Annotated in this window: 37 protein-coding genes and 2 pseudogenes; 24 read left to right on the forward strand and 15 right to left on the reverse strand. The window is 45.9% G+C overall.

Annotated features, from left to right (window positions below; genetic code table 11):
- Positions 1-84: 84 nt before the first annotated feature.
- Positions 85-1,254 carry an AMP-binding protein gene (locus tag LC073_RS10505; protein WP_226646786.1) on the reverse strand — a complete coding sequence of 390 codons (1,170 nt, stop codon included), beginning with the start codon at positions 1,252-1,254 and terminating at the stop codon, positions 85-87.
- A 213-nt stretch (positions 1,255-1,467) separates the two neighbouring features.
- Between LC073_RS10505 and LC073_RS10510 the strand changes: the two genes are divergently transcribed.
- Together LC073_RS10510 and LC073_RS10515 are read left to right on the forward strand one after the other, a co-directional pair.
- Positions 1,468-2,958 (forward strand): TolC family protein, encoded by a 1,491-nt coding sequence (locus LC073_RS10510; protein WP_226646788.1) that lies wholly within the window; start codon positions 1,468-1,470, stop codon positions 2,956-2,958.
- Positions 2,959-2,970: 12 nt separating this feature from the next.
- Complete coding sequence (locus LC073_RS10515; protein ID WP_226646790.1) at positions 2,971-4,275, forward strand: multicopper oxidase family protein; 1,305 nt, start codon at positions 2,971-2,973, stop codon at positions 4,273-4,275.
- A gap of 27 nt (positions 4,276-4,302) precedes the next feature.
- On the opposite strand, the gene LC073_RS10520 is transcribed toward LC073_RS10515, so the two are convergent.
- A complete protein-coding gene (locus LC073_RS10520) occupies positions 4,303-5,325 on the reverse strand; it encodes a methyltransferase (protein ID WP_226646793.1) in 1,023 nt (340 codons plus the stop codon).
- Between the two features lie 271 nt (positions 5,326-5,596).
- Here LC073_RS10520 and LC073_RS10525 point away from each other — a divergent pair, with 271 nt between their 5' ends.
- The 3 genes from LC073_RS10525 to LC073_RS10535 all read left to right on the forward strand — a co-directional run bounded on the left by LC073_RS10525 (position 5,597) and on the right by LC073_RS10535 (position 7,983).
- Positions 5,597-7,177 carry an FAD-binding oxidoreductase gene (locus tag LC073_RS10525; protein ID WP_226646795.1) on the forward strand — a complete coding sequence of 527 codons (1,581 nt, stop codon included), beginning with the start codon at positions 5,597-5,599 and terminating at the stop codon, positions 7,175-7,177.
- A 124-nt stretch (positions 7,178-7,301) separates the two neighbouring features.
- Positions 7,302-7,727 carry a hypothetical protein gene (locus LC073_RS10530; RefSeq protein ID WP_226646797.1) on the forward strand — a complete coding sequence of 142 codons (426 nt, stop codon included), beginning with the start codon at positions 7,302-7,304 and terminating at the stop codon, positions 7,725-7,727.
- Positions 7,728-7,839: 112 nt separating this feature from the next.
- Positions 7,840-7,983 carry a hypothetical protein gene (locus LC073_RS10535; RefSeq protein ID WP_226646799.1) on the forward strand — a complete coding sequence of 48 codons (144 nt, stop codon included), beginning with the start codon at positions 7,840-7,842 and terminating at the stop codon, positions 7,981-7,983.
- 426 nt (positions 7,984-8,409) lie between these two features.
- Here the strand turns inward: LC073_RS10535 and LC073_RS10545 are convergent, their stop codons facing one another.
- Positions 8,410-9,294, reverse strand: a complete 885-nt coding sequence (locus LC073_RS10545) for an alpha/beta hydrolase family protein (RefSeq protein WP_226646801.1) — start codon at positions 9,292-9,294, stop codon at positions 8,410-8,412.
- A 717-nt stretch (positions 9,295-10,011) separates the two neighbouring features.
- Between LC073_RS10545 and LC073_RS10550 the strand changes: the two genes are divergently transcribed.
- The gene (locus LC073_RS10550; protein ID WP_226646804.1) at positions 10,012-11,094 is read left to right on the forward strand and encodes an efflux RND transporter periplasmic adaptor subunit; all 1,083 of its coding nucleotides are present in this window, start codon (positions 10,012-10,014) and stop codon (positions 11,092-11,094) included.
- Positions 11,091-14,195, forward strand: a complete 3,105-nt coding sequence (locus tag LC073_RS10555; protein ID WP_226646806.1) for an efflux RND transporter permease subunit — start codon at positions 11,091-11,093, stop codon at positions 14,193-14,195. The genes LC073_RS10550 and LC073_RS10555 overlap by 4 nt, the downstream gene beginning before the upstream one ends.
- Positions 14,196-14,310: 115 nt before the next feature.
- Here the strand turns inward: LC073_RS10555 and LC073_RS10560 are convergent, their stop codons facing one another.
- Positions 14,311-20,055: a PA14 domain-containing protein gene (locus LC073_RS10560; protein ID WP_226646808.1), complete on the reverse strand. Its 5,745-nt coding sequence runs from the start codon at positions 20,053-20,055 to the stop codon at positions 14,311-14,313.
- Between the two features lie 497 nt (positions 20,056-20,552).
- Between LC073_RS10560 and LC073_RS10565 the strand changes: the two genes are divergently transcribed.
- Positions 20,553-21,290, forward strand: coding sequence for an Asp/Glu racemase (locus LC073_RS10565; protein ID WP_226646810.1), 738 nt, complete (start codon positions 20,553-20,555; stop codon positions 21,288-21,290).
- A 95-nt stretch (positions 21,291-21,385) separates the two neighbouring features.
- Here LC073_RS10565 and LC073_RS10570 read toward each other — a convergent pair whose 3' ends face one another.
- Positions 21,386-22,003, reverse strand: a complete 618-nt coding sequence (locus LC073_RS10570; RefSeq protein ID WP_226646812.1) for a TetR/AcrR family transcriptional regulator — start codon at positions 22,001-22,003, stop codon at positions 21,386-21,388.
- A gap of 199 nt (positions 22,004-22,202) precedes the next feature.
- Between LC073_RS10570 and LC073_RS10575 the strand changes: the two genes are divergently transcribed.
- The gene (locus LC073_RS10575; RefSeq protein ID WP_226646814.1) at positions 22,203-23,171 is read left to right on the forward strand and encodes an alpha/beta hydrolase family protein; all 969 of its coding nucleotides are present in this window, start codon (positions 22,203-22,205) and stop codon (positions 23,169-23,171) included.
- A gap of 288 nt (positions 23,172-23,459) precedes the next feature.
- Here the strand turns inward: LC073_RS10575 and LC073_RS10580 are convergent, their stop codons facing one another.
- Positions 23,460-24,284 carry an AraC family transcriptional regulator gene (locus tag LC073_RS10580; RefSeq protein ID WP_226646816.1) on the reverse strand — a complete coding sequence of 275 codons (825 nt, stop codon included), beginning with the start codon at positions 24,282-24,284 and terminating at the stop codon, positions 23,460-23,462.
- 126 nt (positions 24,285-24,410) lie between these two features.
- Between LC073_RS10580 and LC073_RS10585 the strand changes: the two genes are divergently transcribed.
- Together LC073_RS10585 and LC073_RS10590 are read left to right on the forward strand one after the other, a co-directional pair.
- On the forward strand, positions 24,411-24,839 hold the full coding sequence (locus LC073_RS10585) for an organic hydroperoxide resistance protein (protein ID WP_226646817.1): 429 nt from the start codon (positions 24,411-24,413) through the stop codon (positions 24,837-24,839).
- 182 nt (positions 24,840-25,021) lie between these two features.
- The gene (locus LC073_RS10590) at positions 25,022-25,843 is read left to right on the forward strand and encodes an alpha/beta fold hydrolase (protein ID WP_413231445.1); all 822 of its coding nucleotides are present in this window, start codon (positions 25,022-25,024) and stop codon (positions 25,841-25,843) included.
- A 164-nt stretch (positions 25,844-26,007) separates the two neighbouring features.
- Here the strand turns inward: LC073_RS10590 and LC073_RS10595 are convergent, their stop codons facing one another.
- Positions 26,008-26,415, reverse strand: a complete 408-nt coding sequence (locus LC073_RS10595) for a winged helix-turn-helix transcriptional regulator (RefSeq protein ID WP_226646818.1) — start codon at positions 26,413-26,415, stop codon at positions 26,008-26,010.
- 139 nt (positions 26,416-26,554) lie between these two features.
- On the opposite strand from LC073_RS10595, the gene LC073_RS10600 reads away from it, so the two are divergent.
- Positions 26,555-27,034: a nuclear transport factor 2 family protein gene (locus LC073_RS10600; RefSeq protein ID WP_226646819.1), complete on the forward strand. Its 480-nt coding sequence runs from the start codon at positions 26,555-26,557 to the stop codon at positions 27,032-27,034.
- Between the two features lie 237 nt (positions 27,035-27,271).
- Positions 27,272-27,673: a RidA family protein gene (locus LC073_RS10605; RefSeq protein WP_226646820.1), complete on the forward strand. Its 402-nt coding sequence runs from the start codon at positions 27,272-27,274 to the stop codon at positions 27,671-27,673.
- A 128-nt stretch (positions 27,674-27,801) separates the two neighbouring features.
- Here the strand turns inward: LC073_RS10605 and LC073_RS10610 are convergent, their stop codons facing one another.
- Positions 27,802-28,779: an SDR family oxidoreductase gene (locus LC073_RS10610; protein ID WP_226646822.1), complete on the reverse strand. Its 978-nt coding sequence runs from the start codon at positions 28,777-28,779 to the stop codon at positions 27,802-27,804.
- A gap of 97 nt (positions 28,780-28,876) precedes the next feature.
- Here LC073_RS10610 and LC073_RS10615 point away from each other — a divergent pair, with 97 nt between their 5' ends.
- The 3 genes from LC073_RS10615 (at position 28,877) to LC073_RS10625 (ending at position 31,629) form a co-directional block, all read left to right on the forward strand.
- The gene (locus LC073_RS10615; RefSeq protein WP_226646824.1) at positions 28,877-29,773 is read left to right on the forward strand and encodes a LysR family transcriptional regulator; all 897 of its coding nucleotides are present in this window, start codon (positions 28,877-28,879) and stop codon (positions 29,771-29,773) included.
- A 229-nt stretch (positions 29,774-30,002) separates the two neighbouring features.
- Positions 30,003-30,356: a hypothetical protein gene (locus LC073_RS10620; protein WP_226646826.1), complete on the forward strand. Its 354-nt coding sequence runs from the start codon at positions 30,003-30,005 to the stop codon at positions 30,354-30,356.
- Positions 30,310-31,629: an alkaline phosphatase family protein gene (locus tag LC073_RS10625; RefSeq protein WP_226646828.1), complete on the forward strand. Its 1,320-nt coding sequence runs from the start codon at positions 30,310-30,312 to the stop codon at positions 31,627-31,629. Before LC073_RS10620 ends, LC073_RS10625 begins: the two co-directional genes overlap by 47 nt.
- Positions 31,630-31,678: 49 nt before the next feature.
- On the opposite strand, the gene LC073_RS10630 is transcribed toward LC073_RS10625, so the two are convergent.
- The 3 genes from LC073_RS10630 to LC073_RS10640 form a co-directional block, all read right to left on the reverse strand.
- Complete coding sequence (locus tag LC073_RS10630) at positions 31,679-32,671, reverse strand: zinc-dependent alcohol dehydrogenase family protein (protein ID WP_226646830.1); 993 nt, start codon at positions 32,669-32,671, stop codon at positions 31,679-31,681.
- A 75-nt stretch (positions 32,672-32,746) separates the two neighbouring features.
- Entirely contained in the window at positions 32,747-33,565 is an 819-nt protein-coding gene (locus LC073_RS10635) for an SDR family NAD(P)-dependent oxidoreductase (RefSeq protein WP_226646831.1), read from the reverse strand.
- A 9-nt stretch (positions 33,566-33,574) separates the two neighbouring features.
- The gene (locus LC073_RS10640) at positions 33,575-34,546 is read right to left on the reverse strand and encodes an LLM class oxidoreductase (RefSeq protein ID WP_226646833.1); all 972 of its coding nucleotides are present in this window, start codon (positions 34,544-34,546) and stop codon (positions 33,575-33,577) included.
- Between the two features lie 276 nt (positions 34,547-34,822).
- Here LC073_RS10640 and LC073_RS10645 point away from each other — a divergent pair, with 276 nt between their 5' ends.
- On the forward strand, positions 34,823-35,731 hold the full coding sequence (locus LC073_RS10645) for a LysR family transcriptional regulator (RefSeq protein ID WP_226646835.1): 909 nt from the start codon (positions 34,823-34,825) through the stop codon (positions 35,729-35,731).
- 262 nt (positions 35,732-35,993) lie between these two features.
- Positions 35,994-36,428 (forward strand): IS200/IS605 family transposase, encoded by a 435-nt coding sequence (tnpA, locus tag LC073_RS10650; RefSeq protein WP_226646837.1) that lies wholly within the window; start codon positions 35,994-35,996, stop codon positions 36,426-36,428.
- Positions 36,429-36,581: 153 nt separating this feature from the next.
- On the opposite strand, the gene LC073_RS10655 is transcribed toward tnpA, so the two are convergent.
- The 3 genes from LC073_RS10655 to LC073_RS10665 all read right to left on the reverse strand — a co-directional run bounded on the left by LC073_RS10655 (position 36,582) and on the right by LC073_RS10665 (position 39,465).
- The gene (locus LC073_RS10655) at positions 36,582-37,121 is read right to left on the reverse strand and encodes a Dps family protein (protein WP_226646839.1); all 540 of its coding nucleotides are present in this window, start codon (positions 37,119-37,121) and stop codon (positions 36,582-36,584) included.
- Positions 37,122-38,024: 903 nt separating this feature from the next.
- Positions 38,025-38,186 (reverse strand): hypothetical protein, encoded by a 162-nt coding sequence (locus LC073_RS10660; protein WP_226646841.1) that lies wholly within the window; start codon positions 38,184-38,186, stop codon positions 38,025-38,027.
- 1,021 nt (positions 38,187-39,207) lie between these two features.
- Positions 39,208-39,465 (reverse strand): helix-turn-helix domain-containing protein, encoded by a 258-nt coding sequence (locus tag LC073_RS10665; protein ID WP_226646843.1) that lies wholly within the window; start codon positions 39,463-39,465, stop codon positions 39,208-39,210.
- Between the two features lie 58 nt (positions 39,466-39,523).
- Here LC073_RS10665 and LC073_RS10670 point away from each other — a divergent pair, with 58 nt between their 5' ends.
- From LC073_RS10670 to LC073_RS10680, 3 genes are all read left to right on the forward strand, one after another.
- Positions 39,524-40,060, forward strand: a complete 537-nt coding sequence (locus LC073_RS10670; RefSeq protein WP_226646845.1) for a hypothetical protein — start codon at positions 39,524-39,526, stop codon at positions 40,058-40,060.
- 5 nt (positions 40,061-40,065) lie between these two features.
- A complete protein-coding gene (locus LC073_RS10675) occupies positions 40,066-41,517 on the forward strand; it encodes a DEAD/DEAH box helicase (RefSeq protein WP_226646847.1) in 1,452 nt (483 codons plus the stop codon).
- 186 nt (positions 41,518-41,703) lie between these two features.
- Positions 41,704-42,846, forward strand: a complete 1,143-nt coding sequence (locus LC073_RS10680) for an IS30 family transposase (protein ID WP_226646849.1) — start codon at positions 41,704-41,706, stop codon at positions 42,844-42,846.
- A gap of 126 nt (positions 42,847-42,972) precedes the next feature.
- Here the strand turns inward: LC073_RS10680 and LC073_RS10685 are convergent.
- A pseudogene (locus LC073_RS10685) lies at positions 42,973-43,347 on the reverse strand (transposase); the annotation flags it as partial.
- Between the two features lie 256 nt (positions 43,348-43,603).
- Between LC073_RS10685 and LC073_RS10690 the strand changes: the two are divergent.
- The 3 genes and pseudogenes from LC073_RS10690 to LC073_RS10700 form a co-directional block, all read left to right on the forward strand.
- Positions 43,604-43,767 (forward strand): annotated as a pseudogene (locus tag LC073_RS10690) (IS481 family transposase); the annotation flags it as partial.
- A 637-nt stretch (positions 43,768-44,404) separates the two neighbouring features.
- Positions 44,405-45,061, forward strand: a complete 657-nt coding sequence (locus LC073_RS10695; protein ID WP_226646851.1) for a hypothetical protein — start codon at positions 44,405-44,407, stop codon at positions 45,059-45,061.
- Between the two features lie 726 nt (positions 45,062-45,787).
- Entirely contained in the window at positions 45,788-46,471 is a 684-nt protein-coding gene (locus tag LC073_RS10700; RefSeq protein ID WP_226646853.1) for a hypothetical protein, read from the forward strand.
- Positions 46,472-46,823: the final 352 nt, after the last annotated feature.

Genomic DNA, 46,823 nt, shown 5'->3' on the forward strand with positions numbered 1-46,823 from the left:
CCTGTGGTTAAAAGTATTCTGTATTGGGTTTTTAGAGTGGTTCTCGCCTGTGCATTTGGTGGTCTGGCATCAGCTCAATGGATGTTATTGTTCAGATTTTTCCCAGATAACAGCGGGAACCTTATTGGTTCTTTTAACTCGCCGAAGCATCTGAACTCGCCTGGATAGAAAAGAGTCAGGGTACTGATGAACGACGGAGGCCAAATTGTGAACACCCTCCAATATCCGTGCACGTACTTTTTCGGGTTCCGCACTGCCAGTGAAAGTGAGAATAAATACACTGGCAGCCTTGATAGAAGTCTCTTTTTTGCTACGTGTGAGTAGTAGTTGGACTTCCTCAACACCTGGGACCTGTTCAGCGAGTTTGATCACTTGACTGGTGCTGACCAATGCGCTCAGTAAACTGACCGAATCATCTGCTCGCCCTTCAATAATAAGCGCATCGGAGCGTCCGCAGCGGCAGTTGCTCTCTTTGATTTTGTCACCCAAGCGGTAACGAATCAGTGGTACCGTCCAGCCATCGCCAATGCGGGTCAACAGGGCACCGTGATCATCGGGTTCGATCAATTGGTCCTCGAGCAGATGATAGGTATCCCGATCACACTCTGGTCCATTGACAGCAATACTGTTGGTTTCCACTGACCCATAATCACACCAGAACCCGGCCTTGGGGAAAGCATTTCGTACTGTTTTAAACTTGCTCTCGGTCCAGGGTTCTGCCATCCAAATAATAGTATTGATATCTAATTTGCTTTTGGTATCCAGTAACCCCTGGGCAAAGTCAGCTAATCCTGTTGGCGCTCCTGCGAGGGTATTGATACCAATTTCTTGAAATGTCTCAATCCATAAATGCACTTCTTCCGGGGTAAAAGGGCCTGCGGGTACTGTGATGGCTTTACTCTTTTCACAGAGGGTTTGAATAAAGTAATGGGCACCCCACAGGCGGCCCGGATTAAAAAGATTGAGAAGTACACTACCAGGCCCCAGTGGTTTCCAATGTTGGAGTAGCCTTTCCATTGCCTGGTGGAAGGGCGTATAAGCCAGCTTAGGCTTTCCCGTGGTGCCACCGCTGGAATTTAAGATGGCGCCGTTTGTTTTTGCTATGGCCTTGGTGATATGCAAGATCTCCTCGGGTCCACTGATTGGGAGGTCTTCAATCCTGCTGGCGTTGGCGGGCACGCTTAGGCCGCCGTGATCAGATAGTGATTTGGCTTGGCAGAGCAACTGATCCCAGTTTAGGTGTCCAATAGCCATAGAGGTTCCCAGCTTTCCGCTTTCCTTTACGTGTTCTTAGCTATTTATATTAGAAGTAACCTGCGGGGTTAAATTGATGAGTAAAGCGGGATTAAAAATGGGCAAGAAGCATAGATTTGAAAAAGCCGATGGATGAGCTCGATATTAGGTCGCATCGAGCGACTGAGACAGATTTGCTAAAGTTCCTCAACTAAACTGTTGCCCAGAAATGGGATGACGGGAACCACCTTGGCTTATTGGCGAAAGGGCTCGGTAGAGCACTCAATCCTCGCCTTAACACTGGCGTTGGCAGCCTGCTCACCACTGCCCGTAGAGTTAGGGCGAGACCAGGTTGTCCAGCAGGTGCAACTGCGCGGTCGGCCGGCGCAGATCGTAATCCCGGAGCTTGTGCCCACATTGGTGGCTGAACTCAGTGCCACACCCCTCAACGCCGATAGGGCCATGCAGATCGCATTGATCAATAACCCTGAACTGCGCGGCTATTATGCTCAACTCAATATTGCCGCTGCTGAGATATATCGGGCTGGACGCATCAGTAACCCGATATTTTCCGTTTCTTTATTATCAGGCGAACAGACCCAGAATACCTACGGCCTAATGGCTTCCCTTTCCGACCTGATCACACTCCCTACACGTAAACGCCTAGCTGCGATGGAGTTTGCTACGGTCCAGCAAGAAGTCGGTGCGGAGCTGTTACACCTTGCGGCTCGTGCGGAGGGAGCCTTTTACCGCTGTATCGCTGCTCAACAAGTCTCCGTTATGCGTGGGCAAATCGCTAAAGCTGCGGATCTCTCCTGGCAACTGGCCCGCCGGTACTTTGAAGCCGGGAATCTGACACCCCGGGATCTGGCATTAGCAGAGGCAGCGGCTGCAGAGGCACAGATTGTTGCGTTACAGGCTGAAGAAACGGCTTTTGCCGCACGTACCGAGTTGGCAACAGTTCTAGGACTGTCAGTGGATGGTATCTGGGATGTGCATCCGCAGTTGTCTTTACCGGTTCTCCATGAAGACAGCCTGGAAGAGCTTTTGCTTCTTGCTCGGGAGAACCGTCTCGACTTGGCGGCAGCCATAGCGCGCACAGAGAGGCTGGCAGAGGATCTTCACTACAATGATTGGCGGCGTTGGCTGGGAGAGCTGGATTTTGGTATTGGTCGCGAGCGAGAGGACGACGGTGCCAATCTAACCGGGCCGTTATTGGATTGGGAGATTCCGATTTTTACCCAACATGAAGATCGCCTGCTTGAGGTGGATGCCGAGTTACAGGCATCTATAGGTTTGGTGGCGCGTCTGCTGTTGGAAAGTGACAATGGCGTACGTCTTGCTTTCGCTAAAACGCAAAGTGCCAGGGCAAGAGTTGCTGTGTTTAGATCCCGTTTAATTCCGGCGCGTATGGAGGCGGTTACCCAGGCGCAACTGGAAGAAAATTACATGCTGATCGGCACTTTTGAGCTGCTACTCAGTAAGCAACGGGAGTATGACGCCTACCAGGGTTACCTTGAAGCGTTGGGGGACTATTGGATAGCCCGCGCCTCATTGGCGGAAGCTGTGGGTCGGCGCCTGCCAAGCAGTGATCAATTCTCTGCAGGGAAGGTAGATGTAGAGACCTTTATAAGCCCAAGGTCGACTTGGAAGCATGGGGAGCACGGGAAAGAGTCACAGGAGGCTCCTGCAGATGGGCACAAACATCACGGTATGGCGCCATGAGGGGAGTCACGGATGATTTCACGGCGTAGATTCTTGCAGGCTGGAAGCCTGGGGTCACTGGGTGCTGCGCTGGACGCGCGGGCGGTAGCAGGGAAGGAGGCCCAATCACCTAATGCATCGTCAATGGGCGACAAAACTTCCAGCTATGTTCCGACTCGAACACTGAATGGCTGGACACTTCCCTATAGGTTAAAAGGGGACGTTAAGGAATTCCACTTGGTGGCAGAGGAGGTGGAGCATGAGTTTGCCCCCGGCACCCGCGTCAAATGTTGGGGTTACAACGGGACCACCCCCGGCCCAACCATTGAGGCGGTGGAAGGGGATAGGGTGCGCATTCTGGTGACTAACCGCCTCAAGGAACATACCACGGTACACTGGCACGGCATTGTCCTACCGAGTGGTATGGATGGAGTCGGGGGGGTATCCCAGCCACATATCCAGCCCGGTGAGACTTTCGCCTACGAATTTACCCTCAACCAACAAGGTACTCATATGTACCATCCTCATGCGGATGAGATGGTACAGATGGCGGAGGGTATGATGGGGATGTTTATTATCCATCCCCGTGAGCCAGAGATTAAATCAGTAGACCGTGATTACTGTTTCCTGCTACATAACTGGGCGGTACATCCGGGCACCTATAGGCCGGACCCATCGGTGATGGTGGACTTTGATCTCTGGACGATTAACAGCAAAGTATTTCCCGCTATTGATCCTTTAGTTGCCCGTACCGGTGAGCGGGTACGCGTGCGCATGGGAAATCTGTCTATGTGGAATCATCCCATGCATATGCATGGGGTGCAGTTCTATGTTACCGGCTCCGATGGAAGCCGTTGGCCCCGTTCCCAGTGGCGGCAGGAAGCCACTGAAATTGTCGCCGTGGGCCAGACCCGCGATATAGAGTTTATTGCCGTGCCCGGCGACTGGGCCTTCCACTGTCATATGGCCCACCACACCATGAATGCGATGGGGCACAATATTCCCAATCCGATGGGGGTGAATCAAAGCGGCGTAGCGGCTGAAATTCAAGAGATGCTGCCGGGGTTCATGCCCATGGGGCGCTATGGTATGGCCGAGCACCAGGTCCATGTAGAAGAGGGACACCTTCCAGGGCCGCCCAATACAATGCCGATGCTCGTGGGTAAAGGCCCCTATGGCAATATCGAGATGGGTGGCATGTTTACCCTGGTGAAAGTACGCGATGATTTGGCACCAGGAGATTATCGAGATCCCGGCTGGTACAAAGCGCCTCCAGGCACAGTGGCCTGGCTTGTCAGCACCGATCCCAACTACGGTGAACCGCCACGGCATTCTTAGGGGCTATCGAAGTTAATTAAAATACAGTCAGGCTTTTTGGGCCGATACCACAGAAAAGTAGCCAAGCGCTTTGTGGCATTGAGGGTTTTTAAAACCCGTTTTAGTGAGGAGTTGGACTAGCTGTTGCTCTGAAAACAACTGCGAGCCATGATTCATAAAAAGGTGGAAGCTAAACAGGCTTGGGGTCAGCTGGCTCTCGTCTAAGAGCATATCATGGATAAAGATATGCCCCCCTTTAGGTAATAAAGAGAAAGCTTTGCTTAGCAGGTTTTCACAGGTAGCTTCCTGCCAATCGTGTAGTACATTGCTAAAGCAAATACCATCAAAACCTGTGGGCCAATCGGAGCTGAACAGATCCCCCTTCACTACGGTTATCTGCTCTTTTTTATTGAATTTTTCGACATACTCTTTCGCTGCCTCACAGACAGGCCCCAGATCAAAGAGAAGGGCATTTCGATCTGGGTAGGCATCGCAAAAGGCCAGGGCTATGGTTCCAGAACCAGCACCGGCATCCAGTAAGGTGTTAACGCTTTTGAAAATACCATTTGAAGCTGCTTTAACTGCGGAGGCGAAACCTTGCGAATGCATTAAATGGGTAAAGGCTGCAGCAGACTCATTATCCATTTCGTCGTTCTGCCACATATCTGTTACAGAGCGACCTTTGCACTCAAGTTCATACTCACGTTTCAGGCTGGTTAAAATCTTTTTGTCCAGGTGGTTGATGTCGTAGATGGCAAAGGGGTCGAGAAGGACTTCACCCCAATAATAGGGACTGGTCTTATCCAGGTAATTTTTTGCAAGTTTAGTGTTCTTAAATTGGTTATTTTCAATCCTGATGTAACCCAAATGATTCAGTATCAAGAGATAGTGATTAATGCCTTTGTGGCTGAGTTGTAATTTCCGGGCTAATTTTTCACTGGTGTTGTAGCCTTCTTCAATTAACCCGTAAATATCAAGCTGGGCCGCAACCATCACGCAGGCAAAGGTGTAATTGCCCATTAGGCGATCCCACTGGGGGGCGTCGGAAGTGGTGGGCGCCTTTATATGCATGCTGTATCTCTCTTTTGTCTTTATAAAGATCTTCAATATGTAGGATTACGCTTAAATATGTGTAGAAGAGACTTGCCTATTGATTTGTCGCTTAACTACTATTATTGGCACCTAAATAAACTCTAAGATTTGTTTGTTAATCGCAAATTGGTTGAGGCCTACATATTTCTCTTGTGATTTTAGAGTAATAGTAGGTTTCCAGCAGAGCGTTAAGTGTTAGGGCGTTCGGATGTCGCGAGTTTGAACCGGTATAGGGTTGTGTGGAGTGGTTATGTTAAAAGATTTTTTGTTGGAAATCAGAAAGACTCTTAGGGGTGATCAAGTTTTATCTGAGCAGAATGAAATAGCGCATCAGATTGAGAATGTTACATCGTATAACGTAGAGGTTCCGCTTATTCTATATCCTGAGTCTGCTGAGGAAGTTCGACAAATAGTGTTATATGCAAATAAGTTTAAAGTTTGTATACAGCCTTTTAGCACTGGGAAGTCCTGGGGCTTTGGATCAAAGCTATCATCGCAGGGTGGTCTTATACTTGTTGACCTACATCGTATGGATAAAATTATTGAGGTAAATGAAGAGTTTGGCTTTGCAGTTATTGAGCCGGGAGTGACACAGTTTCAACTTTTCAATTACCTTAATGAAACTGGCTCAAATTATTTTTCAGACACAACTGGCTCTGCAAAGGATACTAGTATTGTAGGCAACGCTCTAGACAAGGGGGTTGGGTACAATATGGAACGATATAAGCAACTTCTAAATTTGGAAGTTGTTCTCGGCGATGGCAGGATATTTAAAACAGGGTTCGGGCACTATGCAAACTGTAAGGCAACCAATACCTTTCCTGAAGGAATAGGGCCGTCATATCTTCGGACTTTTTTGCAGTCAAATTTTGGAGTTGTCACTCGTGCAACCATTGAGCTGAGAAGAAGGCCTGAGAAAAAATGTATGTTTGTGACTATTTTAAAGGATGAAAGTTACCTCGGTGATGCAATTAATGCTCTCAAAGAGATTAAACAGTTTGGCCTGATTAACTCGATTACTCATTACTATGAAAATGTCCGCGTTAAAAATGGTCTGGCTCCTGTAATGTATCAGGATCTTAAGGGGCGGGGTGTTGATATAGATCGCGAAAGTTTGATGAGGTTTCTGAATCGATACTCATTTGGTGCAGGTATTATATTTTCAAATATCAGTGGCACTAAATATCAAATAAAGGCCGCAAAAAAAGAGCTGAAGAGATTGAGCCCTTGGGGTATGACCTTTTATGTCACTGATAGGTTGATTAGTTTGGGGTTGTATGCCTCCAATCTTATCGATTGGAAAAAGATGCACTCTTTTATCCATTGTAATGCAGGATTTTATCGTATGGCATTGGGCGAACCTAGTGATCGACCTATTATGAGCATTTATTGGCCGGCTCAAACGGAGCTCCCTGAAGGATGGGAGAATCCAGATCATACTGACATTGGCATGCATTTTATTCTTCCAACGGTACCAATGAATGTTGAATATGTTCAGCAGGCAAACTCAATTATTCGCAGGGTAAATAGTCATTATAGTAAAGCTCAGGCAAGTTATGCATTTGGACTTGTCGATGACAAGACAACACATTTCAGTATATCAACGCACTTTATACGTACCGATAAGTTAGCGCGAGAGGAATCGCGATCCTTGGCAAAGGAGCTTAATGAGGAATTCATTAAGGCTGGTTTCCATCCTAACCGTCTGTTTGTTGATTTCATGGATCTTGTCGTTGATCCTGATGATATTTTTTGGCAGATCACACGAGACATTAAGAAGGTTTTCGATCCAAATGGGGTGATTGCACCGGGGCACTATAATTTAATTTGAAGTATTATTGGTAAATATCAATGAAACTTCTTAATTTGTATTGTGGATGTTGAATTCTTTGTTATAGATTCATGGGGTCATTTTTACTCCTAACTTTAGGTCTTAAAATATAAGAGTTATTTATATGTTTACTGAAAAAAGATATCGGCAGTATATTAGTGATTTTAACTCTACGTTCACTGGAGGAATCAGCTTAGATGATTTCTTTGATAGGTACTACGAAAATAATGCAACTTTCGAGTATATCCCTCAAGCCCGTAAAAATATTGGTCGTGACGAAATTCTGACCTTTTGGGCAGGGGTTGCTGAAAAAATGCAAGAGGTGATTCTGAATCATACTCACTTTTTAGCAGATGAAAAAACTGTAGCCTCTGAAGCGCCGATAGATTTTCTCTGTAAAAAAGACCTTGAGTGGAATGAGGTTCATTATAATGCTGGCTCAAAATTCCGATTAATGATGTGCGCTTTTTATGATGTTAGTCCAAGTAACAAGTTCTCGTATGTGAGGGTATATTCTATTTACAACCCTGCCTATAAGCCTGATGAGTAAAATTTTCTTAATCTTTTAACCTTATATATACCCATATGTAAGGTAGAGAATGATTGGTTCTCAATTAACAATCTAGAGTAACCCTAATAACTTCTCACGCTGGAAGATATCAATGACGCAATCTATTTTACAACTTGCCGAAAAAATTCGTGCTGGTGAGTTGATGTCAACCGCATTGATTGAAGAGTCCTTGGATAAAGCTCGCGCCGATGAGAACCTCCATGCTTTTATTAGCCTGGATAAAGAAAAAGCTTAGCTGCAGCACAGCATATCGATAAGTTGGTGGTTGAAGGGGCACCTTTAGGGCCACTCAGCGACATTCCTTTGGCAATCAAAGACAATATCAATGTAAAAAAAAGGCATGCATACAACGGCTGGCACACCCGGTATAGACTAATCCTACCCATCAACAACTGGTTTACCCATAGGACTCGAACTTGATGGTCTGCCTGGTGAAGATTTAGATTTACTTGCTATTGGTATGGCAGTAGAGGCTATTTGCTCTCCTAAAGCCGTTTAGCTCCATAGTTATTAAATATCGGGTCAAGTATCTATTGAGACATTTACCACTATAGCTATGGCCGCCCTGTGCTCTTAATATTGATGGGCAGCAATCACTCTTAGAGTATATTGCAAGCCCACTTCTTAGAATGATGTGAATAAAAGTGATGAGAACAAAAAGTTAATGCTCTTTATAGGATGCCATTGTTTGTTTCTCTTTTTGGTTAAGTTTTTGATCAAAAAACTTAAGTATATCCAGGCTTAGGCTTTCATGGACTTGTGTTCTCTCAAGGGTCTTGTGGTCTTCACAAAGCCCTTCTAAGTATTTTTTTCCGAGAGGGGTACAAGTAGATAGAAAGGTGTAGTGGCTCGCCTTTTCTATCTCCTTATATTCTGAACCTGGAATCAAAGATGCAACCCTATGGGCATTGGTCAAACTGGGGGCAACGCTGTCGAGAGATCCGACGGCAACGGATACCGGAATAGAGATCTCCATTAGGCTTTCCTGGGTTAGCGCCTGGGAGACAGCTGGAGAGAGAATATAAGCTGCAGAAATTTGATCGATTTTATAGGAGCTTCCGTGTTCTGAGAGGGAAACTTTTATATAGGGATTATTCTCCACCTTTTTGAAGGCTTCGTTGATATTTGGGAACTCTGCCTGTCCCTCACAAGTAAAATCTCTCTTCTGGCTACTGCAGAAATCCTTGAACAGTGATCTATTAGTGATGCCTCCGATAGCAGAGAGTGCGGTATAACCACCTAAAGAAAAACCCACAACGCCAATCTTGCTGGGGTCAATATGCTGTGACCAATTCTCATCCTTCAGGATAGAATTTAAGGCAAAAGAGAGGTCGCGCGTTCGCTCCCACCATAAAGTGTAACCCGCAGCGTATTTTTTAGGCTCTATTGCGGTATTACCATGATGATTGACGCCAAGCACCAGATACCCGTTTACGACTAAGCGCTGGGCGATCCAGAGCATTTGGAGCGCAGATCCACCAGTTCCATGGGACATAAGTATTAAAGGCATTTTTTCATTGAAAAGTGGTTTAGCTGCCCAAGCCACCTCTCCAGCATTGAATAGCTCTTTACCTGGCTGCCCCAGTAACAACGGCTCGGTATGAGATTCGACGGTAGGATAGAACAAGTGAGAAGTAACAGGCCGCTTTCCCTCTCCATCCCAGGATGGCCTGCTGGTATCAATATAATTTAGGGGTACGACTCCAACATTTGTGGAGCTGTTCGCGGTTGCATAGATCGGTGAAAGCAGTAAGACGATGGTTGAGAGTAGCCTCAAGTACATATTTGACCTATTTGTTGGTGGATTATTTCTTTTATCTTAAATAGATATGTTTTATTTAATGGACCGTTAAAGTGAATTACGGATCTCAACCTCTCATTTAGGAAGGCTTGAAGTATGGGAAGTAGCCTATTGGTAAAGTAGGGGATAGCCAAGTTAAATCTGCGAAAATTCTTACTGCTAGGATATAAATGGGACTGCTTTAACAGTATTTCCGAAATTGGGTACCTGAAATAAGAGAAGCCTGTTGGACACTTTTAAATTTGATGACAGACAATCTTTACATGTCTAAAAAACCTACAAAATCTTTAAAGTCTTTTAATCGCATATATTCGATTATGGTGTAGATATAGGTAAGCGAAAGAGTCGTATCTGGTACAAATTACAGGTAAATAGCCAAAGACAACTCTCTGTGAAGATGGCAATCTTGAGAGCACGTTTTTTAGCCACTCAATACATTTGACTTTTTCGTAAGGAACACGAATGAGGAATATTGCACTGGTCAAAACAATAAAAATAGGCTGTTGGCTAATCACATTGGCTCTGGGCTCAATGGTTATGCATGCGGCTGGTCAGGAGCGTGTCATCGTGGAGAAGGCTTTGGAGTGGCAGCAAGCCGTGGAGACCACGCTGTATTGTACGGTTAGCGTACCATTTGTACATGAAGTGTCCAGCCATAATCAAGCAGAATTGACTACGGTAAAGCCCGTCGGTTCGACGATCAAAGCCGGTGAATTGGTGGCGGAGCAGGATGGGTATTACCTAAACAGTGAGATTGCGGTCATCCGCACCGATCTTGAGCTTGTAGAGGCACAACTTAAACATGCAAAAGACGAATTGGCGAGACTTGAGACCTTAAGGCAAAGCGAGATGGTGTCTCAATCCCAGCTGAGTGTGCTGCTACTTCAAGTCAATACCTACCGGCTGAATAGGCAGCGATTAAGGCAGCAATTACAAACCAGTGAATATCGCCTAGAACATCTGAAACACTATGCGCCGTTTAGTGGTCAAGTGATACAAGTGAATGCTAGTCCGGGTGAGAGGTTAAGTCCCGGCCAAGGAATTGCGCAATTGTTACCACTGGAAAAGAAGCAACTGGAATGCAAGGTTCCCCAAGATCAAGCGCCTGAAGTCACCTCCCTGGAAAAGTTTGAATTCCATCTTCAGGGTGAGCCGATCTTCTTACGTGATATTGGCGTAACGGTAGAAACTGATACTCAAAATTTGACTCTCTATTTTGAAAGTAATGGAGATCAGTACCAATCGTTATTGGTGGGGCAGCGTTTCCAGGTTTCCATGCTCGAGAGAGCAGAAAATGCATTGCAAACCGAGAGTATTACCCGGGTCCCATCAGATGCCGTCAAGCTTGAAGGTAATACACATCAAGTTTGGGCAGTCGATGGACAGAATAAAGTACATAAGGTGCCAGTAAGAATACTCGACACTTTGGATTCCTATTTCGTTGTCCAGTCAGAAATCCAACCCGGTGATTTATTGGTTGTGGTTGGGCATGAAGGCTTGCAGGTAGATCAGGATGTGATACCGGTGAATAAGGCACAGTCATGAAGCTTTTGGAGAAATACAGCGCGGTAATCATAAGCTGCGGTTTCTTATTAGTTATTCTAGGAATTACCGCTGGCCTTAAATTGCCCAATGCACTATTGCCGGTCATTGATCGCCCCCAAATTGCTCTCGCGACATCCTGGCCTGGTAAGACAGCGAGTGAAATAGAGCAGGCTCTCGTTGCTCCCTTGGAACAAGAGTTATCTTCAATAGGTCATCTCAAGGAGATTCAGACCAATACCTCCAACGGTTTTGCCTGGACTACCATGACCTTTCACTTAGATGCCGATATGGAGCAGGTGTATATTGATGTGCTCTCGCGCATCAACCAGGTACCAAACTGGCCTTCACACGTTCGGCTACCTCGTGTCTTTAACTTCAGTAATGGTGCCGGCGCTACACTAGCCAGCTTCTTCCTATATTCGAAAACTTCGGCTAGTGAAGCTGAACTCATCCAGGCTTTTAGAGACCATATCCAACCCGCTTTTAGTAAAGTCCCTGGTGTCGCTTCGGTGATAGTCGCAGGCACACCCATGGAGCAGCGTGTCGATATCGAGTTCGAACCGGTCAAGCTTGCCAACCATTCGCTAACCATAGATGAAGTGCAATCCCGTCTCAATGATCTGGTAGATCGGTCCGGTGGAAGTCTGAAAATTGGTTCCAAAGAATATGGGCTACATTTCAATGGCCATGTTCCATTGAATGAACTTCGCAATATACCCATTGCCAGCAGGGGGCCACACATTATTCAACTGGGGGATATTGCCACAGTCCATACCCGATTGGTTTCCGATTGGAATTACTTTGCGCTCCAAGGAAACCGAGCTTTCTATTTCTATTTACAACCGGCAGAGAATATCAATGTTTTAGATTCCATCGATAGCATCAAGCAGGTGATCGATGAGTTGAATCGTGGAGACTTGTCGAATTTAGGAATGGAGGTAGCGTTTAGTCGCGATGACTCAAAGAGTATACGAAGCTCACTAATGCTTGTTTACGGAAGCCTGATAGTGGGAGCATTACTGGCTTGTCTTGTCCTGTATTGGTTCTTGCGAGATCTAAGGACTCTGTTCCTGATTTTTCTCAGCATACCGGTCTGCGTTGCTCTTGTTACCCTTGGAATGTACATAGCTGGCAAGAGTATGAATGTCATCTCTTTGGCTGGCGTGGCTCTATCCATCGGGTTGTTGGTTGATGCCGCTATCATTGTTGTCGAGAATATCCAGCGGCTACGGCAGCAGGGTTTGGGACTTTTACCATGTATTCGCAGAGGGACTCAGGAGGTCAGTGGTGCATTGGTATCTTCGACAATCTCCAGTGTCATCGTGTTCCTGCCAATCCTCGCCATGCAATCGCCCACTGGGCAATTGTTTATGGATCTCGCCTTCACTATCTCCAGTGCACTTTTGGCTTCATTGTTGTTCGCTCTGGTTCTCTTGCCGGCGATAGCACGGTATACCTTGAAAGGCTTATCAGAAAAAGTTTCTCGAGAGAAGGGTAATGAGTCCAATCGAATACTATCGAAATTTATAAATTGGTCGGTGTTACCGGCAACGCGCCGGCAATGGGCTTACGCAGTGTTATTGCTCTGTGTCCCAGTAGCACTCATTGTTGCCTATGTTGCAGCTCCACCTATTGATGTATTGCCAGAACCCAAACAGGCAATGGTTTCCACTTATATCAATTTTGAAGAGCCCATGGCTTTGGATGTCATTGAAGAGGAAGTAGCCCAGATCATCCAGAATAGGATTGAACGAAATATCGGTACTCGCAGTTCACAGATTTCTACCTATGGAATCATGTGCTACCCAGCTATGTGTAATCTCTATTTTTATACTCATGGGGATTGGGAGTTTGATGAATTCAAGAATTGGGTCGAAACAGAGGTTGTGCATGATTTGGTCGGCACAAGGATATTCACCCGGCAAGGTCAGTTGCTGCAATTTGCCATGCCTAACAGTCGGGTTAGCCAGCTAGATGTGAAGGGCGCAGAACTTCCAATCCTACAGTCTGTGGGAAGAGAATTATTGGCTCACCTCAGGTCTGAGTTTCCAAATGCCCAGATTCAGGAAGGCACAGCGCTAAATGACCGCGGAGTGCGTATTGAATTTCAGCCAAATCAGGAGCAGCTCATACAGTTTGGAGTGAGTCTATCGGACTTCAATCGTTATCTCGTAACGTTAACCGATGGGGTATATCTGGGAAATTTCTATACAGGGACTAATACGCTCCCATTCTATTTGAAGTCTAGAGATCCCAGGGATCTTAAGCAACTTCTTGATACGGAGATAATGATTGGAGGGCATGGTTTGGTTCCTCTACGTCAACTGACTGAAGCAAAAATTACCCTGGCCCCAGATAACATTCTTCGTGTCGACCAGGATGTTAGTGTTTCTTTGAACCTAACACCGCCTGCAGAAATTGCCATGAAAGATTTTATTGATAGTGTCAGTGGAAGCGTCAAACGCTTTATGAGTACCGGTGAGTATCAGGGGGTGCACGTTCAGTTTCGTGGTAGTGCCAATGAGCTTAAGGTGTTTCTTCAGGAGTTCCTCTATCTATTTATTGCTGCTTTAGTGATATTAGGAATGATCATGTCCTTTACCTTGGGTTCTATTAAGTTGGCTGCAGCTGTTTTACTCGCGATACCCTTATCATTTGCTGGTGGTATGCTGAGCCTTAGCTTCCTTAACCTATTTGTGACGCAGAATCTCGATGTTATTACGATGATAGGTTTTGTAATGCTGATGGGACTCGTGGTGAATAACTCTATTTTATTGGTCAACCAGTATCAGGCGGCAATGAATGAGGGCGCGAATCAATTTGAGGCGATTAAAAATGCAGTGAACTTGCGTATTCGCCCGATAATGCTGACTACCATAACGTGCATATTAGGCAACTTGCCTCTGGTTCTGAATCCCGGTGATAGCGCAGCGATATATCGAGGTCTTGCAGCGGTCATTACTGGTGGAATGCTTTTTTCCGCTCTCTTGGTATTGGTTTACATGTCAGCCATGTTATCTCTTCCTTTATTCAAACTTCAGCGAAGTGTTATGAATTCTGAGGAAGAATCGAGAACGTTGAGCGTGGATGCTCTGGTGTAAGATATTTGCCCAGTTAGAGATGCTCACAATCAAATCAATACACAAAAAGCCAGGAAGAAAAATCTCCCTGGCTTTTATCTCTTATTATCTACTAATTTTCTATTAATGGTGCTAGTTAATCACTCTCGAATACCCAGTATTCTCCATCGCTAGCATCACAAGCACCCTGATAAAGGGATTCTCTATTTGCGATGGATGCTGTTTCGATACACAGGTTAGAATGTGCTGGCCGGATTCGATAAGAGCCATTTCCCTGGTGCTCCAAGTAAAATCTCTGGCTGTTATCGTCAATGGCCTCCCACTGATACACATTGGCACCTTCAGCATCGTTGGCAGCCTCCACTGTCATCAGCTTGTTACTATGGAGCACGGTGAGGGTATAAAGGCCATCACTAACTTGTGTAACTTGCCATCGTTGGTTGTTGTTGCCGTGGCAGTCCCATTGAATAATATCTGCTCCATTGGAATTACTCGCCCCGGTAACATCTGCGCAACGGTCGCTGGCGGCATTGACGATTACATAGGTCCCATCGCTCACTGTGCCTGAGCTGGAGTCATCGGTTAGGAAAAGCACATTATCGGGTATTGCTACCTTTGTAATTCCCGGACCTTCGTAACTCATTTCCAGCAGTTCGCCGCCATAGTATTCAAAGAATTCGATGACTATATGGTGTCGGCCAGCACCGAGATTAATATCTCCAAAGCGATCGGCCGGCCCGTGAATACCATCATTACTTACCACCTCTTGGTCGTTAATAATGAGGCGAGAGCCATCATCGGACCGGGTGTAAAACCGGTAAGTACCAGCTGTATCAATCTGAATATAACCTTCGTAGCGGAAACCAAATAGATCATCGCGCTGGCGCAATGTCATATCAATGTTGGCAGTAGTACCCGTAGCAACGGGAGTCAGCTGGGTGAAATCCGGTAATTCGTTCCAGCTGCCTTCGTAATAGGCGTAATTGAGGCCATTGCCGTCATCATTACCTCCATCTTCCACGTCCGCCAGTTGTGCAACCTCCTGGGCTGTTAGGGCTTTGCGATAGATACGCAGATCGTCCAGATAACCCTGGAAACCTTGTGAGCTACCGTCACCACCGCCGGAACCATCCCCTATGGCAGATTCATATTGATTGATTTCACCGACCAGGGTGCTCAGGTCTCCCTGACCAACTACCTCTCCATCAACATAAAGCGTCAACTGTTCACTAGAAAAATCGGCCACCATGGCGACATGGTGCCAGTTACCATCATCAATAACCCCTTGAGTGGCTTCGACACGTACGGTGTTGTAGCTGTGATTGTCATGATCCTGGGCACTGATTAACGCTTTGATGCTACCGTTGCTGGACGTGGTGAAAGCAAAGCCGCCATTTCGCCCATAGTAATACTTATTGGAAATCAGTATTTGCTCCTCAGTGACTGAGGTATCGGTTTTCACCCAAATGGCAAAGCTGAAATCCTGACTGGTGTGGAGGTTGAGGAAGTCGACAATGGGGTAGGTCTCCCAATAATGTAGAACGCCTTCACCATTGAAATAGGCTGCTGAGCCCTCGTAGCCGGCCTGGCCAAAGCTGACCCCGTCTCCGATGACCCGTGCTTTGATACCGGATGCATCATCCGTGGTCGAGTTCTCGGAATAATTATCAAAGGTGTAATGCAGGGTGAGAGGGTCGTTTTCATCGCGAACCCAGAGTTTCACTTTAGTAGTATTGCCTGCTAAGCCGTTGGCTTGCACACGATACTCAAATTGATCGGGCCCGAAATAATCCGCATCGGGGGTATAAGTGAAACTACCATCCCCATTGAGAGATAAGTTGCCATACTGGGTTGTACTGATTAGTTCAGCCGACAAGCCATCACCTGAATCATTGTGCAAAACACCCTGTGATTGGTCCACATTCAGTGTGTTATCCGGGGCTGCCGTGTACTCGTCACCGATTGCCGCTGGTCTCCCCAGCTGTGGCAATGCCGCTTGGGCTATCCGCTCGCCAATCACCACATAACTGTCATCACCGTAGTGATAGTAAGGCCTTAAATCACTGGATATGACCAAGCTGGCATTCGGGTCCTCTTCAGCAACAACCCGTTGAGCTTCCATGACTACCTCACCGGCTGCACCGCGGTTATCGTTAATTTGTACGATGATAACCGGCAGATCTGATTGACCGAGATCATTACGAATCGACGTCAGTAGATTGCGAAGATGATTTTCATAATTATCCTCAGTACCAAAAGTATCGTTGTAACCTTGGAACCAAATGAAGCCGGCTAATTCATGATCGATATCCGCTAACTCGTTCGAGCGGAAAGCGTCAAAGCCGGTGATCATCTGGTCATACAGGTTGCCCTCGTTGCCGCCGTATGCCAGGGGGCGCCAGTGATCGGGGTTGTCCAAAGTGGTGCCACCTTGAGCGGCTTTGAACATGGCTATCTCTTCATCCAGAACATCGCCCAACACATGGCCCATTTTGAGTTCGACCCCAAAATTACCATTGCCGTAACCATAACCAGGCTGAAGCGCTCCCAGGGCCTTGTTGGGGCTGATAATTGCTTTGATAAAGACGTCATCCCTCGCAGTATTCAGAGCGGGGTCAATAATCTCCAGCGCACTGTTGCTGCCATGACCAACCATATTGGATTGTCCGGCCATCAAATACAGTTTGGCCGGGGTTACTGAGCCAACAGGGTTGACCGTTATCGAGACTGTGGCTGGCTCGCTGTCTTCAGTGCCATCATTGGCGATATAGGTAAAGCTGTCATTACCGCTATACCCATTAGCCGGTGAATAAACCAAGTCTGGGGCCTGGCCACTTAGGGCGCCGTGGGAGGGTGGGTTAACCACAGAATATGCGAGAGTATCGTCATCGGCATCTGAAGCCGTAAGGGTGATGTTGATCGAGCTATTTTGGTTCACGGTTACCATCAAGTCATCAGCTACCGGGGCCGTGTTGTCGGAACCACCGCCGCCACCATCTTCACCGGTAAAGAGTAGGGTGTTTGGAATGGCCATTTTGTCGATACCGGGTCCTTCGAGACTGACCCCGAGCACCTCGCCGCCGTGAAGCTCAAAAAACTCCACCACAATTGAGTGACGACCACTGGTCAGATCAACCTGCCCAGAGTTTTCACGCGGCGCATGCACGCCATCATTTTCCACCACGGTTTGGCCATCAATAATGAGACGAGAACCATCATCTGAGTTTGTATAGAATGTGTAACTTCCCGCTGTGTCGATCTGAATCTCACCCTCAAAGCGAAAACCGAACTCATCATCGCGATCTCGGGGGCTGATATCGAAATTAGCTGTGGTACCGCTCTTAACGGCTGTCAGTTGTGAAAAATCAGGCAGAGAATTCCAAGACCCTTCAAAGTACTCATAAAGAACACCGCTTGTGTCACCAGAACCGCCACTACCAGTGCCGGAATAGACAATATCATCGGGTAGGGGAGTTTTATTGATGTTCGGCCCTTCGATACTTACTTCAAGCACTTCGTTACCTCCATGCTCGAAGAAATTCACCACTAGCGCATGCCGCCCTGCACTCAGTTCAATCTGTCCAGAGCGCTCTTGAGCAGGATGCTCACCATCGTTGTCGACTACCATCTGCCCATCGATATAGAGGCGCGAGCCATCATCAGAATTGGTGTAGAAGGTATAGGTTCCGGCAGTATCGATCTGAATCTCACCTTCAAAGCGGAAACCAAAAAAGTCGTTGCGATTGCGCTGGCTGATATCGATATTGGTCGAGGTACCTGTGGCAACGGGAGTTAATTGGGTGAAATCCGGCAGTTGATCCCATTGGCCCTCATAATAGGCCCAGTTCAAGCCGTTGTTGTCGTTGCCATCTGTGGCACCGGCTTCAATCAGATAATCGTAGCGGTAGGCATCCCAATCGGTAAACTTTTGCGAGGGCGTACTGGCTACCACCAGGTATAGGGTCTCCCCGCTACTGACCGGCACAGTGACAGTGCTTTCCTCGCCAGCACTAACAACAGGGATAGGGTGGTAACGTCGCTCTTTAGAGTCTTCGTTATAAACCACCGCTTGCGCCCGGAATTCGGCATATTCTGGGTTTGTGACCGAGGGTCGTACACCGATGAGGTAGGTTTCATCACGCGAGACTTCCACCTCATAAGCGTTATATGCCCAGCTGCCAGGACGGTACCGCTCGGGTACTGCGACCCACTGCCCATTGGTACCCTCAACACCATAGAATTCTGAGATCTTATTATCGACTTCTTCATCGGGTAAGTCGTCAGGCTGTTGACTCACCATGCGGCCATAGGAATCCACCTCCGCTTGACGCCACTGCTCCCCATACTCAGGGTAATCCCAGGTAATCGTACGCGCAGCAAACTCTGAAAATACCTCACGCATATCGTATCCTGCCTGAGCCACCAGGTCGTACATGGCGGCTATAGGGGCAGAGTAACGGCGGTCGTCATTATAAATATCACCGATAAATTTTCGGTCGGTAACGTATTCACTTAAATAAAATTCATAGATACCGGCACCATATTGATGACCACCTTTATAGGCATCTATGATGCCTTCCTCCAATGGTGAACTTTGATCCGTGTGGAGTGGCTGATGAGGCTGCAAAGTATACATGCCCAACAGGTTTACTCCGTCATGCCCCGGCTTTTGCGAATAGGCACCCCAGTTGGCAGTCGACTCCTGTAACATTTTGCTACCGCCGCCGGCACGGGTTTGATAGGAATGGAAGTTTTCATGTAGGACATAATTATTCCAGGGATTATCTTTGTTGAAATTGTTTACCCAGGAATTCCTATAGGCTTCTGTTAGTTGTAAGTCGCGTGGCTTTTCATATTCACCACAGAGATTCCCGTGAATGTGCATACCTGTGGCCAGTACATTGTGTTCCCAGGTCATATCATGGGCATTAACCTGGTACTGAAGGGATGCATCAGAGGTTTCTACATCATTGGGCCACCAGATACATTGGTATACCGAGCAGAGGTAGTTGGGGTATCCTTCAAATGGCGTTTCCCGGCTACCACTATCATCACAATCCTCGCCGAGTAAATTGGCTTCATCAGGAGAAAGGGCTCGGTTAAAAACCCGGAGATCCCAGATCTTGCCAGTATAAGGACCAATATTCATCACACCGGTCAATGTATCTACACCGCTGGCGTCCACATTATGTTGTATTACATTGCCATTGAAATACGTGGTTACCATATCCAAGTCGATAACCGCAGTGACTTGGTTGCAGCTATAGGTTTTTGAAATACTTTCGCTGTTGATAATTTCGATATCATCATCGCCATGGAGCTGTGTAGTGATTATTCCCTGTCGTTCGATTACCGTTAAACTACTACTGCTAATCAACGTATTGGTTTGTAGCGCTTGAGAAGGTATATATTTAAATGAAACCGTTAAAGGTAGCCCAGCACTACTATTGCCAAAGTCCAGTGCAATAGCTTTTGCGGTCATATCTGTACGGCTTATGAATGGGAAATCATCGCCGTCATCAGGTTGTATCCCGGTATAGGTGGTTTGAACCAAGTGCCCATTACCAGATAAGTCTGTATTGGTAATCTGGCTCGGGACATAAGCAAAGAGGCTATTAAAAGAACCTTTACCTGTTTGATCGAGAGAGCAGGTTGTCTCGCAGCGATTGGCCATGCAACTCTCACCATTTGAGCAGCTACCACAATCAACGGTCTCTCCACTTTCGCCACGAATCACTCCACACTCAGCCAAGTGCACACTACAGTAATTGGCTTCGCTAGCCAGGGAAAATCCATAGGCTTTTACAAAGAGGCAGGCGGTGAATAGTGTTATCAGGTGCCACAATTGCAATTTTTTAAAGGGTTTTCGACGTTTGTTCATAGCGTTTATCCAGCTTATCCTTTTGCTTTAAAACTATTTCTAATGAAATGCGTTTTCTTCAAAATACACTCAGGACTTCAATGAAACATAAAAGTTGGCAGTCGAGCTTCAACAAAAATTCTTGAGTAAAAAGATCAGAACTGGATGTTAGTCGAACGTTTTGAGAGGCAACATTCAGCCCTAGTGGAAACGGCGACTTATTTTGTTTTTATTCTATGTGGCAAAAATTAATTTATCGTTTGGCGACAGTGAGGCGTTAAAAAATTTTTAGAAACTTACTCTTATTAACTTTTGTAATTAGTTAAATTGGATTCTAAATAGGTCTTTGACCTAATAACAACCCATACTCAAGCAGGCACGATGCGACCAGGTGTTTGCTTATCACCGGTAGCTATATAAACCCTATAACCCTACTATAATCACATAGTTTTCCCTTCCCTTATTTGGCCTCATGTTGTGTAAATTAATGTCAGTCATTTGGTATAAGAGGTGGGTGCATGCAATACAGAATTGGCCAGATTGTGCCCAGCTCCAATGTCACCATGGAGATAGAAGTACCAAGAATTTTATGTTGTGGGGAAAGGGTATTATCCGACCAGCTTTCTTTTCATTCCGCAAGGGTGCATATGAAAGATGTGACCCAACGCGAGCTTGGGTTTATGCGCAGCCGAACGTTCAATGCCTTGGATGACCTGCTTGATATATCCCCAGACATAATAGTTTTCGTATGCTTAGTCGCTGTGATGACGGCTGGCCCTGGTTACCATAGAGAATTCGAATCGACAATCGCTAAACACATTAATCAGCAGGGAAAGAAAGCGAAGACTATTACCAGTGCAGGAGCTATTATCCAGACACTTCATCAACTTAATGTAGCGTCAATCAGTCTTATATGTCCATATTCTGATGACCTTACTGGCATCGTATTGGAGTATATTGAGAATGAAAATATCAATATAGCCAGTTATAAAAATCTTTCAGTAACGGATAATGAAGCAGTAGGACGATTGGACCCTAAAAAGCTTATTGACTACGCTAAAGAAATTTACACCAAATCGGCAGATTGTCTGGTGATCTCTGCCTGTGTGCAAATGCCGAGTTTACCTGTGATACAGACAGTTGAAGATTCAATTGGTCAGCCAGTTATCTCCGCTTCTTCAGCTACCGCATATCAAATATTACGTAAATTGTCTCTTGATACACATATCCCCAATATGGGTGTTTTATTTTCATGATAACCAGAATGTAAATTTCACAGCTGATTTTAACAGAGTTGCGATTGTCACCTGATCATCATATGGAATTGGGTTTTTACAATTCACTTTTGGTTTTAAACGCCACGGGAAGTCTTTTTCTCAAACTGCAGCCCATTAATCAGTAAATCCAGAATACGGTAAGTATGCTTTATATCATCGGCGTTGTTGGTAACAGATAAGTTGCCAATTGCTCGTAATAAATCATAGGGATCAACAACCTCTTTGATTTCTCCTGAATCTCTTGCAGCTATTAATAATGAGGTCAGGGCTGGTTCAAAGTTTGCGCGAAAATAGGCTGGAAGAGCCTCGAAGGCGGGGTCGCCAGAGTGTAGGGCTGCTGCAAGCCCTTTTTTGGTTGCGAGAAAGTCGACATAGCACTTTAGCCATAGTTTTAGCGCTTTTAGGGGAGCATTTTCGGTCGCCAGAGTTGTGGCTTTAGCGGCGCAATCGTCCACTTCCCGGCGAAAAACGCTTGCCACCAGGTCCGAGCGCTGGGGGAAGCGGCGGTATAGGGTACCGATACCCACTCCTGCTTTTGCTGCGATATCCCTGACGGGAGCATTAACACCAGAGGTCAAAAAGATCTCTTTGGCGGCTTGCAGCACCGCATCCTCATTGCGGAGGGCATCGGCCCGCAGGGGGCGTTTCTTTTCATCTTTTGAGACTTTCACTGCATCTTTTTGCTTAGTCAAACCTAGCTCTCACAACTCTCAATAATCTGGATAAGGCAAAGGTAAAGGCTCAGCACCGCTTGACAAGCGGAACATTGCTCCACATACTCCTAGCTGATAAGTGGAACACTGATCCGATTACCCTGAACCTTGTTCCATTTAGCCCAGTATATTCGACCCATCTGCATTACGTCACTGTACAAACAAATAGAGACTTGCCATGAACAATCTCATTGATAAGGCCCGCCTATTGCCGGTTGGCAAACGTGTTCCCGCTGTGTCCATCAGCTCAGTAAACCTGTCAATGCCGGGTAGGGGGCATCCGCTGGAAATGCGAATTAGCGCTCCTATAGAAGGAACCGGCTTGCCGGTTATTGTACTCTGCCATGGGCACGGTCCTTCTCTGTATCTTCCCTCTAAGGATGGCTATGGACCACTAGTTAACTTTTATGCTGAGCATGGATTTGCGGTTATTCAACCTACCCAGGCAAATTCAAAAATCGCGGGCTTAGCGCCCGATGCTCCAGGAGCCCCCCTGTTTTGGCGGGCACGTATTGATGAGATAAAACATATTCTTGATCATCTCAGTGAAGTAGAGGCACAGATCCCAATGATTGCTGGGCGTCTGGACCACAATAAAATCGCTGCGGTTGGACACTCTGCAGGAGCCCAGACCGTTGGTATGTTGCTCGGTGCTAGATTGAGCGATCCAAAGGATGACAGTGCAAAAGAGGTCAGTGCCTATGAGCCACGTATCAAGGCCGGTATATTGCTAGCCGCTCCGGGAAAGGGCGGTAGTGATTTAAGTGAGTTTGCACAGGAACATTATTCAGAGCTAAATCCTGATTACTCTTACTTGGTGACGCAGACACTTGTTGTTTATGGGGACCAGGATATTAATCCTCATTTAACCATTCGTGGTGCGGATTGGCATGCCGATCCCTATCATTTAAGCCCTGGTAGTGACAGCCTGTTAACCCTCTTTGGTGCCAAACATGGGCTTGGTGGTATTGCCGGTTATGATGCTAAAGAAACGGATGATGAAGATCCTGATCGATTGGTAATTACTCAACGTATGACTTGGGCCTATCTAAATTCCGCCCTGAACGAGGGTAATCCAGCATGGCAGGAAGCCTGTAAAGCTTTGGAGGAACATGCTGGCCACTTGGGAAGTGTAAATCAAAAGTAGGGTTGGACAACTCCATAAACCATACCGCATAGCAGAGTCCCTTAAATAAGATTATCACTTTGTTTCTTATAAGTTGGAAAGAGAATCTAAGGTGTAAAGAAAATCTTCACCAATAACCATGTGAGTCATGGCGTCTACGGTTAGTCAATGCACAAGGATGTGTTCTTAATATGTGCCAACAAAAGATACTCTTCACTGCCGATTTAATATTAGCGCAGGAACTTCACGGTAAAATTTATAGTTCCTAGGGTAATCGTTATGTCCAGTAACAAACTGAAGAACCTTTATCTAATTTGTTTGCCGTTTGAGCCACTCTCGTGGTGATTGCCCTACGCAGGACCTAAATGCACGCGATAAAGCAACTTCACTTCCATATCCAACCTCACCAGCGATCAGTTTAAGTGATCGACCTTGTTCCAAAGCGCGTTGCACGAGCGTAATTCTCCATCGTTGTAAATAAGATCCAGGCGTACAGCCGACTTGATTGCGAAAGGTTTCGGCAAACACGCTGCGCGACATAACAGCTTGATTGGCCAGTTCTTCAAGAGACCAGTTGTGAGCGGGGCGTTCATGTATGGCAATGAGGGATAGGCGTAACCGTGGATGAGCCATTCCTGCCAATAAGCCAGCCTGTGTTCGACCATCCTCCATTAGGTGGCGGAGCACCTGAATCAGTACAACCTCAAAGAGACGGTCTAGCATGGCTTGCCTACCACAGTTTTGGGCGAACGCTTCTTCAAACAACAAATCCAGTAGGGGTTTTGCACCAGGCAGATCCGAGAGTGGGAGACAAACAAAGGCCGGCAACGCAACCGCCAAAGGGTTGTACTGGCCACCATCGAAGCTGAGGTTGGCGCAGGCAAAATCTGCCCCCTGTTCAGGATCGGTGATAAACCGGTGAGAGAGTGGGCGCGGATAAAATAAAAGGCTGGGCTCTGTGACTTGGGCGGCTAGCACGCCGTTATGGCGTACTTCTACCTGGCCCTGACGGACCAGATGCAGTTGGCCGTGACCATCTTGGGCGGGCAAATCATTGATTCCACAGAGTGCCCCCGTGTTAAACACCCGCGCTGTGATTGAGAAGTGATCTAAGAGTGCGGCCAGTCTGTCCACTGATTTTGATACTCTGGGTTAACTTTGGCGGACTAATAGTGACATATCGTCTGAAAAATGGACATATATTTTAACCCGCTAGCAGGCATAACGCCTTTAGCCCCCATAGAACCAAGGAGTCAATATATGTCACTCGAACAGATTCTCTATACGGCCGAAGCCACGGCAACCGGAGGTCGTGAAGGCCGAGCAGTATCATCGGATGGGTCACTCGACGCCCAACTCTCTACCCCCCGTGAATTGGGTGGAGCAGGTGGCCCAGGTACAAACCCTGAGCAACTATTTGCGGCGGGCTACTCTGCGTGCTTTCTAGGCGCACTGAAGTATGTCTCAGCACAGGAGAAAATTGCTCTTCCTGCTGGGGCACAAATCAAAGGTAAAGTGGGTATCGGTCCAATTCCGACAGGGTTTGGCATCCAAGTGGAGCTGCACATAACTCTGCCTGGGCTGCAAAAGCCAGAGGCGCTAGCACTGATCGATAAGGCTCATATTGTCTGTCCATATTCGAATGCGACACGCGGCAATATTGATGTGAACTTATTGCTTACCGATTGAGTAACCCTGGTTACCGATTTATTTCCCAAATTTAAAGGAGTAAGAAAGTGAAATTACTTTCTCGCAATTTGAGCGTGCTAGCAGTGGCTTTTCTCACCACTCTCATCGCCACGCCGTCGTTGGCCGGTTTGAATTCCAACCCAGCAACCCCTGTTGCGCCGCTCACTAAAACAGCGAGCACCATCACCACGCGCGACGGCGTACAGATTTACTATAAGGATTGGGGCCCTAAGGATGGAGAGGTCATCACTTTCAGCCATGGCTGGCCGCTTAGCTCGGATAGCTGGGAGTCACAAATGATGTTCCTGGCATCTAAGGGCTATCGCGTTGTGGCGCATGATCGTCGTGGTCACGGCCGCTCCAGCCAGCCTTGGGAAGGTAATGATATGGATCATTATGCCGATGATCTGGCGGCTGTCCTTGATGCACTGGACTTGAAAAACGTGACCCTAGTTGGCTTCTCAACTGGCGGAGGGGAGGTAGCACGTTATATAGGTCGCCACGGTACGAAGCGTGTTAAAAAGGTAGCACTTATTTCATCTGTAACGCCTTTTATGCTTCAAACAAAGTCCAACCCAGGGGGATTACCACTCAAAGTGTTTGACGGCATACGCAAGGCCTCTATGGAGAATCGCTCTCAGCTCTATCTTGATATCGCATCGGGCCCATTTTATGGGTTTAACCGACCAGGTGCAGAGACCTCGCAGGGCTTGATCCAGTCTTTCTGGGCACAGGGTATGCAGGGTGGAAACAAAAATACCTACGATTCAATTGCTGCCTTTTCCGCGACGGATTTTCGTGAGGATTTAAAGAAATTTGATGTACCAACTTTGATTTTGCATGGTGATGATGACCAAATTGTACCAGTCGACAATTCGGCTCGCGCCGCTGCAAAACTGGTCTCCAATGCTAAGTTGGTAATTTACCCTGGGGCACCACATGGTCTTGTTGACACCCATAAAAATCGAGTAAATCAGGACTTGTTGAAATTTCTGCAGGATTGAATTTATCTTTCACGGTTGCCCTGCGATTTGCGGGGCAGCCTTTAAAGCCATTTGAAACTATTATGTCCTGTCTAAGAAAGCTTTAACACCGTATAAAAAGCTTTAGCAAAAGTAAGGCGCTAGCTTACTGAACAGTTCTCGGCTGCGTTTTAAGTTGTCAGGTGTTATGGGTGTTTACTTTCTATGCTTTCCAATAATTCGCTTATTAACTTTTCACGGTCACTCTTTGCCCTGTCGATTAATTGTTCAGGGGCATTGGTAGCAGGGTCGTATTTGCCACTCCAAATAATCATTTCCAACATGATAGGTAACATGTCCTTGCCAGCTTGAGTCAGCGCATAAACCTTTTTTCGTTTGTCGTTAACATCTGCTCGCTTTGTAATCAGCCCGTCTTTTTCAAGTCGCTCCAGGCGGCTGGAAAGGATATTCGTTGCCATTCGTTCATCTGAGTTTTGTAACTCGGAATACGAGCGTTTCCCAAAAAAAATAAGATCACGAAGTATCAACAAACTCCATTTGTCGCCTACAAAATCCAACACATTCGAGATTGGGCAGTTTGACCGTCGTGTCATTTTTAGTCTCACTCCTGATTTAGCTTCCAATCTTAATATGCTTGCAAAATGCAAGCAAATATATTAACTTGCATTTTGCAAGACAAATAAAGACCTGCTGGTCAGGTTGAGCGTTGATTCAGGTTACAAGGAGCAAAAGATGACATTCCCAAAAATTGATTTTGAGGCCCTAGAGAAATCTCATTGGAGCTTTGCAGACAGAGAGAATGCAAAACTCGTTGTCGAGTTCGTACAGCAGATTATGAATGCGCATAATTTTGACGAAATCACGCGTCTATATACGGGCCAGCCTTATAAGCAACACAACCGAAACATTGCCGATGGTATTGAGGGCGTGGTGAAAACCGTGGGAGATCTGGTTAAAAGCTCCCCAGAGTTTAGTTATGAAGTTAAGCACGTTTATGTGGATGGCGAATACGTTATTTTGCATTCACATGCGACGCTAAAAGCCAAGCACCGTGGTGATGACACACAAGGCTTTAATATCGTCGACACGTGGAGGGTCAAAGATGGTCAATTGGTTGAACACTGGGATGCAATTCAAGGCATTAGCTTTTCAATGAGGTTGTATGCATTAGTCTCTGGTGGTCGAGTTCGAAACAAAAATGGTGTTTTTTAATTCAATCTTATTTGTTCCAAAAACGTATTTAGCTTAAAAATAGTTTATCTAGATAGACATATGCTGTCATATTCTGTAGGTGAATATTCATAAAACTGCCGCAAAAAATTCTTAGTCAAGTAGAGTGATATGAAACTTCCAGTTCAATAATGCAAATGGATGCGGGGCATTGAAGTTTGGAGTCCTGGCCCAACTTATTAAGGGTCTTTTTTTATGTTCCCTTGAGTGAAATTATCCATGGCAATTACACGAATCAATCCGGAAACACTTCCCAACAGTGGCGAAATGGGGTATTCACAAATTTCCATTGTTGAGCCTGGTCGTATGGCATATATCTCTGGTCAAGTTGCATGGCAGGCTAACGATGAACCTGTGCCCAGTAGTTTGGTTGGGCAAATGGAAATAGTTTCAAGAAATGCCCTATCTGCATTGGATGCAGTTGGTGCAAAACCAGAGGACGTTGTAATCGCTAGGGTCTATGTTGTTGACCTTACCCCAGAAAGACTCGAAGAGCTTATGCCAACATTTATATCAACCTTTCAAGGCGCACAACCGTGTGTTACAGGGGTTGGTGTTCAAGCTTTAGCTGCGCCTGACCTTCAGGTTGAACTGGAACTTGTGGTTCGGTTACCAGATTAAGTGTTAGGAGTAGAGCAAGAATTGCTGTAGGGATATTGCGCAGTCAGCTCGCTCCTCCGATGGTGGTCAATCGCAGGACGATTTGCTGAGCTTGACGTCCTGCGAATTGCCAGCGCTCTTCACTCAATTCAAGATAGGCATCTGAGCCCTCTCAATGATTCCTCAACGGCCATATCCAGAGGTGTTAGGGGCTCGTGGCCTAGCACGGAAATTAATTTTCTATTGTCCATATGTACCGCCTCTTGCCACAGATAGCGCATTTCTACGAGTTCACGAAGAGTTTCCTGGAAAGGTGATATTAGTCGAATCAGCCACCAAGGGAATCCTCTGATTTTTGCCTCTCTACCCAGGTATCTCGCTGCTACCCGGCGGATGGATTTCACCATCTGAGTTCCGTCAGTATCCCAATGACCTGCAAGGTGGAAACATGCAAAGGTTTCCAGTGTTGCTCTGCGTTCCAATAAAAGCATCATCGTGTGTGCTACATCAGGCAAATAGGACCACTGATGTCCTACCCCATGTAGGCCCGGATTGTAGATAGTGGTAATTTCACAACCGGGTTTTACGAGACCCTGGGAAAACCAGCTGTTGCCAGCTCGAGGACCAAAAAAGTCGCCGGCGCGAACTATCAGAACCCGCGCCCCGTCCTGTATACCTGCATTTTTTGCATAGTTGCGTAGGCGCCGCTCCATCTCGACACGAATGGCGCCTTTGCGCGTCTGCGGACACTGCGGGGTGCTCTCCTTTAGTAAGGGAAAGGCGTCGGGCCCATAGTTGTAGACGGTACCGGGCAATAGAATGGTAGCGTTCATCTTCTTGGCCGCTGCGAGAGTATTATCCAACATCGGGAGCGCTAGGCCGGCCCAGTTGCGGTAGCCTGGCGGATTGACGGCGTGCACTATCACTTCACAACCTTCAGCAGCAGATTCGACATCGGTAGCATCGAGCGCGTCGCCTTTCAACCAAGTGATTCCTTCACGCTGTTCTATGGGGGCGGCGATGTTGCGTTGCAGGGCTCGCACCTCCCAACCAGAATCTCGTAGTTGACGTGCCACTTCACCACCAATGCCGCCTGTTGCGCCAAGGACCAGTACGGTCTTCTCCATTACTTGTCTCCTCAGATCTGTTCCTTTGATAACAGCTTAAGGGCACGTTAAGCTAAACGGAATTAGCCAATCTTGTGCAGCAGCTATACATTTATTTATGACAAAAGATATTGACTGGGAACACTACCGTTCATTTCTCAGAGTTCTGCAGGAGGGCTCCCTGTCTGCCGCTGCTCGAATCATGGGTGTGACCCAACCCACTGTAGGAAGACACATTGAGGCATTGGAGAAGTCACTCCAACTTACCTTATTTGTCCGCTCACAGGGAGGACTAGTGCCAACCGAAGCGGCCGAGACTCTGCGTGTCCATGCGGAGGAAATGGCTAGTAGCGCCGCGGCAATGCGCCGTTCTGCAGCCAATCAAGGTATGGGGGTACATGGCAAAGTACGTGTTACCGCCAGTGAGGTTGTGGGGGTTGAGGTATTGCCGGCAATTTTCGCTCTTTTGCGTAACGATTACCCGGCCCTCAAACTGGAACTTGTGTTATCTAACCAGCCCCAGGATTTACTGCACCGTGAAGCCGATATCGCTGTGCGCATGTTTCGGCCCAAGCAAAAACAGCTAATAGCTCGGCGGATCGGTTTAATAGAAGTCGGTCTTTTCGCCCGAGAGGACTACATAAACCGTCATGGTTGCCCAAAAAATCCGCAGGAGTTGGCAGGGCATGTCTTACTCGGCTTCGACCAGCAGACCGATTTTATTCGGCAGGCAGGCAAGTCCTTACCTTCAGAGTTTAATCGCGAGAAATTTTCTGTGAGTGCTGACAGTGATCTTGCCCAATTAGCGATGATACGTGCCGGCATCGGAATCGGGGGCTGTCAGATACCGCTAGCTAAGCAGGACGAAAAGCTGATAAGGGTTCTACCCACATATTTCTCACTGCCTCTGGATACCTGGGTGACTATGCATGAAGACCTGCGTAACAGTGCACCTTGCCGTGCAGTTTTCAATGCCTTGTCAGCCGGGTTGCAGCAATATTTGGCTTTAGCGTGAAGTGTATTTGGAATAATTCTCTGGGAAGTTTGCAAATATCGCTGGATTTAGAAAAAATTTCTCATGTTAACCTAGCGATGAATATCATCAATATTGATTCTTCTAAAAACATTATTGTAGAAGGGGATCAATCTGAGTAAATGTCACGACCAGATAAAGCCTGTGAACTATATACTTTGTATCAGGCAAAGAATTGAGTTTTTTTAACTAAAAGGATAAGGCAAGTATCATGAAAGTTGATCTGTTGAGAAGGGAGTTCCTGAAATTACTGGGCTTATCATCAATATTTGCAATTATCCCACTTCGCGCGCTCGGGCTAATGCAAATGTCGAAGGCAGCGGATGCTTTTCCCCAGTTTGATCATATTGTGGTATTGATGCTTGAAAACCGCTCCTTTGACAATTTACTAGGCTATTTGTATGGCCCTGAAGAGAACGCTGGCTTTGAGGGCGTCAGTGGAAAAAATCTGTCAAATCCTATTCCTGATAACGCCAAAGACGCAAAAAAAAAATATTGTTTTGGAAAAATGCTTCACTATGGACTTTCCAAACCCCGATCCTGGAGAAACGTTTCCGCGCGTTAATACACAGCTTTATGGCACAACTGTCCCCAAATCCAATCACAAAGCCATCGACTCTGATATAAAGGCTCCCTATAACTTATTGAAAACACAACCTTCACAAGCCCCCATGAATGGGTTTGTAGAAGACTATATCTCGGTCTGTCGCCAAGTATTGAATCGCGAGCCGGACTATGACGATTACAAAATCATAATGCAATGCTTTCCGCCAGAAACAGTACCTGTAATCAGCACACTGGCAAAATCATTTGCTGTCTGTGACCATTGGTTTTGCGATGTGCCAAGTGGAACCTGGAGTAATCGTAGTTTTTTTCATGCCGCTGGTTCCGGTGGTTTAGTGCTTAATACCCCTACTTCCAAGTGGCTGAAAGTAAAACAGGAAACCGTGTTTAACCGCATGATTAAACACGGGATATCTTGGAATATTTATCACGATAAGAGGGATCCGTTTCCACTAACCGAACTGATCCATTACCCAGAAATCAAGGGTGTGTTCGGACAGAATGTTAAAAATATGGAGGATTTTTATCATGCGGTAGAGCAGGGAAAACTACCACAGTATAGCTTTATTGAGCCTCGTTTCTTCCATGACCACAATGATCAACATCCGCCAATCCAGACTGCTACAGCGATTAATGGAGGGCCCTCGTCTGTTTTGGCTGGCGAGCTTTTAGTTCATCAGGTTTACGATGCAATTCGACGCTCCGATAACCTTTCGGGTAGTAATTTTCAAAACACTTTACTGCTGATTACTTACGATGAACATGGAGGCTGTTATGACCATATCTCTCCGCCATCAACAGTCTCCCCAGATTGGCAGCACGCTAACCATGGTGAGATGGGTTTTGCATTTAATCGCCTGGGACTTCGTGTGCCGGCAATTGTGATCTCGGCTTATATTGAACCCGGAACAGTCTTCAGTTATCCCCTGCAGCATACCTCACTGCTTAAAACGATGGAGCTTAAATGGAATCTTGGCCATTTGACCCAGCGTGACAGGACCGCACCATCGCTGAAAGGCATATTTAACCGATCAGAACCGCGTGCTCAAGATAACTGGCCTGTTACGAAACCACGGCCTGTGACAAGAAGCACAGAAGAAAATACGAATTTGCACCAACCACTGAATGAGCTTCAGCGCATATTTGTGCAACACGCAAGACATTTAAAGATAGGGGTGACTCGTGAAGCAAAAGAAATCGGAGCGATGACCGTGTATGAAGCCCTTGTTGAGTTTAATGAGATAAAGCGGGACCTAGGCCTATTGAAAAAATAACAAATCTTTAAGTCCCGCTTTCTGAGATTTAGAAATCTCCTCAATAATTTTACGAGTCAATAGTGACTACGATTTTGCCCATCGCCTTACCACTTTCCAGCCGCTCGTGAGCTTTGCCAATCTCTTCTAATTTATAGGATGTATCGTCAAGCACAGGCTTGAGGTCACCCTCTTCAACGATAGATTTCAAGGCCTTTAAAATCAGTGCATGTTTTTCTCGGTGAAAATTATGCAGCATTGGAATCAGCATAAATACAACATGTAGAGATAGCCCCTTGAAATGAGCCGTTGTTAAGTCGAGTTCAACCAAAGCAACGGTTGACACTACTTGACCATTGAGTGCAGATGCCTCAAATGACTTTGACATGTTTGGACCTCCAACGGAGTCGAACACTATATCAAATCCATCACCGCTGGTATGTTCCTGTACATACTCTTCAACCGACTCAACTTTATAATTAATGGGTATTCCGCCAAGTTTTTTGATTAGGTTCAATTGTGCTTCACCACCGCCGGTAGAAAATACATCAGTGCCGAAATGTCTGGCCAATTGCAGAGCTATATGACCAACCCCACCTGAGCCACCATGAACAAGCACCTTTTGGCCTGCTTTAATGCCGGCCCGTTGCAGCCCCTCATAGGCAGTGATTCCAACTAGTGGTAAAGCCGCAGCTTCACGCATAGTTAAATTGGTTGGTTTTAATGCAATTAAGTTTGCATCTGCAACCATATATTCAGCCAAAGTCCCTGGTAGATCAGCTAGCCCACCAGCACACCCATAGACTTCATCGCCTACTTTATATTCGCTCACACCTTCACCAACTTCTTCGATAGTACCGGCGAAATCCATACCTAGTATTGCGGGGGCAGGGGGGGAGATTGGTAGTTCCTTGCCCATTTGACGAATCATCGTATCTACTGTATTGACACTGGTCGCTGCAATTTTAACGAGTACATGCCCAGCCTTAATGGTTGGCTTAGCTACTTCTGCCTTTTCAAATACCTCTGGTCCACCAAAGGTGTATACGATCATTGCTTTCATGTTAAGTTCTCACACAAATACTTGGGATGAATGATATGAATCTAGTTGGTAGGATGAACTGGTCATATTTCGTATTTAGGCATTTTTTATTCCCAGTTTATTTACAATATTCTTAATCTCTTCGATGAGTGATATATTCATACTCTCATCCAGAGCGTCGGGGTGTGGTGGCGACCAATTACCCAGGTCATTGTCAAAATATTTACCAGAACTTCCTGAGAACTCATCGCTCAATGCCGCTCTGGCTAATATATTTGCACCAATACTTAAATCTCTTCCTAATGATCCATAAGCATCTTTTACCATTTTGCTACCAAGAAATGATGCAGGGTTGACTGCGATTAATGCTGGTGCATTGTCACCAAGTGATTTTGCTAGTTGAAATGTCCACATGGTGATAGCCAATTTACTTTGGGCATAAGCATCACTATCAGATAGAGTCTGCTCCCCTTTGAGAGCCTGAAGATTAACAGGCGCTTGAGCGGCAGAAGATAAATTGATAATGCGGCCCTCGGTATTAAATAAAGGTAAAAGTCGCTTCGTTAACAGGTAAGGAGCGATGGTATTAACAATAAAACGAATATCATAACCCGCATCGGTTGTGGGATTGTCCGTTTTGAAGACGCCCGCATTATTAATAAGTACATCAATACTTGAATAGCGGCTTTTGATTTGAGACGCCAAGGCTTCAACCTCTGACAGGCTGGAAAGGTCTGCAAGAAATATATCTAAATTGGTATCTGGATAGTCCTGGGAAAGCCTATCTTTGATATTCTTTAGTTTCGATTTACTTCTTCCATGCAGTAGTAAAGTGTGTCCTTTTGATGCTAATAGCTTTGCTGTTTCTAAGCCGATGCCGTCAGTTGCACCTGTTAGCAGAATTGTCTTTGCCATTTTTTAGTCCTACCCATTGAATTCTGGAAGAATCATGGTTGCTATTTCTTGAAGTGTTTCTTCCACATTTCGACTGTTAAAGCGAAGATTAAGGGCAATGTGGTTGATGCCAATAGTCTCTCTTGATCTCAAATACTTACCTAATTGGTTAATACCGAGTCGATACCCCAAGTGTAATTGTTGTGGCGGGTAATTTGGGTCGTCCATAATGTCTATATAAAGGGGTTCCATGATAGGTTTATTCGATAGATATTCATCTCTACTTACTCTTAGTTGCTTGATAAAATCTTTTTGTTGCGCGAGTGTTCGTGGGTATGTAATCCATCCGTCGCCGTTGTTTGCTAACCAATTTGGAGGTTGCTGGGAAGATCCGGTTATTAGTAATGGTAACTGGGTACCTTGTGGCTTTGGCAATAGGTCTATTTCACCAGATACTGTTCCAAAGGCACTTTCAAATTTAGGGTAGGGGGCAGTAATTTTGCGAATGTATTCATAACTCTCCCGGAATAGTTTTCCTCTGTCTGGATATGAAGCATTCATCGCTGGATATTCCTCAGGGCGATCACCGCTGGCAACGCCGAGAATAAGACGTCCTCCAGAGAGTAGATCAACCGATGTGGCAGCTTTTGCAACATGTGCAGGGTGACGCAGTGGCAGAATAAGGCTGGCTACACCTAGGGCAATCTTTGAAGTAGATCCTGCAAGTAATCCAAGATAGACGAAAGGGTCAAAAATTTGGCCTGCATCACCAAATGAAGGCACATTGAATGGCACATCTCTGAGCCAAACGGCGCTAAATCCTAGCTCCTCAGCGAGTCGTACTCTTTCTACATGTGTTTCCATTGTTGGGACTGGGCTTGTCGAGTAGTTTTCAATAGGTACGACTAAGCCAATAGAAAGCTTTCCAGGCTTAAATACGCTATTGAAGCCTGTATTTATACTGGGGAAGCACTCAACTTTCTCTTTATGGCTTGTATTCACTAAACATCCCCTTCATCAAAGTTGATACTACGGATTTGGCCATTGTCATGAATCACCTCATTGCTGAAGTTTGCTGAGGTCAGATTTCCAAGGAGCTCTATGGAGTTGAAAAATTGACCCGCTGATACTCTCTATTAACGAAAAATTCACTAATCACTAGCTGTTCGCTAGGTTCTTGATGACACGGCCTCATTAACTGGACATAGCCTAATACTTTGGTAATTCCGCATAAATGCTGTATAAACGGATTTAGAATTCTGATTTTGGATATAATGGATGGATACAAGTGGAATCAGGCTTTTTGTATTGGCTGCAGACCTGCTCAATATAAGTTCTGCTGGGCGTAAGCTCGGGCTAGCTCCCTCAGTGGCCAGTGCACGCCTGTCTAAGCTTGAGCTTCAATTAGGGGCGGATCTTTTTCATAGATCTACCCGGAAGGTCGCTTTATCGATAGAGGGTGAGGAATTCCTTCCCTACGCCAGGGAGATTCTCGCTCAAGAGGACGCAGCTCTGGCAGCGCTTGGAAAAGGCAGTTCAAATGTTAGCGGAACATTGAGATTTGCCGCGTCAAGCACCTTTGTGCAGCGCTTTGTCGCACCAATCCTACCCGAATTTCTTGAGCGCTATCCCGATGTGAATGTGGAGCTTAAGCTATCAGATACGCAAGTAAATCTAATCGAAGGTGGTTTTGACTTAGCCCTGCGCAATTATGCGGTTGAAGATAGCAGTTTAATTGGTAGAAAACTTGCTGAAGATAAAAGGGTTTTGTGCGCTTCCCCAAACTACCTTAAAAAATATGGCTTTCCAGAAACACCTGAAGACCTCGTAAGGCATCAGCTTTTGGTTTTTATGAACTCGAAGCCTAGAAGATTGATCTCTGAAAATAATAAGCAAGCCGGTTCATTTCCTCCACCAAGTGGTAAATCACGGGTTATCTGCGATGATGGTGCTAGCATGCGCATAGCGGCTAAGGCTGGTGTTGGTATTTGTATGAGTTCTCTATGGAATATTCACTCAGAGATAGAAGAGGGCACATTGATTCGTGTGTTACCGGGTTACAGAATTGATGACCAGGCAGCTATTTGGCTTGTTTACCCTAAATCTAATGTGTTGACGTCAAAAGTTAGAGTGTTTATTGATTTCCTGGTTGAAAAGATCGGCAATTCACCGATTTGGGAGAGATAGGCATTCGATGCTTATTAGTCATCCCCAGGGGGCCAGGAAAACCCTGTAAAATTTCTTCCGATTGATTTAGTGACCCCCCAATTTAAGGAACTCAATAATTCAAAGGTAACTCGCAACGGTGCGTATAACTTACTTCTGATATTTAATTAACAAATAGGTAAACCACCGCCTCAGGCGGTGAGACTTGACAAGGCTCTGCCGTTCCGGCGTGCAGAGTGAAAATATGGCCTCCATGAACCGGCAAGTTCTTTAAGGAGGCCATATGCGAGATTGGCAGTGCCAAGCTCACGTGAAACATTATTGCAGGTACCATGTGGTATTTGTGCCCAAGTATCGAAAGAAAGCGTTATTTGGGGCATTGAGACGTGAGATTGGAGCAATATTCCGAGACTTATGTCGTCAAAAAGGCATTGAGTTGGTCGAGGGATACGCAATGAGGGATCACATTCATATGTTGTTAATGATTCCTCCAAAATTAAGTGTTTCCAATACGGTTGGGTTTCTGAAAGGGAAATCTGCGATCCAGATATTTCGGAAGTACAAGCATGTGCAGAGAAATTTCACAGGAAGACATTTTTGGGCTCGTGGCTACTGCGTGAGTACAGTAGGTCTTGATGAGCAGATGATTCGAGAGTACATCAAGAATCAAGAGGTTGTAAAACGCCGGCAAGAGCAGATGCAACTGGCGGGGTTGTAAATAGCCCCCTCTGGGGGCTTTCACCATACCACCCGCTATGCGGGTGGTTGCTGATTGTTGATCTTTAAAACGGATTGGGCTGAACCATTACATTTCATCCAGCCCAGGTAAAAATTACAACGTATAACCTATTAATATTCTTGAAAGCTGCAACTAATGATGGGTTAACTTAGAAGTACGGCTAGCCTCAAACAAGAACCATGATCGCTTTTCAGCTTCATCAACATACTCTTCCAGTAGGCTCGCAGTACCAATATCGTGATGCTCATCACAGAGTTTATGCGCCTGTCGCATATTGGCGATGAGTTGCCTGTTGTCTTCTCCGAGCTCTATCAACATATCCTGTGGGTCTACATACTCAGCATTATTATCTGAAGATCGTTGCAGCTTGGCGATATGACTAATGGATCGAAGTGTGGTTCCTCCCAGTTTACGCACACGCTCTGCCAGAGAATCGGTCATTTCAAATATTTGATTGGCCTGATCATCAAAAAGCAAATGGTAGTCTCGGAAGTGCGGGCCGCTCACATGCCAGTGAAAATTCTTCGTTTTCATGTAAAGGCTGAAGGTGTCTGCTAGCAGTGTATTGACTGCAGTAGTAATGCTGGTCCTCGCGTCCTCACCCAAATCAGTGGGCGCCGCGAGCCTGGATTGATCCTTTGAGCCTACCGTTTGACCAGATGCTTTTCTCATATTAAGCCTCATAAAGTTGTGGCTAGTGCCTGGGAAGAGTGAGAGTAAATGTCACCTTGGCACTAGATTAGACATCTATATGGTGACTTGCGATTCAAAATAGAATTGATCTGTCTGAATGATCAGCACTGACGGATACCCTGTGGAGATCTGATAATATCCCGGTCGTATTGGTAGACTAATGTAGGGAATCGGGTAGGGTAAATTGCGACTACTGTTATGGCTTGGGTCAAGCGATCTCTGACAATGGCTGCAAGGAGCCTAATATTAGTGATGAGTGACTAGAATGCCCTTGAAGGCTGTATTTTAAATGCGACCTCATGAAGGTCTCTATTCTTATACCTGAAAGCTTATTTCAAACTTAGAAAGAGTATTGGGATAAAAAAAATTTTAGTGGCCGGCATTGAACCGATTGGGAAGGGTAAACCTTGAAACCTTGTAAGATGCAGCCAATTTATCCGGTCGCTCCCCAACAGGGGGAGCCATCAAATAAATAGAGAGTAGGGCGGTTATATTACTCTAACTCTTTAACTCGCTTACTACGCCCACTTTCATGTCTCTCACGCATATCAGAATCAATATACCGGTCGGTCGTTGCCATACTTGCATGACCAGCGTCATCTCGGACATGTTCTCGCGGGCGGTATTTCACATCTTCGGAGATACCTGTATGCCGCAGCCAGTGCACCGTAGCTGTCTTCAGGTCTTCCGCATCTTCACCTAGACCTTCCTCAACCATGGGAAATTCTAAACAAAACCCAGAATTAATCCATAGCTAATGATAATTATTAGCATCTAGTGCCGATTAGATTTCTGCCGCATATCTCTAGCTCGCATCACTGTAGATATAGCTACTTTCCGAGTAGCTACAGAGGCAGAGCCCTCGCGCTTCGAATTCTTCATTTAGCGGGAAGTTGGATAAATAATTGAGGGCAAATATCCCTGCAGCATGCTTTGCAGTCTCGCCGATTCCACGCCACCGCGATCTACAACGACCGTAAAGGGCAGGGCGCGGCCATAGTGGCGCTCCAGCAGTTGCCGGTGGCCCGCGTTGAAATCGGTCATGTTCACGCGCTTTGGACTCGCCGGCGCCACTAGAGCCATTCAGCCTGCTGTATCTTTTAGCACGGTAGCAAGCGAGAAAATCGATTAGGTCATGAAGGACCGGTTTGGTATGAGCACCCGCATTGACTAAATGTTGCCCCAACTGATCACCAAGACTTGCAACCGCTCCGTGCTCAGGGCAAGGCGTTCACCCCGCCAGGATTTGCCCCAGATATAGCCGCCCTGGTGGGAGTTCCGGGAGCGATCCACAGGCCGAAGCCATCGTGCACAAGCACCTTGATCCGGTTCCCGCGTTTGGTAGTAAACAATTAAGCGTAGCTGGCAGCGACGCTAACAAGAGAATCTGTCGGAATCGCACTAAAATCTTCCAAAACAAGTCTTAACTCATTGATTTTCATATGATTTCAAAAGAGAGATAATACGTTACAGGGGGGAGCCCAATTATCCCTGTCTTTATCTCGCGAGGGGTTACGGCGGCCAGTAGGGCTGTGTTCTGCTTCTTGCGACTCTGGACCCAGCCACACCCAAAGTTGCATAGAGCTGGCATCAAGTGCCTTGCAGGGCTTTTAATAGAGCATCTAATATGCGATCAACCGAAGGGCCGAGTCTAGATCGCCAATATCTTGAAAATTGCTCTCCATTATCTGCCAAGGCAGCCCCGAATAGCCTATTAAGGGGTTTTGTAAGAATTCATCGCCTTCATGCCACAATCGGGTCCTTGACGACCTGTGGTTAATAATCCGCCCAAACAAGCTAAGTTATTGATTTATAATATCTTGATCTCTCATTTTTGATTTTGGTTTTCATCTTTTCAATGGCGTCGGCTTAGAAGAAGCGACTTCAGGAGGGAAGTTAAATCATATTAACCGAGCATATTAGGGGAATTCTAAACAAACACTTAGTTATCCTTGCGGTAAAGGATTATTATCCTCACTTTATAAAAGAGTATAAAAATTTATTTCTTGTTGTTTTTTTGATGTCTTGATTTTTTCGAGCTGGCTGAGGCGTAGGGGGGAGAAAGCTATATCTTTTTCATGCTTTTAAGGGAGTCAATCAGTATATCTAGCCCTTCATGGGGGTCGGCATTCAGGACTGCACAGTATTCGACGAACTCAAGGATATCGATCTTTTTACGCTCCTGCTCGATCTTGCCGATGATCGAATGGTGACGCCCTAGCATTGCAGCCGCAGCACGGATAGAGAGCCCCCGCTCTTCGCGTTTTTGCTTGAGCCATTTGCGGAGCTTTTCAGCATCAGGTGAGTAGGGGGAGGACTTCATTGTCTCGATGGTAGAGACGAAGTACAATGGCGCGAAATTCGAGACAGCTAGATGTACTATGAAAGCTTTGAGGGTTAAGCCTGAATTCGTCTCACTTTTGAAGACAGGGGATTTTGATACTTTTTCTGTTTCCCGTTTTAGGGACGCCTACCTGCAGCTGACTGGTGATGATTCTAAGCCCAAGAATCTTACTAGCCAGTTAGTGAAGCGGCATTTACGTAAGCTTGAAGAGCATGGAGTCCTGGAAAGAGTAGATACTGGGAAGCTACATCCAATCGAATATCGAATAAAAGATCTAACCCGGCTGGATTCTAGACCCTCCGTAAGACAGCATGTAGAAGCGACACCCGAACAAGCAGGCAAGCTGCTGCCCGAGGGAGTCGTTCATACTCTAAAATTAAAGTTGAACAAATATCGTACAGATTTGCTGTCTTCAGCGGGGGCCCTCGAAGAGTATGAGGCTATCGCCAAAGTGCAGCCCAGCCTAAAAGAAGCAATTCAAAAGAAGTATGATCAAACCCGGGAAGAATATGCCAAAACTCTCGGGAAAGTTAGAGCAATCGAGTCACTGCTCGATCCTAGAGCTAGCCTTTAATTTCAATGGAGCTACGTCGCTGGCAATCCAAAGCCATCTCTCAGGCCTATAGTCAATATACTTCAGGTATTAATCACTTCATGTGCCTTGCCACCCCTGGTGCAGGGAAAACGATTATGGCTGCACTATTGGCCAAGCGTCTGTTTGATGCGGGAATGATCGACATGGTGATGTGCTTTTCCCCAGCAATTGTTGTAGCTAAGGATTTCCAGAAAGAGCTTGAAGCACAGACAGGTAAAAGGTTAAGTGGACAACTCGGTGATGATGGTTGCTCTTTGACCTATCAGGCCATGATTTCTTTGGATACTTCATTTTGGCAAATCTTGGAGAATCATCGAGTTTTCGTAATATTTGACGAAATCCACCATTGTGCAGCTATGGAAGAAGGTAATAGCAATAGCTGGGGAGAAACCATATATCGCTATATCAGCGGAAAGTCAGCTTATTCGTTAGCACTGACGGGCACCCCGTGGAGGTCTGATAATATCCCCATCGTATTGGCAGACTACTGTAGGGAGACGGGTAGGGTACATTGCGACTACCGTTATGGACTGGGACAGGCCATCACTGACAATGTCTGCAGAGAGCCTAGTATCATTGCTATCGATAACTCTTCTATTCAGGTAACCGAAGGCTCGAAGAGCCATTGCTACTCGTCATTCAAAGATCTATTGACACAGTCAGATTGCAGTTACCAGGACCTTTTAGATAACGAAGTTCTTATCATCGAAGTTCTGCACCGAGCGGCTCAACAACTCGATAACTTAAGGAAAGCGGCTCCCAATGCTGGGGGGTTGATAGTTACAACATCTGTTTCTCATGCACGAAGAATAGCCTTTCTTCTTCAATCAGAGCTCAATGAAACAGCAGTGATCGCCACCTATGTCGATGACAATCCGCTGGCGACCATCCGTCAATTCCGTGATAGCACCAGTAAATGGATTATTTCTGTTGGCATGATTAGCGAAGGCACCAACCTGCCACGGCTACAGGTTTGCTGCTATCTGACACGCGTCAAGACGGAACTCTATTTCCGCCAGGTACTCGGACGTATTCTTCGTACTACGGGCCAAAGGGGAGAGAAAGGCTATTTTTTTATGCCGGCTGACCCGACACTGATTGAGTGTGCCTTACGAGTATCGGAAGATATTCCCGAAACCGATATCCTGACATACAGCGCCATTCAATCTACAACCGACGTCTCTGTTGATTCAACCTCACAGACAAGAGAGCGTGAGTGGGAAGCTTCGGAGATCAGTTCAGAGATAGATATCAATACCGCTGCAGCTGGGGAGAGCCTTCCTATAGAACTGGTCGGCTCACAATCTACTCTGGCACAATCCTATGAAGCTTGTATCAATATTTCCGGATACTTTATTCAAAAATTAATGGACATAAACGGGTCCGATCTTGACAGTTACCGGAACCGCTCTGAAAGATTTCAGGCTCCGGTCTAATAATTTGAAATGGAAGGGGCTGGAAAAGAGTAGGGGAGGGTGAGGGCGAATGCGCTGAATTGGTACGGCTGCGACGCGAAATCAAGCTGTTGCGAATGGAGAAAGAAATCCTAAAAAAGGCCAGTGTAGATTCAATTGATCAGTGCAACACCCCTGTAGGAATATGGCCTATCGGGGGAACATTGAATGAAGCGCATATTTACAGCAGAAGAAAAAGAGTGGATTTTCGACGTTTGGAAAAAGGGCATTGGCTTTAGTGAAATTGCCAATGCCATAGATTCTAAGCCAGGAACCATTTTTACTGTTTTGAGAGATACTGGCGGAATTAAACCAATACCCAGAAAGCTATCTCCTCAACACCTCACATTAGCCGAACGCGAGGAAATACGTGCAGGTCTTTCTGCAAAACAAAGTATTCGAGCAATCGCTCGCTCCTTGAATCGGAATCCATCCACAATCTCACGTGAGATTCAGAGAAATCAGGGGCGACGATACTATAAAGCAGTAGACGCAAACAACCGTGCAAAACGGATGGCAAGGCGTCCCAAACCGTATTTGCTGGAGCAAAACCCGAGGCTAAAGAAGCTTGTTTTGGAAAAATTAGAGTTGAACTGGTCACCAAAGCAGATATCGGGTTGGTTACGGAAGACATATCAGGCTGATGAATCAATGAAGATATCAGCAGAGACTATCTATAAAACACTGTACTTCCGTGTGCGTTCAGCACTTCATCATAAGCTAGTAAAGCATTTGCGTCGCTCTCACAGTCTTCGTCACAGCAAACAACATTCACGTAAAGGCGAGCGCGGTACTATCAACATCGTCAACGGTACATCGATAAGAGAGCGTCCTCAGGAGATACAAGAACGATGTGTTTTAGGTCATTGGGAGGGTGACTTAGTGTCAGGTTCAAACAACACTCATATTGCCACGCTTGTTGATCGAAAATCGCGGTATACGATCATTCTTAAGTTGAAAGGGAAAGATGCGACTTCTGTGAACCAGGCGCTTGTTGCTAAGTTTAAAAAACTGCCAAAAGAGCTTTGCCAATCACTGACGTGGGACCGAGGAATGGAGCTGGCGAAGCACGCTGAATTTACGGAAAATACAGGTGTTCCTGTCTTCTTCTGCGATCCTCAGAGCCCCTGGCAAAGGGGAACGAATGAGAATACCAACAGCTTAATCCGTCAGTACTTTCCAAAAAAGACATGCTTGGCGCAGCATACTCAGAGGAAACTCAATCAAGTTGCTAACGAGCTTAATAGCAGACCAAGAAAAACACTGAACTTTGCGACAACAAAGCAGGTTATTAAACAGGTGTTGCCTTGACAGGTTGAACCTACAAGCACCTTCTTTGCGAAAGAAATGAAATAAAGTACAGCTTTATTAAGAGGCAGCAAAGTAGCTTTCAAGTTAGAGTGCTCTGCCGGGTGATGCAGGTAAGTAATAGTAGCTATAGATATCGGCAATATGTGTGCGGATGTCCTGATAGCTGTTGCTCAGGGCAAACAGGGCAAACAGGGCAATGATCTTGCCTTCCAGTTCGTCGGTAAGCTGAGTTTGATACTTACCGACGATTTGAGGCTCGAAGGTTCCAGCGCGATCCCGCGGCGTCTGCAGTTCGAAGCTGCCAGCGGGGCTTTTCATGGTTTTCGAGGTGGTGCCATTCTTTCGGTTGGGCTTGTCCTCGCTGGCGAGGTGCTCTTCCAGCTCCGCTTTCGTGGCAGCTTCAGTGAGTTGAGGGGTGAGGGTGCCATCTTTGCCACTGAGGTCTTTACCCTCACGCAAAGGTTTGACCGCGGCATCCATATCGAAAGTAGGTTTGGTCATGGGTTATCTCTTTTTTTAATAGTAAAGAAATGACACAGAATTCTGAACACTACCTTCGTCGATGACAACTCATCTCTCAATATTCAGCGGGTTGCCCCGTGGATTGAATACTTACAGACCTAGGGTAACCAATATGGCGGAAAGAAGGTATTCAAACTGCTGTAAGCCTCAGCTATCAGTGTGACTGACGCCCGAAGTAATCATCAATAAATACAGTAAAGTGGGTGGGTTTCTGCTGATCGAATAGATATAAGGTGAACATTTCCATAGAACGATTTTACAGGAGTTTTTATCAAGTGGCGTTCCAGAAGAAGCTTTACCAATCATTGGAATAGCTTCAAAAGATTTGGACGAATGGATGATTTACAACAACAATGAACGAGATAATCAGGGAAGGTGTGTTTTGGCAGGACGCCATAAGAAACGCTACTAGGAGGGAAACTAATTTGGACGGAATAGAAATTAGCTCAAATTTAATTTGACAGATACTCGTTTGAGGAGATGTTCTGCCAGATCAAGTTTAAAGAGTTTTATCTGTCCACCCAATAAGCTTCCACCATGTTTATGATCTAAAGCTAAACAGTAGGCCAAGAGCGAGCCGGGGTGGAAGGTCACCGAATGTTCATGGGGTTTATCCTTGGTTTTGCTTCTAGGTTTAGGCACCTTCATCAAAACCTGTAAGCCTTTCTTTTTCAAGAGAATGTTTCAGATTTGGTCTGAACTAATACAAATGAACTATTTATGGGGCTGTAAGATGATCTGCTTGCGGTATAAAAGGATTGCACTTAATAGTTGAAACCAAGATATAAAAAAATATGCCCAATATTGATATCAATTCTAAAAGAAAACATTACAGTTGAAACCGAAAATTAACCCCACACTTACAAAATTCTTTCTGGGGAGCCTCTTAACCCCAACTACTGCGTTGTAGCTCTTGCAAAGGGCCAGGGCCATTGGCAGAGACTGCGGCTAATATCTGCAACCTTCAAGAACCGCAGAGCTATTACGGAATCATTCAAAGGTTCCCTGGAGAGGAAATAGGAGTAATTCGGTGTCGATGTCGATGAAATGCCTCCCGCTGATGAAATATCTCCCGTTGTTGTTGGGCCTCTGTCTAGCGGCCTGCTCGGATGGGAGCCAGTCAGACACTGTTGATGATCGAGTGGGTGTTGCTGAAGAAGCAGCCGGTAACGAAAAAGCACCTATCCTGCGCCAGGCCATCGACGACCTAACCCTTCGCTTTGAGCCGAACAAAGTGTTTCGGTTTGAATGGACCCCTAAAGACACAGTGAACGTCACGCATTACCAACTGCTGGAAAACCCAGACGGCCTATCGGGCTTAACGGTGGTTCAAGAAGCCTTGAGTGTAGACAGCACCCAAACGGACTTAATCGTACCGCTCTTTGCACGGATGAACGCCAGTTATTTAGTGCAAGCCTGTAATGAGGTGGAGTGTGTGGATTATAACACAGTATTCGTCGACGACGGCACCAACCAAAGCATCGGTCAACTGAGTGGCAATCTCACGGAAGCTGGTGATGCATTTGGTGTTTCGACGAGTCTTAGTGGCGATGGCCACACCCTGATGGTTGGTACGAGTCGTGAAAGAAGCGCAGCCCAAGGCGTCAATGGCGATGAGACCGATAACAGCGCAGACCTTTATAGTGCGGCGTATGTGTTTGTGCGCGATGCAGTGGGACAGTGGACGCAGTAGGCCTACTTGAAGGCGAGCAATGCGGAGGCTTCGGGCATCATTTTTGGTGTACCGGTCAGCCTGAGCGGGGATGGTGGTACGCTCGTGTTGGGTGGTAGTGAGCCTGTGCGGCTGTTCTAGAAAGCACGTGATCATCGCAAGCGATCTGGTGGCACCCCAGATCGGTGTGGGTTCTCTATGAGTGCCCCCTGGGTTTTCTGCAGAGTCCCGCCGCATTACCGAACCGGCAAGCAAGCAGTGCTTGTGCAGCAGGCGGTGGCATGTATGGATTGCTCGGCAAGATTGTTTTCGGCAGCCAGATGATCGCCTATCGGCCTTAGACAACACGATAGGGATATGAATGCGCATGCCGTTGCTTAACTCAACGTTACTCAACCGAACAGCGCTGCTCGGTTTATCATCAAAATATAATGTCTTCGTTACCAATACCTATCGGTGAACCCTTAATCATTCCATGATGCCTTTGGCTTTCAGAACCGACACAATCAAGGCGCGGCTTCTTGGAATGTCTAGACCATCTAAGAAGGCGTAATACAGAGTGTGAATCGCCCTGTAAACCCCCGAAGGGCGGGCCTTGAAGGCCGCACAGAAGTATTATGGAATTATTCAGGGGCCCCCTTATTAAAATTGCCCATATCTTATATTTTTAAGTCGCAAATTGAAAGATTAATTGCTTAACTTTGGTTAGTTTTCTTGGTTTCAAGTAGCATCCAGGATTAATTGAATATGACCACTATCTATCAAACTGCTGGAGCCGATGGGAGCAAGAGGAGAGCGGAAGAACGCAAGGTTGACAAAACTAGCGAATCGAAAAGTTTAATAGGCAAAGTTCACGCAATAATAACAAAATATCTCAGTAAACTACTACCTTCCAGGAACCATACTCCCAAGTCGAAAACGCATGCATCGACAGAACAATTAAAGAATGCAAATATTCATTTTCCTGTTAGGTGCGTGAATTTAGGGGATAAGGAAGCAAAATATTCTGCGGAAAAAACCGAGACCCCAATAACTTTTGTGGGAAAAATTCAAGAGTTTATCAATTACACGAGAGCTCGTTTAGATGATGTGAAGGGCGAAAAAGCTTACCCGAGGGCTTTAACGTCGGATTTTAATAATTTGAAACGAAACGCAATCGAACCTTTAATCTTTGAGGTGAGTAAACTAATAGATTCTGGTGAATTGTCACAGAAAGGAATTGTTGAGGTATCAAAAGAGTATATATCGAACCTTAGGAAAGATATGAAATTTTTCGAAGGTTGTAAGTCTGTAGATCTAAGAGCAAATGATTATAGTAAAGTATTAACTAGATTTGAAGAAAGCATTGATAAGACAGAGAAATTATTTGAAACTTATAGAATGATGGAAGCTGCTATTATCAATGGAGATGAGCTTGATAAAATAGTATAAGTGGATAAATAGATGGCAGTTATTACTTGAAACCAAGGAATACTATACCTCCCAATGCCAAAAGTATTGGGAGGTTTTATTTTGAAGGGTAAATTAATCAGAGCTTTATAAAAGAAAGCGGTATTTTTATCCTGCTATTGCAGACAGTTAAATTAACTTTTTCGGTTGAATATGACCACATGAGTCTCTTATTAACCCGTTTTATATATATGGCCTCCTGGGCGATTCATAATTAGTCGACCCTGAAAAAAACCAAACACCAGCCTCCAGTACAGTGTAATAAGGGCTTACGGAACGATTCGCACTAAATTCACCTTCCAAAACATGAGCAAATGAACCGTATTGTCAGCCA

The sequence above is a fragment of the Microbulbifer variabilis genome (assembly GCF_020524905.1).
Lineage (GTDB): Bacteria > Pseudomonadota > Gammaproteobacteria > Pseudomonadales > Cellvibrionaceae > Microbulbifer > Microbulbifer variabilis_A.

What these genes read in the sequence shown, in the direction of transcription:
- LC073_RS10505 (WP_226646786.1), bottom strand. Translation starts at nt 1,254, where the DNA reads ATGGCTATTGGACACCTAAACTGGGATCAGTTGCTCTGCCAAGCCAAA.
- LC073_RS10510 (WP_226646788.1), top strand. Translation starts at nt 1,468, where the DNA reads ATGACGGGAACCACCTTGGCTTATTGGCGAAAGGGCTCGGTAGAGCAC.
- LC073_RS10515 (WP_226646790.1), top strand. Translation starts at nt 2,971, where the DNA reads ATGATTTCACGGCGTAGATTCTTGCAGGCTGGAAGCCTGGGGTCACTG.
- LC073_RS10520 (WP_226646793.1), bottom strand. Translation starts at nt 5,325, where the DNA reads ATGCATATAAAGGCGCCCACCACTTCCGACGCCCCCCAGTGGGATCGC.
- LC073_RS10525 (WP_226646795.1), top strand. Translation starts at nt 5,597, where the DNA reads ATGTTAAAAGATTTTTTGTTGGAAATCAGAAAGACTCTTAGGGGTGAT.
- LC073_RS10530 (WP_226646797.1), top strand. Translation starts at nt 7,302, where the DNA reads ATGTTTACTGAAAAAAGATATCGGCAGTATATTAGTGATTTTAACTCT.
- LC073_RS10535 (WP_226646799.1), top strand. Translation starts at nt 7,840, where the DNA reads ATGACGCAATCTATTTTACAACTTGCCGAAAAAATTCGTGCTGGTGAG.
- LC073_RS10550 (WP_226646804.1), top strand. Translation starts at nt 10,012, where the DNA reads ATGAGGAATATTGCACTGGTCAAAACAATAAAAATAGGCTGTTGGCTA.
- LC073_RS10555 (WP_226646806.1), top strand. Translation starts at nt 11,091, where the DNA reads ATGAAGCTTTTGGAGAAATACAGCGCGGTAATCATAAGCTGCGGTTTC.
- LC073_RS10560 (WP_226646808.1), bottom strand. Translation starts at nt 20,055, where the DNA reads ATGAACAAACGTCGAAAACCCTTTAAAAAATTGCAATTGTGGCACCTG.
- LC073_RS10565 (WP_226646810.1), top strand. Translation starts at nt 20,553, where the DNA reads ATGCAATACAGAATTGGCCAGATTGTGCCCAGCTCCAATGTCACCATG.
- LC073_RS10575 (WP_226646814.1), top strand. Translation starts at nt 22,203, where the DNA reads ATGAACAATCTCATTGATAAGGCCCGCCTATTGCCGGTTGGCAAACGT.
- LC073_RS10585 (WP_226646817.1), top strand. Translation starts at nt 24,411, where the DNA reads ATGTCACTCGAACAGATTCTCTATACGGCCGAAGCCACGGCAACCGGA.
- LC073_RS10595 (WP_226646818.1), bottom strand. Translation starts at nt 26,415, where the DNA reads ATGACACGACGGTCAAACTGCCCAATCTCGAATGTGTTGGATTTTGTA.
- LC073_RS10600 (WP_226646819.1), top strand. Translation starts at nt 26,555, where the DNA reads ATGACATTCCCAAAAATTGATTTTGAGGCCCTAGAGAAATCTCATTGG.
- LC073_RS10605 (WP_226646820.1), top strand. Translation starts at nt 27,272, where the DNA reads ATGGCAATTACACGAATCAATCCGGAAACACTTCCCAACAGTGGCGAA.
- LC073_RS10610 (WP_226646822.1), bottom strand. Translation starts at nt 28,779, where the DNA reads ATGGAGAAGACCGTACTGGTCCTTGGCGCAACAGGCGGCATTGGTGGT.
- LC073_RS10615 (WP_226646824.1), top strand. Translation starts at nt 28,877, where the DNA reads ATGACAAAAGATATTGACTGGGAACACTACCGTTCATTTCTCAGAGTT.
- LC073_RS10620 (WP_226646826.1), top strand. Translation starts at nt 30,003, where the DNA reads ATGAAAGTTGATCTGTTGAGAAGGGAGTTCCTGAAATTACTGGGCTTA.
- LC073_RS10625 (WP_226646828.1), top strand. Translation starts at nt 30,310, where the DNA reads ATGGACTTTCCAAACCCCGATCCTGGAGAAACGTTTCCGCGCGTTAAT.
- LC073_RS10630 (WP_226646830.1), bottom strand. Translation starts at nt 32,671, where the DNA reads ATGAAAGCAATGATCGTATACACCTTTGGTGGACCAGAGGTATTTGAA.
- LC073_RS10635 (WP_226646831.1), bottom strand. Translation starts at nt 33,565, where the DNA reads ATGGCAAAGACAATTCTGCTAACAGGTGCAACTGACGGCATCGGCTTA.
- LC073_RS10645 (WP_226646835.1), top strand. Translation starts at nt 34,823, where the DNA reads ATGGATACAAGTGGAATCAGGCTTTTTGTATTGGCTGCAGACCTGCTC.
- tnpA (WP_226646837.1), top strand. Translation starts at nt 35,994, where the DNA reads ATGCGAGATTGGCAGTGCCAAGCTCACGTGAAACATTATTGCAGGTAC.
- LC073_RS10655 (WP_226646839.1), bottom strand. Translation starts at nt 37,121, where the DNA reads ATGAGAAAAGCATCTGGTCAAACGGTAGGCTCAAAGGATCAATCCAGG.
- LC073_RS10660 (WP_226646841.1), bottom strand. Translation starts at nt 38,186, where the DNA reads ATGACCGATTTCAACGCGGGCCACCGGCAACTGCTGGAGCGCCACTAT.
- LC073_RS10665 (WP_226646843.1), bottom strand. Translation starts at nt 39,465, where the DNA reads ATGAAGTCCTCCCCCTACTCACCTGATGCTGAAAAGCTCCGCAAATGG.
- LC073_RS10670 (WP_226646845.1), top strand. Translation starts at nt 39,524, where the DNA reads ATGAAAGCTTTGAGGGTTAAGCCTGAATTCGTCTCACTTTTGAAGACA.
- LC073_RS10675 (WP_226646847.1), top strand. Translation starts at nt 40,066, where the DNA reads ATGGAGCTACGTCGCTGGCAATCCAAAGCCATCTCTCAGGCCTATAGT.
- LC073_RS10680 (WP_226646849.1), top strand. Translation starts at nt 41,704, where the DNA reads ATGAAGCGCATATTTACAGCAGAAGAAAAAGAGTGGATTTTCGACGTT.
- LC073_RS10695 (WP_226646851.1), top strand. Translation starts at nt 44,405, where the DNA reads ATGTCGATGAAATGCCTCCCGCTGATGAAATATCTCCCGTTGTTGTTG.
- LC073_RS10700 (WP_226646853.1), top strand. Translation starts at nt 45,788, where the DNA reads ATGACCACTATCTATCAAACTGCTGGAGCCGATGGGAGCAAGAGGAGA.